The sequence below is a fragment of the Hymenobacter artigasi genome (assembly GCF_012275535.1).
Classification (GTDB): domain Bacteria; phylum Bacteroidota; class Bacteroidia; order Cytophagales; family Hymenobacteraceae; genus Hymenobacter; species Hymenobacter artigasi.
This window is the reverse complement of record NZ_JAAVTK010000023.1, coordinates 1-57,671: the sequence shown is the minus strand read 5'-3', so window position 1 is coordinate 57,671 and position 57,671 is coordinate 1. Positions and strand designations below refer to the sequence as shown.

General features: G+C 62.1%; 41 protein-coding genes, 1 other RNA gene and 1 pseudogene (1 of these 43 running past the window's edge). 19 read left to right on the top strand and 24 right to left on the bottom strand.

Annotated features, from left to right (window positions below; all coding sequences use genetic code 11):
* Positions 1-946, bottom strand: partial view of a sigma-54-dependent transcriptional regulator gene (locus tag HBN54_RS21850; RefSeq protein WP_168675366.1) — the 5' portion only. 218 nt of this gene lie to the left of the window's left edge; the window shows 946 of its 1,164 coding nt (coding positions 1-946); the start codon lies at positions 944-946; the stop codon falls past the left edge of the window.
* A 158-nt stretch (positions 947-1,104) separates the two neighbouring features.
* Here HBN54_RS21850 and HBN54_RS21845 point away from each other — a divergent pair, with 158 nt between their 5' ends.
* The gene (locus HBN54_RS21845) at positions 1,105-2,385 is read left to right on the top strand and encodes a PQQ-dependent sugar dehydrogenase (protein WP_168675365.1); all 1,281 of its coding nucleotides are present in this window, start codon (positions 1,105-1,107) and stop codon (positions 2,383-2,385) included.
* An 8-nt stretch (positions 2,386-2,393) separates the two neighbouring features.
* A complete protein-coding gene (locus HBN54_RS21840) occupies positions 2,394-2,843 on the top strand; it encodes a c-type cytochrome (RefSeq protein WP_168675364.1) in 450 nt (149 codons plus the stop codon).
* 168 nt (positions 2,844-3,011) lie between these two features.
* Here the strand turns inward: HBN54_RS21840 and rnpB are convergent.
* An RNA gene (gene rnpB, locus HBN54_RS21835) (RNase P RNA component class A) lies at positions 3,012-3,461 on the bottom strand.
* Positions 3,462-3,813: 352 nt separating this feature from the next.
* On the opposite strand from rnpB, the gene HBN54_RS21830 reads away from it, so the two are divergent.
* Positions 3,814-7,233 (top strand): SBBP repeat-containing protein, encoded by a 3,420-nt coding sequence (locus tag HBN54_RS21830; RefSeq protein WP_168675363.1) that lies wholly within the window; start codon positions 3,814-3,816, stop codon positions 7,231-7,233.
* 65 nt (positions 7,234-7,298) lie between these two features.
* Here HBN54_RS21830 and HBN54_RS24185 read toward each other — a convergent pair.
* The 7 genes and pseudogenes from HBN54_RS24185 to HBN54_RS21805 form a co-directional block, all read right to left on the bottom strand.
* A pseudogene (locus HBN54_RS24185) lies at positions 7,299-7,370 on the bottom strand (IS200/IS605 family transposase); the annotation flags it as partial.
* Between the two features lie 180 nt (positions 7,371-7,550).
* Complete coding sequence (locus tag HBN54_RS23285; RefSeq protein WP_210428146.1) at positions 7,551-7,814, bottom strand: hypothetical protein; 264 nt, start codon at positions 7,812-7,814, stop codon at positions 7,551-7,553.
* A 3-nt stretch (positions 7,815-7,817) separates the two neighbouring features.
* Positions 7,818-9,680, bottom strand: coding sequence for a M1 family metallopeptidase (locus HBN54_RS21825; protein WP_168675362.1), 1,863 nt, complete (start codon positions 9,678-9,680; stop codon positions 7,818-7,820).
* 288 nt (positions 9,681-9,968) lie between these two features.
* Positions 9,969-12,089, bottom strand: coding sequence for a tail fiber domain-containing protein (locus HBN54_RS23905; RefSeq protein ID WP_168675361.1), 2,121 nt, complete (start codon positions 12,087-12,089; stop codon positions 9,969-9,971).
* Between the two features lie 42 nt (positions 12,090-12,131).
* A complete protein-coding gene (locus HBN54_RS21815) occupies positions 12,132-13,640 on the bottom strand; it encodes a T9SS type A sorting domain-containing protein (protein WP_168675360.1) in 1,509 nt (502 codons plus the stop codon).
* A gap of 376 nt (positions 13,641-14,016) precedes the next feature.
* Entirely contained in the window at positions 14,017-15,237 is a 1,221-nt protein-coding gene (locus tag HBN54_RS21810; protein ID WP_168675359.1) for a Smr/MutS family protein, read from the bottom strand.
* A 321-nt stretch (positions 15,238-15,558) separates the two neighbouring features.
* Entirely contained in the window at positions 15,559-16,542 is a 984-nt protein-coding gene (locus tag HBN54_RS21805) for a DUF2279 domain-containing protein (protein ID WP_235955660.1), read from the bottom strand.
* A 211-nt stretch (positions 16,543-16,753) separates the two neighbouring features.
* On the opposite strand from HBN54_RS21805, the gene HBN54_RS21800 reads away from it, so the two are divergent.
* Positions 16,754-19,612: a DUF4961 domain-containing protein gene (locus tag HBN54_RS21800; protein ID WP_168675357.1), complete on the top strand. Its 2,859-nt coding sequence runs from the start codon at positions 16,754-16,756 to the stop codon at positions 19,610-19,612.
* Between the two features lie 27 nt (positions 19,613-19,639).
* On the opposite strand, the gene HBN54_RS21795 is transcribed toward HBN54_RS21800, so the two are convergent.
* The 5 genes from HBN54_RS21795 to HBN54_RS21775 all read right to left on the bottom strand — a co-directional run bounded on the left by HBN54_RS21795 (position 19,640) and on the right by HBN54_RS21775 (position 28,127).
* A protein-coding gene (locus HBN54_RS21795) for an IS3 family transposase (protein ID WP_235955659.1) occupies positions 19,640-20,952 on the bottom strand; the annotation gives its coding sequence in 2 pieces (ribosomal slippage) (positions 19,640-20,563 and positions 20,566-20,952; 1,311 coding nt in all).
* Positions 20,953-21,210: 258 nt separating this feature from the next.
* Positions 21,211-22,065: an N-acetylglucosamine kinase gene (locus HBN54_RS21790; protein ID WP_168675356.1), complete on the bottom strand. Its 855-nt coding sequence runs from the start codon at positions 22,063-22,065 to the stop codon at positions 21,211-21,213.
* A gap of 366 nt (positions 22,066-22,431) precedes the next feature.
* Entirely contained in the window at positions 22,432-23,259 is an 828-nt protein-coding gene (locus HBN54_RS21785; protein WP_168675355.1) for a SusE domain-containing protein, read from the bottom strand.
* Between the two features lie 170 nt (positions 23,260-23,429).
* The gene (locus tag HBN54_RS21780; RefSeq protein WP_168675354.1) at positions 23,430-25,085 is read right to left on the bottom strand and encodes a RagB/SusD family nutrient uptake outer membrane protein; all 1,656 of its coding nucleotides are present in this window, start codon (positions 25,083-25,085) and stop codon (positions 23,430-23,432) included.
* 12 nt (positions 25,086-25,097) lie between these two features.
* Positions 25,098-28,127 carry a SusC/RagA family TonB-linked outer membrane protein gene (locus tag HBN54_RS21775; RefSeq protein ID WP_168675353.1) on the bottom strand — a complete coding sequence of 1,010 codons (3,030 nt, stop codon included), beginning with the start codon at positions 28,125-28,127 and terminating at the stop codon, positions 25,098-25,100.
* A 645-nt stretch (positions 28,128-28,772) separates the two neighbouring features.
* On the opposite strand from HBN54_RS21775, the gene HBN54_RS21770 reads away from it, so the two are divergent.
* The 11 genes from HBN54_RS21770 to HBN54_RS21720 all read left to right on the top strand — a co-directional run bounded on the left by HBN54_RS21770 (position 28,773) and on the right by HBN54_RS21720 (position 40,195).
* Positions 28,773-29,462, top strand: coding sequence for a hypothetical protein (locus HBN54_RS21770; protein ID WP_168675352.1), 690 nt, complete (start codon positions 28,773-28,775; stop codon positions 29,460-29,462).
* Between the two features lie 3 nt (positions 29,463-29,465).
* Positions 29,466-30,689: an alpha/beta hydrolase-fold protein gene (locus HBN54_RS21765; protein ID WP_168675351.1), complete on the top strand. Its 1,224-nt coding sequence runs from the start codon at positions 29,466-29,468 to the stop codon at positions 30,687-30,689.
* A 350-nt stretch (positions 30,690-31,039) separates the two neighbouring features.
* A complete protein-coding gene (locus HBN54_RS21760; RefSeq protein WP_317170265.1) occupies positions 31,040-32,467 on the top strand; it encodes an anthranilate synthase component I family protein in 1,428 nt (475 codons plus the stop codon).
* Between the two features lie 135 nt (positions 32,468-32,602).
* Complete coding sequence (locus tag HBN54_RS21755; protein ID WP_168675350.1) at positions 32,603-33,172, top strand: anthranilate synthase component II; 570 nt, start codon at positions 32,603-32,605, stop codon at positions 33,170-33,172.
* Positions 33,173-33,288: 116 nt separating this feature from the next.
* Positions 33,289-34,284 carry an anthranilate phosphoribosyltransferase gene (gene trpD / locus HBN54_RS21750; protein WP_168675349.1) on the top strand — a complete coding sequence of 332 codons (996 nt, stop codon included), beginning with the start codon at positions 33,289-33,291 and terminating at the stop codon, positions 34,282-34,284.
* A 117-nt stretch (positions 34,285-34,401) separates the two neighbouring features.
* A complete protein-coding gene (gene trpC / locus HBN54_RS21745; protein ID WP_168675348.1) occupies positions 34,402-35,223 on the top strand; it encodes an indole-3-glycerol phosphate synthase TrpC in 822 nt (273 codons plus the stop codon).
* A 9-nt stretch (positions 35,224-35,232) separates the two neighbouring features.
* Positions 35,233-35,952, top strand: coding sequence for a phosphoribosylanthranilate isomerase (locus HBN54_RS21740; RefSeq protein WP_235955658.1), 720 nt, complete (start codon positions 35,233-35,235; stop codon positions 35,950-35,952).
* Positions 35,953-35,993: 41 nt separating this feature from the next.
* On the top strand, positions 35,994-37,196 hold the full coding sequence (trpB, locus tag HBN54_RS21735; protein ID WP_168675347.1) for a tryptophan synthase subunit beta: 1,203 nt from the start codon (positions 35,994-35,996) through the stop codon (positions 37,194-37,196).
* 103 nt (positions 37,197-37,299) lie between these two features.
* Entirely contained in the window at positions 37,300-38,079 is a 780-nt protein-coding gene (trpA, locus tag HBN54_RS21730) for a tryptophan synthase subunit alpha (protein WP_168675346.1), read from the top strand.
* 139 nt (positions 38,080-38,218) lie between these two features.
* Positions 38,219-39,223, top strand: coding sequence for a 3-deoxy-7-phosphoheptulonate synthase (gene aroF, locus HBN54_RS21725; protein WP_168675345.1), 1,005 nt, complete (start codon positions 38,219-38,221; stop codon positions 39,221-39,223).
* Between the two features lie 261 nt (positions 39,224-39,484).
* Positions 39,485-40,195, top strand: coding sequence for a phenylalanine-4-hydroxylase (locus HBN54_RS21720; protein ID WP_168675344.1), 711 nt, complete (start codon positions 39,485-39,487; stop codon positions 40,193-40,195).
* An 86-nt stretch (positions 40,196-40,281) separates the two neighbouring features.
* Here HBN54_RS21720 and HBN54_RS21715 read toward each other — a convergent pair whose 3' ends face one another.
* From HBN54_RS21715 to HBN54_RS21685, 7 genes are all read right to left on the bottom strand, one after another.
* A complete protein-coding gene (locus tag HBN54_RS21715; protein ID WP_168675343.1) occupies positions 40,282-40,752 on the bottom strand; it encodes an Mpo1 family 2-hydroxy fatty acid dioxygenase in 471 nt (156 codons plus the stop codon).
* 158 nt (positions 40,753-40,910) lie between these two features.
* Complete coding sequence (locus tag HBN54_RS21710) at positions 40,911-41,783, bottom strand: dienelactone hydrolase family protein (protein ID WP_168675342.1); 873 nt, start codon at positions 41,781-41,783, stop codon at positions 40,911-40,913.
* Between the two features lie 41 nt (positions 41,784-41,824).
* Positions 41,825-42,370 (bottom strand): hypothetical protein, encoded by a 546-nt coding sequence (locus HBN54_RS21705; protein WP_168675341.1) that lies wholly within the window; start codon positions 42,368-42,370, stop codon positions 41,825-41,827.
* Positions 42,371-42,441: 71 nt separating this feature from the next.
* Positions 42,442-43,746, bottom strand: coding sequence for an ABC1 kinase family protein (locus tag HBN54_RS21700; RefSeq protein ID WP_168675340.1), 1,305 nt, complete (start codon positions 43,744-43,746; stop codon positions 42,442-42,444).
* 90 nt (positions 43,747-43,836) lie between these two features.
* The gene (locus HBN54_RS21695) at positions 43,837-44,466 is read right to left on the bottom strand and encodes a TetR family transcriptional regulator C-terminal domain-containing protein (RefSeq protein ID WP_168675339.1); all 630 of its coding nucleotides are present in this window, start codon (positions 44,464-44,466) and stop codon (positions 43,837-43,839) included.
* A gap of 212 nt (positions 44,467-44,678) precedes the next feature.
* Entirely contained in the window at positions 44,679-46,004 is a 1,326-nt protein-coding gene (locus tag HBN54_RS21690; protein WP_168675338.1) for a cryptochrome/photolyase family protein, read from the bottom strand.
* 189 nt (positions 46,005-46,193) lie between these two features.
* On the bottom strand, positions 46,194-46,910 hold the full coding sequence (locus HBN54_RS21685) for an SDR family NAD(P)-dependent oxidoreductase (RefSeq protein ID WP_168675337.1): 717 nt from the start codon (positions 46,908-46,910) through the stop codon (positions 46,194-46,196).
* Between the two features lie 387 nt (positions 46,911-47,297).
* Here HBN54_RS21685 and HBN54_RS21680 point away from each other — a divergent pair, with 387 nt between their 5' ends.
* Both HBN54_RS21680 and HBN54_RS21675 read left to right on the top strand, forming a co-directional pair.
* Positions 47,298-50,738 carry a pyruvate carboxylase gene (locus HBN54_RS21680; RefSeq protein WP_168675336.1) on the top strand — a complete coding sequence of 1,147 codons (3,441 nt, stop codon included), beginning with the start codon at positions 47,298-47,300 and terminating at the stop codon, positions 50,736-50,738.
* A gap of 9 nt (positions 50,739-50,747) precedes the next feature.
* Positions 50,748-52,100 carry a M20/M25/M40 family metallo-hydrolase gene (locus HBN54_RS21675; protein ID WP_168675335.1) on the top strand — a complete coding sequence of 451 codons (1,353 nt, stop codon included), beginning with the start codon at positions 50,748-50,750 and terminating at the stop codon, positions 52,098-52,100.
* 3 nt (positions 52,101-52,103) lie between these two features.
* Here HBN54_RS21675 and HBN54_RS21670 read toward each other — a convergent pair whose 3' ends face one another.
* Entirely contained in the window at positions 52,104-52,559 is a 456-nt protein-coding gene (locus HBN54_RS21670; protein ID WP_168675334.1) for an META domain-containing protein, read from the bottom strand.
* Between the two features lie 96 nt (positions 52,560-52,655).
* Positions 52,656-53,477, bottom strand: coding sequence for a transporter (locus HBN54_RS21665; protein ID WP_168675333.1), 822 nt, complete (start codon positions 53,475-53,477; stop codon positions 52,656-52,658).
* A 140-nt stretch (positions 53,478-53,617) separates the two neighbouring features.
* On the opposite strand from HBN54_RS21665, the gene HBN54_RS21660 reads away from it, so the two are divergent.
* A complete protein-coding gene (locus HBN54_RS21660) occupies positions 53,618-54,541 on the top strand; it encodes an alpha/beta hydrolase (protein ID WP_168675332.1) in 924 nt (307 codons plus the stop codon).
* Positions 54,541-55,734, top strand: coding sequence for a hypothetical protein (locus tag HBN54_RS21655; protein WP_168675331.1), 1,194 nt, complete (start codon positions 54,541-54,543; stop codon positions 55,732-55,734). The genes HBN54_RS21660 and HBN54_RS21655 overlap by 1 nt, the downstream gene beginning before the upstream one ends.
* An 89-nt stretch (positions 55,735-55,823) precedes the next feature.
* Here HBN54_RS21655 and HBN54_RS21650 read toward each other — a convergent pair whose 3' ends face one another.
* Positions 55,824-57,146 (bottom strand): leucine-rich repeat-containing protein kinase family protein, encoded by a 1,323-nt coding sequence (locus HBN54_RS21650; RefSeq protein ID WP_168675330.1) that lies wholly within the window; start codon positions 57,144-57,146, stop codon positions 55,824-55,826.
* Positions 57,147-57,671: the final 525 nt, after the last annotated feature.

Below are 57,671 nucleotides of genomic sequence, written 5' to 3'. Positions count from 1 at the left end.
GGCGGTCATTCAGCGAAGGAACCTGGATGAGGATGACCGATAGGCGGTGGTAGAGGTCTTCGCGGAAGTTCTTGTCGGCGATTTCCTGCATCAGGTCTTTGTTGGTGGCGGCGAGGACGCGCACGTTCACCGAGATTTCCTTTTCGCCGCCCACGCGGGTGATTTTGCTTTCCTGCAAGGCCCGCAGCACCTTGGCCTGGGCCGAGAGGCTCATATCGCCGATTTCGTCGAGGAAGAGCGTGCCGCCGTCGGCCTGCTCAAACTTGCCGATGCGCTGCTTCACGGCCGAGGTGAAAGAGCCTTTTTCGTGGCCGAACAGCTCGCTTTCAATCAGCTCGGACGGGATAGCGGCGCAGTTTACTTCCACCATAGGGCCGCTGGCGCGGCTGCTGAGCTCGTGGAGCTGGCGGGCCACCATCTCCTTGCCCGCGCCGTTGGGGCCGGTGATGAGCACGCGGGCATCGGTGGGCGCTACTTTTTCGATGGCCTTGCGCACAGCCCCGAGGGCAGCCGAGGAGCCCACCATTTCCGAGCCTTTCGTGACGGAGAGCTTCTTTTTCAGCGTCTTGGTTTCGGTGACGAGCTTGGTGCGGTCGAGGGCGTTGCGGACCGTCACGAGGAGGCGGTTGAGGTCCGGGGGCTTGGAGAGGAAGTCGTAGGCCCCTTTTTTGGTGGCTTCCACGGCGGTTTCGATGTTGCCGTGGGCCGATACCATGATGAAGGCGGCATCGGTGCCCATGGCCTGGGCGCGGGTCAGGACTTCGAGGCCGTCCATTTTGGGCATGCGGATGTCGCAGAGCACCACGTCGTATTTTTGCTGGATGAGCAGGTCGAGGCCGGCGGGGCCGTCTTCGGCTTGGTCTACTTTATAGTTTTCGAATTCCAGAATCTCCTTCAGCGTGTTGCGGATGGCTTTTTCGTCGTCGATGATGAGGATGCGGGGCATGGGTTGTGAGGTAAGCTTTAGCTTGCCGACATAATGGCGGCACGGACAATAATACGGGAATTGGGACGGCAAGCTAAAGCTTACCTCACAAAAAACGCCCGGCGCGGTTATCTGCGTCAATTATCTTCGCCGTATAACGCGGCATCAACAAACAATCCATGAAAAACTCCATAACCCGCCCGCTGCTGCTCACGGCAGCCCTGGCCGGCAGCTTCAGCCTTTATTCCCTCACCAGCAAGCCCACCGTGGCCCCCGACGCTGACAACGCTGGCCTGAAGCTGCCCGCCGGCTTCGGCGCCCTGGTGGTGGCCGAAACCGGCGGCCGCGCCCGGCACCTTGCCGTGACGCCGGAGGGCAACATTTTTGTAAAACTGAACCGGCCCAAAGACGGCAAAGGCATCCTAGAGCTCAAGCCAACTGCTACCGGCAAAGCCACTGTTTCGAACGGCTTTGGCAGCTACGGCGGCACGGGCATTTATGCCAAGGGCGGCTATCTGTACGCGTCTTCGGATGAGGACGTGTACCGCTATAAGCTGGACGCGAAAGGGGAGGTGACCAACCCCACGCAGCCCGAAAAAATCGTGAGTGGCCTGCTGAACCGGGGCGAGCACGAAAGCAAGTCCATCGTGCTCGACAATGCCGGTAATATCTATGTGAACGTGGGCGCGTACTCGAATTCCTGCCAGGTGAAGGACCGGGAGAAAGGCTCGATGGGCCGGCCCGACTGCCCAATTCTGGATTCGGCGGGCGGCATCTGGCAGTTCCGGGCCGATAAAGCGGGGCAGACCTACGGCACCGGCACGCGCTATGCCACCGGCCTGCGCAATGTGGTGGGCCTCGACTGGAACGCGCAGAACAACCAGCTTTTCGTGATGCAGCACGGCCGCGACCAGCTCCACGACATCTTCCCGGCGATGTACGACACCAAGCAGTCGGCGGAGCAGCCCGCTGAGTGCCTCTACGAAATTACCAAAGGCGCGAATGCCGGCTGGCCTTTCCTGTACTACAACGGCCTGACCCACCAGAAAATCCTGGCCCCCGAATACGGCGGCGATGGCAAGAAGCTGGCCGACCCCAAGTACCTGGAGCCTGCCGCTGCCTACCCCGCCCACATGGCCCCCGACGGCCTGCTGTTCTACACCGGCACCATGTTTCCTGCCAAATACCGCAACGGCGCGTTCATCGCCTTCCACGGTTCCTGGAACCGGGCTCCCGAGCCTCAGAAGGGCTACTACGTGGTGTTTCAACCCTTTAAAAACGGCAAGCCGAGCGGCCAGTGGGAAGTGTTCGCCGACAACTTCGCCGGCTCGGATGCGAAGGCGGCCGCCGGCCGCGCCGACCACAAGCCCTGCGGCTTGGCCCAGGGCCCCGACGGCTCGCTCTACGTGAGCGATGACAAGGCCGGCACCATCTACCGCATCGTATACAACCAGAAATAAGCGTGTTCGTGAAGAAGCCTTTTGTGATACTGGCCCTGCTGGCCCTGACCAGCGCCCCGGCCTTCGCCCAGAAAAAACCAGCCGCCAAAGCCCCGGCCAAAAAAGCCGTGTCCGGCATTTCGGCCGCCACGCTGTTGCAGGGCAAGTCCATCTACACCCAATACTGCCTCACCTGTCACCAGGCCGACGGCCTCGGCGTGGATGGTATGAACCCGCCCCTGGCCAAAACCGACTACGTGCTGGGCGACAAAACCCGCCTGATAGGCGTGCTGGTCAACGGCCTGAAAGGGGTGGACATCAACGGCGAGGAATACCACGGCGTGATGCCTTCGCAGGCCTACCTCAATGACCAGCAAATGGCCGATGTGCTGACGTACGTGCGCAATTCGTTTGGCAATAAAGCCAGCGCCGTGACGGTGAGCGAGGTGAAGACCGTGCGGGCGACTGGGAAGAAGTAGCCGTGCCGGTCTGACCGCCCTAGGCGGTCTGACCGGTTGACGTGTGCCTATCTTGGTGCGCAACATCAATCGGTTATAGCAACGACAACCGGTCAGACCGCCTAGGGCGGTCGGACCGGTACGACATCAAAAAAGGCCACTCCCGCACGGGAGTGGCCTTTTTTGATGATTGGTGATGGGTCTGTAAGCCGGGTTTTGTCCGGGGCCGAAGCCCCTGCCTCACCATTTATCTAGGCCAGTCCTCGCGGAAAGGCTCCATCAACCTACCCGCTGGCGCCGGACGAGCCGCCCGGAGCCGATGCGGCCGAAGCCGCGCCGGCGTACCAGCTTATTTGGTCTTTCAACCCCTGAGGTTTACCCAGCCGGAACGGTCACCCGCCCGCTGGTGCGCTCTTACCGCACCTTTTCACCCTTACCAGTGGTAAATGGGTAAGTTGGTAAATGAGTAATTTACTCACTTGCTATTTTACTCACTTACCGCTGGCGGTACTTTTCTGTGGCACTCGCTGTCCTGGTTTGCGTTATGCGCGCCAGTCCTTCCCGTTAGGAAGCAAGGTGCTCTGTGTTGCCCGGACTTTCCTCGTCGCCCGAAAGCGCCGCGGTGAGGCGACCCATCACTGCGTGCAAAGGTACGCACGCCACCCGAATGAAAGGAGTAAGCGCCCGGAATGTTGCTTTCGGGTATTTTGGGGCTTGTTTCTGCCCGCAAGAAGCCCATTCAGACGGGTTTTGCAGGATGATAAAATTAAATAATTGCAATTATAAATTAAATATATACATTTACAATTATATTAGCGCGCTGGCTACGCTCATCAGCCCCTTCCATCCCACCGGGTACCCGTTCCCCCACCGTTCCCGGCAATAAAGTCGATTCCCATTCCCGGCGCGGCGGCCTGCTGTTCGTGCCACCCCTTCGGCCCCTCTCACGGGAGGAGAGAGGGCTGCTTGTGCCACTTATTATCCTTTTCGCATGGCTGATACTACTTACTCCCGCTTTTACGCCCGCACGGTTTGCACGCGTTTGCTGCTGTTGTGCGGCTGTTTGTTTCTCACCCTGGCGCTCCGGGCGCAGCAGCAGGCCACGGAAGAGTGGGCCGCGCGCTACGACGGCCAGGGCCGCGCGACGGCCGGCGCCCCCATACTGCCCGACCAGCTCATCTCGATAGCGGTGGACCATGTGGGCAACAGCTACGCCACCAGCACGGCCCGGGATAGTGGCGCGACGGCCTTGAAAATGGTGACGATAAAGTATTCGCCTACCGGCGAAAAGCTTTGGATGCGCACCAACGCCAATACCATTGCCCGGGCCATTGCGGTGGATAACGCCGGAGGGGTCTACGTCACCGGTGAAGCCGTAATCAATTCTGACTACCTGACCGTGCGCTACGACGCCGCCACGGGAACGCAAAGCTGGGCCCGCACCTTCAACGCCCCCTACGGCGACCCCGCCTTGGGCTCAGACCGCCCCATTGCCATCGCCGTAGATAATGCCGGCGGCGTTTACGTCACGGGTACCAGTGGCCGCTATCGCGTGAGGGTCTTCAGTACCGTGCGCTATGACGCGGCCACTGGGGTTCAAAGTTGGGCCAAAAATCTCGGTACTTTTTCCTCCGCCCAGGCCATTGCGGTAGACAACGCCGGCGGGGTCTACGTCACGGGTACCAGCCTCGACAATCCCACATTCCCCACCAAACAAACCTACGAAACGGTGCGCTACGACGCTGTCACGGGCGATTTAAGCTGGGTTAGTACCTACAACCCCATTGTCAGTACCAGTACTTACAATAACAGTTACGCCCGCGCCATTGCGGTGGACAACAACGGCGGCGTCTACGTCACGGGAACCAGCCATGGCGGCTATGCCACGGTGCGCTACGCCGCGGCCACCGGAGCCGAGAGCTGGGTGAGCACCTATGCGAGTAGTAGTGCCCAGGCCGTTGCGACGGACAACACCGGCGGCGTCTACGTGACGGGGACCCAAAACGGGGACTACTTGACCGTTCGCTACGCCGCAGCCACGGGGGCGCAAAGCTGGGCCAGCACCTACAACGGCCCGGCTAATGGCCCTGACGACGCCCGCGCCATTGCAGTGGATAACAGCGGCGGGGTGTATGTCATGGGCACCAGCCCCGGTGTTTCTGATAATGACTACGCCACGGTGCGCTACGCAGCGGCCACGGGCGCGCAAAGCTGGGCGAGCCGCAGCAGCGGCCCGGCCAGCGGCAGCGATGACCAGGCCCGCGCCTTGGCGGTAGACGCCGGAGGCGTCTACATCACCGGCAGCAGCCAGGCCCCTGGGGCTTCTCCAAGCCTTTACACGGTGAAAATTCAGGCTGCTACCGGCGCTGTTGGGTGGTCGGATGCGTATTCCGGGGCCGCCAGTCTGTCCGACCTGGCTACGTCGATAGCGGTAGATAACGCCGGAAACAGCTACGTGACCGGAACATCCAGTGGTAGTACAGTGGGCAGTAACAGACTGGTAACGATAAAGTATTCGCCCGCCGGCCAACAGCTCTGGTTGAGCGAGTACAGCGGAGGGCAAGCCAGTGCCATTGCGGTGGACAATGCCGGCGGCGTCTACGTGGCGGGGACTAAAAACGGGGACTACGTAACCATCCGCTACGCCGCAGCTACGGGCGCGCAGACCTGGGCCAGCACCTACAACGGCCCGGCCAACGGCTATGACATTGTTACCGCCCTCGCGGTGGACAATGCGGGCGTCTACGTTACGGGCGCTAGTGGCGGGGGCGCCAGTGGCGATGACTACGCCACGGTGCGCTACGCTTCGGCCACGGGCGCGCAGACCTGGGCCAGCACCTACAACGGTCCCGGCAACGGCCCCGACGCGCCTTATGGCATTGCCTTGGACGATGCCGGCGGGGTCTACGTCACGGGCGTCAGTAGCGGGGGCACCAGTGGCGATGACTACGCCACGGTGCGCTACGCGGCGGCCACCGGCGCGCAGAGTTGGGCCAGCCGCTACAACGGCCCCGGCAACGGCCCCGATGCAGCCTATGGCATCGCCGTGGACAACGCCAGCGGGGTATACGTCACGGGGCTGAGCAGCGGGGGCATCTCCTCCGGCGTTAATAATATGGACTATGCCACGGTGCGCTACGCCGCAGCCACGGGCCGGCAGAGCTGGGCCAGCCGCTACAACGGCCCCGATAACGTCTACGACGCAGCCTATGGCATCGCGGTAGACCACGCCGGCGGGGTGTACGTGACGGGTAAAACCGGCGTTAGCACGGGGGGGAGCAACTACGCGACCGTGCGCTATGCCGCCGCCACGGGAGCACAGCGCTGGGTTAGTATTTACAATGGCCCGGCCAACGGTTCCGACAACGCGCGCGCCATTGCCGTGGACGATGCCGGCGGGGTGTACGTGACCGGGACCAGCTTTGGCACCGGCAGCAGCTTTGCGGTGGGCAGCTATGCCACCGTGCGCTACCAGGCTACGGATGGCGCATTGGCCTGGACCAAGCTAAAAGCTGGCGCGACTAACCTGGCCATTGCCCTGGCCGTGGACAACAGCGGCAACGTGCTGGTAACCGGCCACAGCACGGGGCCCGTCACCGGTCAGGACTTCCTCACCGTGAAATACAGCCAGGCGCTGGACAATACTTATGCCGTTTACCGGGCCATCAACCTGAACGGCCCGGCCCTAACGCTCGATGGCCACGTCTGGGCTGGCAGTACGGCCCCAAACTATTCGACCAACGGGGCGAGCTTCCAGAACCAGAACGTGCCCCTGATTCCGGCCACCGATGCGGCCCGGGCGGGCATGATTCGTGCCTCGGTGTACGGCCCCAACCTGAAGCTGACGCTCTCGGCCGTGCCGGCCGGCACCTACCAGGCCTACCTCTACGTGTGGGAGGACAACAACGCGGAGGTGTATAGCCTGAGCCTGAACGGGCAGGTGGTGCGGGCCAACTACAACAGCGGCCCGGCCGGCACCTGGGCCAAGCTCGGGCCTTACCCAGTCACGCTCGCCGCGGCCGGCACCGTTCGGTTCAGCAGCACCGGCGGCTGGCCCAACTTCTCCGGCGTCGAGCTGTGGCAGCAAATCAGTGCTGCACCGGTCGCCCGACTGGCCACCGCCAGCCAGCCGCAAGCTAAAGCCGTGGGAGCATTCCGGGTGCAGGCTTACCCCAACCCTTCGGCCACTGGCCGGTTTACGCTGGTGCTGCCCGAGGGCGTACAAGGCCCGCTGGCGTACTCTCTGGTTTCGGCTCTGGGCCAGCAGGTGGGAGCTGGTCGGCTGCCCGGCGCCACTCTTGGCGCGGCGGTAGAGCTGGACCTTGCCCGGCAGATGGGGCGCAGCGGCATTTATTACTTACTGCTGCACGGCACGCTAGGCCAAGCTCGCCTGCGTCTGGTGCGCGAGTGAGACTGAAGACGCAAATTCCCTCGGAATTCAGTAGGAAAACGGGTATATTGGGGGAAGGCTACAGCGGGGATTAGTGAGCGGCGGCCCTGCACCGCAAACACAATCTGAAGGTGAATTTGCGTGTAAGTATTTGCCATGATGAGAAAGGCAATAGGTATTCAAAGCCCCAGCAGGGCGACATATCGGTAGTAAGATAGAATATGAAAACGGCAAAGCCCCGTAGGGGCGACATTCGTTGAATGAGTGTCGCCCCTACGGGACTTTAATTATAGGCATGGACGTGTTTCACTACCGATATGTCGCCCTGCTGGGGCTTTTTACAACGATTCATTAAATCCACAGGCTAGCCTTTGAAGCCCGTTTTTGTAGTCGTATTCGGCAAACCAATAATGGTAGTCGTCAATAAAACGAAATTCAACGTTATACAAAGGCAAATAGCTTGCGCAGAATTTTCGCTTCAAGAGCACGAATAATTCGCATTTAGGAGGCCAAGTAGAAACTTCTTGAATTTCATTGCCCACGGCCAATTCTGCTTGCAAAATATGTAAAAGAGCCGGAGCCAATCTCTCAACTGTTTCCATCAATTACTTCCCCTCCCACACGTTATCCTTCGGGTAGCTGTCCGGCACCAGGGTGCTGCCCAGCGTCACGCGCTTCAGGGGCTGCTTGGTGGGGACGGGGACGGTGACGGAATTGGCCCCCGATTCCCACACGCCGATGCTGCGGTGGATTTTCTGGGTGGTGTTGTCGGCGAAGGTGATGGTGAGGTCGACGGGGACGGGCTTGGTGCCTTTGGCTTGCACCTGCACGTCGTAGCCGGCGGTGCTTTTCGTGACGCGGGCAATGGCCAGGTCGGGGTAGCCATCGTCGAAGAACCAGCGCTGCCAGAACCAGTTGAGGTTGCGGCCCGCCCCGGCGTTCATGCTGTTGAAGAAGTCGTAGGGCATGGGGTGCTTGCCGTTCCAGTTCCGAATGTAGGTGTGCAGCGCTTTGGTGAACAGCTCATCGCCGAGCAAATCCTTCACGTAGAGGTAGCCCATGCCGGGCTTGGGGTAGGAATTCAGGAAGAAGGGCATGCCCGTTTGCTGGGTGCTGAGCGTGACGATGGGCAGGTCGTTTTCGGTGGCGGCCTGGGCGGCGTAGCGGGCCACGCCGTAGTCGTCGTCGAGCTTGGGGTCGATGATGCCCGAAATCAGCCACTCGCCGATGGTGGCCCAGCCCTCGTCCATCCAGCCGTACTTGGTTTCGTTGATGCCCATGTAGAATGGGAACATCGTGTGGAAGATTTCGTGGTCGGTGAGGGTGATGGCGTCCTCGCGGGTTTCGGTGGGGTTGTCGTTCACCATCATCGGGTACTCCATCTGGTCGAGGCCGTCGAACACGGTTTCGTGGGCGTAGGGGAAGGGCCACTTAGGGAAGGTGTAGCTCATGGCCTCCACCGTTTTACGGCTGAAGTTGATGACTTCCTTGTAGTCCTCGTGTTTGGGGTTGTACACGGCATCGACGCGGGTGCGGCGCTTGGTGGCGGGGTCCACCACCAGGCTGGTGCTCTGCCATGCGTAATGGTCGGCGGTGGCGAACACGAAATCGGTCACATTCTTCGCCTCGAAGCGCCAGGTATTCTGGTCGGTCTGGGCGGTGATATCGCGGCGCTTGGCATCGTCCTCGCTGATGATGCTCACCACGGCGTCCTGCTGCTCGGCATCGCGCAGGCGCTGGGCGTATTTGGGGGTCAGGACTTCGGCGGCGTTGGTGAGGTCGCCGGTGGCCCAAACCACGAAGTTCTTGGGAACGGTGATGGCGGCTTTGAAATTGGCGAAGTCGTTGTAAAACTCCTGGTCGCCGGTGTAGGGCACGCGGTTCCAGCCGTCGAGGTCGTCGTACACGGCGATGCGCGGGAAGAAGTAGGCCACGAAAGCGGCCCCCGGCTCAACTTCGCCGGTGCGCTGGTGCGAGCCCTTGTTGAGGGTGTAGGCATAGGTAGCGCGCACCGTGGCAATCTGGTGCGCCCTGAGGGCACGGCGCAGGGTTATGGGCAGGTTGGTGGCGTCGGGGGCCAGCTTGCTCACATCAAAGGTTTCGCCGTTGATGCTGAGGTTGAAGATTTTAACGCCGTCGCTCACATCCGCTGGGGCGATGGCGCGGCTGCGGGGCGCTCCCTTCTGGTAGAGGTTGGGGTAGAGCTTGAACCAGAGCTGCTTGAGCGAATCGGGGCTGTTGTTGACGTACTTGATATCTACCGTGCCGGACACGAGGCGGGTGTCGGGGTTGAAATTTACGGCCAGGTCGTAGTCGGCGGTATTCTGCCAGTAGTTGGGGCCGGGCAGGCCGGTTTCGGCGCGGGTGCCTTTGGTGTAGGGAGCTTGCAGGTTGCGCGGCAGGGGCAGCGGGCGCTGGGCCAGGGCCGGCAGGGCGAGGAACAGGAAAAGAATCGAAAGAATACGCATGCAGTAGGGTACGGGGCTTGCCCCCGTCCAGCCAGTGAACCAATAGGGATTGCAAAGCTAACGTGACCAGCGAACCAGCCTGTGCGGTAGCCATAAAAAATGCGGAAGCCCAAAGCACGAGCTCCCGAAGCTCAGGGCGCTGGGCGCGTGGTGGAAGTGGGGCCGGTGCCTGACGGTGGCCAGGCTGAATCTCATTGCACCCAAGGGCCGAACCGCCTGGCTGCCAGCTACAAAAAAGCCCCCGGCCAGGCGGCCGGAGGCTTCTTGCGTACCCAGGGTTGCGGGCCGTTACCTGTGCGCCTGCGCGCCGGCTGCCGGGGCAGCCTCGCCCAGCAGGCGGGCCATCTGGGCTTGCAGGGTAAGCAGGCTGGCGTGGTCGGCGTCGTTCCGGGTCCTGAGCGCCTCGTTCTGGGCCGCCAGCTCCTTAATGGCCTCGATGAGCACGGGCGTAAGCTGGGCGTAGTTCACTGATTTGAAGCCGTCGGCATCGGTGCTCACCAGCTCGGGGTAGATTTTCTCCACTTCCTGCGCAATGAGGCCAACTTGTGCGGTATTGGCTTTGCCGCCGTGCTGCACCCCCAGCGTGTTCCACTCGTAGCGCATGCCCTGCAAAGCCAGCACCGCGCTCAGGGCGCTGGTCAGGGGCCGGATGTTCTGCTTAAAACGGCGGTCGGAGCTGGTCGTGAAGCTGGTGGCCCGGGCATCGCCGGCCACGTCGAGCCGCACGCCGGGGGCCGTGGTGCCGATGCCCACGTTGCCGTTGGAAAGCCACGTCAGCGCCGAAGTGCGCGTGCCGCCCTGGTTAATACCCAGAATGCCCCCGCTGTAGCCATAAAGCACCGGCCCATCTATGTTAACGCTGCCCCAGAGCTTGCCTCCCCCATACCAGCCAAGGCCATGGTTGGCATCGCGGATTAACAGGTCGTAATTAGACTGCAGGCTGATGTTGCCGCCCTGCACATCGAGCCGCTGTGCTGGGGCACTGGTGCCGACGCCCACGTTGCCGGTGAAAGCGGCACCGCCTTCGTTCCAGAACTGGATGCGGCGATTGGTGCCCAGGGTGCCGGCCCCGACGATGTCGAGCGCACCGGCCGTGAAGGTCTGGTAGCCGATTTTGCCGGCATTAGCCTCCTTGCCACTCACCCCGGCCCCGAGCTCCAGCGTGTTAGTGCCGGTGATGCCCTGCGTCCCATTAACATGTAACTTGTAAGTAGGAGCGGTGGTGCCGATGCCCACGTTGCCGCCCACCGTACCGCTGCCAGTGATGCGGAAGCTGGCGGCCTGGTCGGCCGTATTCTGGCTCCTGATAACGTCCGTGATGTTGGTGCCGCTCAGGGCCGGGGCCGGCAGTGAGGGCGCAGTCGTGATGGTGAGCAGGCCGTTGCCGCGGGGGGCGGCCGTGTAGCTAACGCCGCTGCTGCCGCTGGCCACCACAAACGACGAGCCGCCGCCGCCGCCGGCCCCGCCGCCAGGGCCAGGGGCGGCGTTCGCGCCGCCGCCACCGCCGCCATAGTAGCCACCGCCGCCGCCGCCGGCCTGGCTGCCGCCGCCGCCGGTGTTGTTGCTGCCATTGTAGCCCGCGTAGCTGTTGAGGCCGCCGCCCATGCCAGGACCGGCCTGCGTAGCGCCGGTGCCCCCAACGGTATTGCTGCCACCGGTGGCTCCGGTGCCGCCGGGGCTGGGGGTGCCGCCCGCGCCGCCGCTCGTGCTGGAGCTCGTGCCGCCACCGCCACCACCACCGGCCACCAGCAGGGCGTTGCGGCTGGTGAGGTAGTCGCCGGTAATGCCTGCGCTGGTGGCGCGGCGCAGGTCGGTAGCGCCGCCGCCGGCCGGGCCAGCGCCAGCAAAGCCACCACCGTTATAGCCTGGCACGCCGGGATTACCACCCAAGCCGCCCGCGCCGCCCACTTCTACGGTCAGTACCTCGCCGGGCATCACGGCCAGCGTAGCCAGCACCCGGGCCCCGACGCCCGGTGTGCCGAGAAGGTTGCTGCCCGAGGCCCCGTCGGCCTGCACCTGAATGCTGGTGACGCCTGCCGGCACGGTATAGGTTTGCGTGCCCCCCGTGAAGCTGAACGTGGTGGTGGCCGCCGGTACCGTGGCCTGTCCCGCGCCGCTGCTCAGCACTTCGGTCCACTTGGTGCCGTCCCAGCTGTTCAGCGTTTTGGTGTTGGTGTTGTAAATAAGCAGGCCCGCCGCTGCTGCCGCCGGCCCGATGGCATCGCGCTGGGCCTGGCTCATGCGCGGCGGCAGCAGGCCCTTGGTGGTCGACGTCACGTCGAGCACCGCGGCCGCGTCGGGGGTCGCATTGTTGATGCCCACGCTTTGGGCCCGGGCCGCGAACTGGCCGCCGGCCAGCAGCGCCGCCAGCACCAATCCCCGGCGAAAGTGAGTAAAACGACTCTCCATAAGAAACGGAATCAGGAAAACAAAAAGATGAGTTAAGTCAGATTATTCCACCACGAAACGGGTGGCGAAGCTGGCCGAAGCCGCCGTGTAGCGCAGCAGGTAAGCGCCGGTAGCCAGCCCGGCCAGCGGCGCTTCGCCCTGGGCGCGGCCGTCTGTGGCGGCAGTGCGCACCACGCGGCCCAGCATATCCAGCACTTGCAGCGTGGCGGGCTCGGCCGGGCCGGTGTAGAGGTAGCTCATGGCTTGCCCGATGGCTACGCGGGTGGGGTATACCGCGAAGCCTACCGCCCGGGCCGTGAGGGCCACGGTGCGCACGGGCGAGAAAGCCACGGTGCCGCTCAAATCCGTCTGGCGCAGGCGGTAGTAGAGTAGGGTGGCCCCGGCCGGCAGCTGGCCATCCAGCAGGGCGTAGTCGTGGCGCCCGGTGCTGGTGCCGGCCCCGCCAACCGAGGCAATGGCGGCGAAGCTGCGCGCATCGAGGCTGCGCTCCACCGTGAAGCCGGCATTGTTGAGCTCCTGGGCCGTGGCCCAGCGCAGGCGCACGGCGGCGGGCCCCTCGGCCTGGGCCGTGAAGTCGAGCAGGGTGACGGGCAGCGGACTGGCCGCGTTGCTGACGGTGAAGCGGCTGAGCGCAGTGGCAGTGGCCGCCATGCTACGGGCGCTGGCGTTGGTGGGGCCGCCCAGCGGGGCCCAGGCCAGGCCGGCCGCTGGCTGCTGGTACACGCGGGCCTGGCTGAAATCGTTGATGCCGTTGTCGTTGTCGGGTAGCCAGCTCAGGGTGAGCTGCACGGGCTTGCCGGCGGCGGGCTGGGTGGCGGGCACCACGGTCCAGATGCGGTCGATGCCCTTGTAGGCGCTGTTGTTCAGGTTCTGGCCGAAGCTCACGTCGGCCGTGCTCAGGCCGGCGGTACGGGTAATGGCCACCGTGCCCAGGTTGTTGGTGGTGGGGTCGAGCACGGCACCGTGGCCGAAGTCGACGGCCATCCCGCTCACGGCATCGCGGGTGATTTCGAGCGCACCGAGCACATAGCGGCCGCTGGCCTCGCCGCTGAGCGTGGCCCCGTTGGGCAGGCGCAGGGTGCTGAGGGTGCCCCCGTTGCTGGTGTTCACCAGGCCGTTGGTCAGGCTGAGCAGGTTGCTCACGCTCAGGTCGCCAGCCAGGCGCAAGGTGTTGGCCCCGGCCGTGGGCTTATTGACGAGCACCCGGTAGAGGCTGGCCCCGCCGGGGGTGAGCAGCTGGTCGGCCGCGCCGGAGAAGGCGACCGCGCTGGTGCCGGGGGCGAGCGTGCCCGAATTCGTAACGTGGCTCTTCACCTCCAGCGTGCCGGTGCCCAGGTCGAGCGTGCCGACGTTGCTCAGGGGGCCGTCCACGCGCAGGGTGCCGGCGTTGTCGAGGGTGCTGCCGGCTTGGTTGGCGAGGCCGCCCGTGCCAACGTAAAGCACCGCGCCCGCCTGCACGGTAATTGCGGCCCCAGCATTAGTCAGGTCCTGGGCCAGCAGCGGCTGGCCCAGCAGCAATCCCAAACCGGCAAGTTGGAAGAAATATTTCATGCGCAGTCTAGTTGCAAAATAACCAGAATGTATTTCTGGTAAGCTGCAAAATTAAACACATAGTGTTTGTCTGCAATCTGAAAAGATATAAATACTTATGAGACGGATTTTCAAGAGTTAAAATACTGATTTTCAGTTTTTAATTATTGGTAAATAAATAATCCGACAATTGAAGGGCCTTCATCACTGCGGTGATGAAGGCCCTTCAATTGTCGGATTATTCGAATTTAATGGCTTTTCTGGTTAATGCCGTATTTGCATTAAACGTAGTTGGTTCAAAAGCCAGGCACTGGCTGCCGAATAGTTAGCTGCTGGTTCTGAAGCAACTACCCTATGCGGCAGGCCCAGGCGTGGTGCGCGAACGAGCAGCCCCCGGCTACTTCAGCCGCACCAGCGTGGCGCCGAAGCCGAACTTCTCCTTGCGGGCATCCTCGAAGAACTTGATGTCCTTGTTCCGGCTCAGCTGGCGGTGGATTTCCTTGCGCAGCACCCCATTGCCCATGCCGTGAATAAACACGATTTCGTGCATGTTGGTGGCCAGGGCGCGGCTCAGCGCGTCCTCAAACGCATCGAGCTGCAGGCGCAGAATGGCGGTATTGCTCAGCTCCTCGGTGTTGTCGGGGCGCAGGGCTTCGAGGTGCAGGTCGAGCTCGTGGGGCGGGGCCACAATAGGGCCGGCCGGCTTGGCTGGCGCGGCGGCGGCTACCACGGCGGCCGGCTTGGCCGGTGCGTCGCCGCTGAGCTGGGCTTTGAGGGCGGCAATATCCACGCCGGCGGGCTTGGCCGGGGCGGTGGGAGCCGGGGCAGGAGCTTCTTCGGCCAGCACTTCGGGGGCGATGGCGGCGGCCGCTTTCTCGTCCAGCTGGAAGAGGTAGGCATCCTTGCCAATCACCGGCGCGGGCTTTTGGCTGCCGTAGAACGTGCTGGCCTTGAAGGCCTGCCGCTTGGTGAGCAGCTCATACGCCGCGTCGCCGTTCAGGCGGGTAGGCAGCAGCTGGAATACCACGGCGGGCCAGGCCTCAAAGTCCTTCATGTGCAGGAAGGAGAGGGGCTTGGTGCTGGTTTTGGGGCCGAGCTTGTCGGCGGCCAGGGCGCGGTAGGGGCGGGCAGCAGTTTCCTCGCCGTAGGTGAAGAGCACATCGGCCTCGGTGTTGTTGATGAGCGTGACGCCCAGCAGCTCCGGCGACTGGTGCACCAGGGCCAGGAACAGGCCTTTGGCCGCCGCCGGCTGCTTGGCCCCGGCGGCTGGCCCGCTCATTTTGGCCACGCCTTTGCCGCTCGAAGCCACGGCAGCCAGGGCCTCCTGCAACGAAGGCTGCACCGGCTTGGGCGCAGCCGGCGTAGACGACGGCCGCTTGCTGTTGTCCTTCTTGCTGGCGTTGGCATTTTTGCCAGGCGTCTGGCCGGGGCCGTAGTCCACGGCGGCGCGGTCGAAGTTTTTGCCTTCTTCCTGGGCCACTACCACCACTTCGCGCCGCAGCACGGGAATGGTAAAATCATTGTCGATGGCTACTTCCACCAGCTCACTGTCGAGCAGGCGGGTAACAATTCCTTCTTCGGTGCCGGTAAGCAGGCGCACTCTATCTCCAACATTCATAAATCACTGATTTTTCGGATTTAAACGGATTTCACGGATTTTGTGGACGATTATTGGTCCGCCGGAAGTAGTCCGTTTCTCTTCATTTTGACCTGCCCGCATGGGCTGGGTCTACAAAAGTACGTTTTTGGCGTGCCGACAGATGCCTTAACGCTATTTAAACCCCACACCCAGCCCACAACTCAGGCGAAGCGCCAGTTCAAGCGTCAGTTCAAGCGTCGGTCAAAACGCTAATCAAAGCGCCTATCGAGTCGTTAGCCATCAACAACATAATCGACTACAAAATCCGTGAAATCCGCTAAAATCCGAAAAATCAGTGATTTAGAGGTAGAGGCCGTGAAAGCCAAAACCATTGCGCCCGTTGTACTCCAGCGCCGGGGCTGGCAGGTGGAAAATGCTGAGGGTGTAGAATATCTTTTTCAGCAGGGGGCTGCGGGTGGGAATGCGGCGCAAATCCACGTCGAGCGAAAGGTAAAACTGGCGGTAGGGGCGCAGGCCTTTTTCGGCGTTGGTGCCGTCGTCGTTGTACACCATGTCCTGGCCGCCGTAGCCCACGGCGGGTTGCAGCCAGCGGGGCCAGCGGTTGCCGGGCTTCAGAAACGCGCCTACGTCGGTGCAGAGCCAGTAGGTCTGGCCGTTGTAGTCCTTCAGCCAGCGCTCGGGCACGTTGCTGCCCAGCACGTTGGGGCGCATGGCGGCATAGCTGGTGAGGTGAAACGACCATTTGGGCATTATGCGGACATCGTGCCAGGCCAGCTGCTGGGCCAGCAAAGCTGAGGAGCCCAGGAAATTTGCCGCCAAATCGGTGGCCGACGCGCCGTAAGCCGGGTCGAAGCCGTCGAGGATTTCAATCGGGCTCTGTACCACGAAGCCCACGAATGAGCCGTACCAGATGGCCTTTTTCTCGCTCAGGCCGGCCCAGCGCAGCATATCCACCGCGCCCCGGCTTTCCTGAAACGCGCCCCAGAAATGCCCGCACTTGTCGAGCTGCTGCCACTCGGGCAGGTCGTTGAACCAGTGCAGCGGCACCCGCTCGCCGGTGTACCAGGCCGTGGCGAGGCCGGTATAAATGACGCCGTAACTCAGCGCCGTGCCGCCCACCAGTAGGCGCAAGCGGCGCTTGCGCTGCGCCACCGAATCGACCGGAAAATCACTGCGCGAAGAAGTGCGGGCCACGGGAACCGGCGGGCTCCCTGCACTGTCGGTACGGAGCGGAGCCTGCCCGCGCCCGGCCAGTGGCAACGCCAGCGCGCCGCCCAGCACAAGGCCGGCCAGCCGCCCGCGCCCGAGCAAATCTAAAATCAACGAAATAAGCGCCATGCAGGCTATAAATAGTGCCTAAAGGTACGCCCCATAAAGCCGGCTGCTGGCTCCAATAGCGTATCTTGCGACTTGGTTTGTCAACAAAAACAATTAATTACAGGCTTGGCAAACGTTTTCGCAAGCTTCCATTTCAGCTACCTAAATAATTTTTAATCAACCACTTCCTTCTCATTTCGCATCCTAAAAATTCCCAATGCAAAAACTTCGACACCTCACAGCCCTGCTGTTGACCCTGCTGGCCTGGACCGCCCAGGCGCAGGTAACTACCTCGCCGGTTTTCTTCACCGATACCACGCCCGTAACCATCACCTACGATGCCAGCCAGGGCAACGGCGCGCTGGCCAATTTCACCGGCAACGTCTACATCTGGACCGGCACCGTGACCAACCTGAGCTCCAGCAACACCAACTGGCGCAACGTGCACAGCCCCAGCTTCGGCGTGGCAGACCCCTCCGCGCTGATGACCCGCAGCGCCAGCAACCCCAACATCTACACCATCACCTTCACGCCGCGCACGTTCTACCCCATTCCGGCGGCCGAGACGCTGGTGCGCCTGGGCATGATTTTCAAGAATGCCGACGGCTCCACGGTGGGCCGGACTGCGAGCGGCGGCGACATTTTTGTGGATGCGTCCTCGGCCGCGCTCTCGGCCCGCATCACCAGCCCTACGCCCAACGCCAGCGGCAACCCGCTGTTTGTGAACCTGGGCGCGCAAATCAGCGTGACGGGCATGGCCTCGGCCACCGCCAATCTGGCTTTTAGCCTCAACGGCACGCAGGTGACCCAGCAGGCCAGCGCCACCACCCTCACCACCACCGTAACGGCCGCCAGCGGCCGCAACGTGGTGCGCTTCACGGCAACCTCGGGTGCTTCTACGGCCGTCGATTCGCTGATTTTCGTGGTGCGCCCCACCGTTACCGTTGCCGCGCTGCCCGCCGGGGCCAAGGACGGCATCACCTACCTGAACGGCGGCACGTCGGTCATCCTCAACCTCACGGCTCCCAACAAGCAGTTTGCCTACGTCCTCGGCGAGTTCAACAACTGGCAGACCACCAACGCCAGCTACATGAACAAGACGCCCGACGGCAACCGCTGGTGGGTGCAAATCAACGGCCTCACCGCCGGCCGCGAATACGCCTACCAGTACCTCGTGGATGGCACCCTGCGTGTGGCCGACCCCTACTGCGAGAAAATCCTGGACCCGAACGACGACCAGTACATCCCGGCCGTAACCTACCCCAACCTGAAGGCCTACCCCACGGGCCGCACCACGGGCATCGTGTCGGTGCTGCAAACCAACCAGACGCCCTACGTGTGGACGGCTCCCAACTTCCAGCGCCCCGCCCGCACCAACCTCGTAGTGTATGAGCTGCTGATGCGCGACTTCATCGCCCGCCACGATTACCAGACCCTGCGCGACACCCTGAACTACCTCTCGCGCCTCGGCGTGAACGCCATCGAGCTGATGCCCATCAACGAGTTCGATGGCAACGACAACTGGGGCTACAGCCCCGATTTCTTCTTCGCGCCCGATAAATACTACGGCACCAAGCAGGCTTTCAAGCAGTTCATCGACGAGTGCCACCGCCGTGGCATCGCCGTAATTCTGGACATGGTGCTCAACCACTCTACCGGCCAGAGCCCGATGGTGCAGCTTTACGGCAGCACGGCCGGCCCCTCGTCCGATAACCCCTGGTTCAACGTGACGGCGCCGCACCCTTACAGTGTGTATAATGACTTCAACCACGAAAGCGCTTTCACCAAGTACTTCTCGAAGCAGGTAATGTCGTTCTGGCTCCAGGAGTATCACATTGACGGTTACCGGTTTGACCTAGCCGGCGGCTTTACCCAGCAGCAGAGCACGGACAATACCTACGGCAACTACGACCAGAGCCGCATCAACATCTGGCTGGACTACTACCAGCACATGATTGGGGTCGATGCCAACCTGTACCCGATTCTGGAGCACTTCCCCGAAAACCGCGAGGCCAAGGCCCTGGCCGATGCCGGCTTCATGATATGGGGCAACGCTGTGAACAACTACAACGAAGCCACCATGGGCTACCTGCCCGGCTCCAATTTCAGCTACGGCTACTACGGCAGCACCGCGCAGGGCGGCCGCGGCTGGAACAGCCCCAATCTGGTGACCTACATGGAAAGCCACGACGAGGAGCGCCTGATGTACAAGAACCTGACCTTCGGCAATTCGGCCGGCACCTACAGCACCCGCGACCTCAACACCGCCCTGGCGCGCATTGAGTTGGCCTCGGCCTTCTTCTTCACCGTGCCCGGCCCCAAAATGGTGTGGCAGTTTGGCGAGCTGGGCTACGATAAGTCCATCTTCCAGTGCTCGGATGGTACCGTGCCCACGCCTTACCCCAACGACCGGTGCAAGCTGAGCGCCAAGCAGCCCGTGTGGGCCTACTACCAGGATGCCAACCGCCGCCAGCTCTACGACGTGCAGCGCGCCCTGATTGCCCTCAAAAAGCAGGAGCCCGCCTTCGCCAACCCCACCAGCTACACGCAGCAGCTGGCCGGCGCCGCCAAGTCCATCCACGTCAGCAACGCCACCCAGAACATCACCGTCATCGGCAACTTCGACGTGACCAGCACCACCATCGACCCCGCCTTCCAGCGCACCGGCAAGTGGTACAACTACCTCTCCGGCGACAGCATCACCGTAACCAACGCCAATGCGCTCATCACGCTGGCACCCGGTGCCTACGCCGTTTACACCACGCGCCGCCTCAAAAAGGCTGTTCTGCTGAGCACCAAAGCCAGCCGCACCGATGCCCTGCGCCTCGTGGCCGTGCCCAACCCCAGCAGCAGCACCGCCAGCCTGCAGTATGAGCTGGCCACGCCGGCCGCCGTTACCGTCACGGTGCACAACGTGCTCGGCGCTACCGTACGCACCATCAGCAGCCGCGCTACGCAGGCTGCCGGCGCGCACGAGCTCAGCCTGCCCGTGCAGGACCTGGCCAATGGCATTTATGTGGTGCGCCTCAGCACCGGCCAGCTTATGCAAACTACCCGCATTGTAGTGCAGCACTAACGCTGCCCGCATCAGTGTCTCGTCCGGCTATGTGTTGACAGCAATAAGGCAAGGGCCCCGCTCGGATTTTCCGGCGGGGCTTTTTCCTTGCAGATGGACTTGATTAGGGGTTAAATAGTGCAGGGCCAGGTGGGGGCGTTCCTCGTTGTAGAGGTGTACGGCCTGCTCGACGAGCAAACGGGCCTGGGCCAGGTCATCGGGTAGTACGAACAGGAATTCGTCCTTGAGGATGCCGTTGACCCGTTCGGCCAGCGCGTTCTGGTAGCAGTCGTAGCCGTCGGTCATCGAGCAGCGCAGCCTGGCCTTGCGCAGGGCTGCCTGGTAGGCATCGGAGGCGTACTGGCTGCCCCGGTCGGAGTGGTGAATGGTGCCGCGGGCGGCCCGACCGGCCCCGCGCACGGCCCGGTCCAGGGCGGCCAGGCAGCCGGCCGTGTGCAGGCTGGCATGGACGTGGTGGCCGACGATGCGCCGGGAAAAGGCATCGGTGACCAGGCTCAGGTAGACCGTGCCCTGCCGGGTGGGCAGGTAGGTGATATCGCTGACCCACAGCTGGTTCGGAGCGGTCGGTTTGGGCGTGTCCTTGACCAGGTTGGGGTGGCAGTGGAAGCGGTGATGGGAGTCGGTGGTCTTGGTGTAGCTGCGTTTAGGCGCAATCAACAGCCCTTTCCGGCGCAGGAGCGTGAACAAGGCATCGCGCCCGCAGGCCACGCCCTGCACGCGCAGCAGCGGCGCGATTTTGTGGACCAGCTTGCGCGTGCCCAGCCGGGGCAGTTTCCGGCGCACGACGCGCACCTGTTCGAGGACGGCCTCGGCGCGTTCGCCTTGCCGGGCCTGGCGCTGGCGGCGCTGGTAGACGCCCTGGCGGCTCACGCCGTAGAGGCGGCAGCTGCGGTCGACACCTAGGGCTTTGGTGTTCGCCAGCCGGGAAACGGCCGGCGAAAAGACTTTTTTGGCAGGGCGATGCCGTGGTCCTCCTCCACCACTTGCAACATCGTGCGCAATAACAAATTCAGGTCCGTACTGTCTTTTAACTGCTTCTCATACTGCTTTTTCTGCGCGCGCAAAGCGGTTTCCAACTGCTTGACGCGCTGTTCCGGGGTCTGCTCCACGGCCGGGGCGGTGCCGGGGGAAGTGGGCCCGGCGGCCTGGGAAGTTACGAAATGAGGAGCATAGCGGCGGCACCAGGTCAGGACCGTGCTGCGGCCCTGGATGCCGTAGCGCCGCTGGGCTTGTTTGTAGCTCAGCTCCCCGCGGCCGACTTCGCCGACCACGGCCAACTTAAAAGGCAAACTGTAGTCGCGCTGACTACGCCGCTCGCGCGGCTCAGAGGGGTTTTTCATGACAACTTTTGGAAAAGTGTCAACACATAGCCGGACGAGACACAGTATGCAAAAAAGGCCGCTTCCATTCGGAAGCGGCCTTTTTTTGTGCGGAAACGGTTCGGTTCTGAAAGCGCCTGGCATCCTGAGCGTGGCGTTTGTCATCCTGAGCCTGCGAAGGACCTTATCACGCAAAAACAGTTAGCAGTAATGCTAATCGGCGCAAGCGTGACAAGGTCCTTCGCAGGCTCAGGATGACAAACGTTTTACCCAAGGCCTTTAGCGCACCGGCATTTCGTCGTGGTACGCCACCAAATCGTCGATAGGGGAGCGGATAATCTTGCCCACCTCCATGTCGTGGGTTTTGGCCACCTGCGTCAGCACATCGCGGAAATTGTAGCCCACCGAGCCCACGCAGTTGAAGGTGTATTCTTGGAAGCGCGGGTAGTGCAGCACCAGGTTCTGGAAGAAGGTTTCGAAGCCTTCGAGCACGATTTCGCGGCAGTAGCTCACGTTGTTGTGGTCGTAGGCAAACTTGGCGAAGTTGGCCAGGTAGCGGTTGGGCAAGGGTTGGTTGTATAGGCGGTCCAGAATGTCGTTGCGCGAGCCCAGGGAGTACGTTTCCTTGAAAATTTCCTGCAGGCCGTCGGGCAGCAGGCCGCGCAGGTAGTCGCGCAGCAGCCGCTTGCCGAAGTACGAGCCCGAGCCCTCATCGCCCAGGAAGTAGCCCAGCGAATCCACGTTGTACGTGATTTTCTCGCCATCGTAGAGGCATGAATTGGTGCCCGTGCCTAGAATGGCCGCGAAGCCGGGCTTGTGGCCCAGCAGGGCGCGGGCGGCCGCCAGCAGGTCTTCCGTTACGTGGGCCTTGGCCTTGGGAAACACCTGGCGTAGGGCCGCCGCTATCACCTCCGCCTTCTGTGCCGACGACACGCCCGCGCCGTAGAAATGCACGTCGGTCACCTCCTCGCGGGGCAGCGTGCTGGGCAGGTGCTGGTTGAGCGAGGCCACAATAGCCGCCGTGTCCATGAAATCAGGGTTGTAGCCCTCCGTGTTAAAGTACACGCGGTTGTGCGCGTCGTCGAGCTGGCACCAGCTGCATTTCGTTGAGCCGCCGTCGGCAATAAGTATCATAAGACAGGGAATAAAGAGGAGGGCAACGAAAGTAATAACCACGGTTGGAAAGTGATAGGTGATGGAAGCTAAACAAACGATTGCAGCAGGTATTTAGATAAAAAAAGCTCAAACCGGGCCCGAAGAGGATAAAATCGCCTTAGCCATAGCTTTACCGTGTGGCTTTAGCAGCTCGCGCTGGATTGATGGATTGCAAGGACGAATGCCCATTCATTAGCCCTTGCGCGGCAGCCAATTTAGTGCGGAAGCCGCAACTGCAAGGGCAGAAATACAACAACTCAATCCCGCCGGTAGCAAATAAAAAAGCCGCTGATTTCTCAGCGGCTTTTTTGTGACTTGCGAAGCGGATACCGCTTCGGTTACTACTTAGGGCGTAACGGTAAGCATACCGCCGGTAACAGCGGTTCCGCTGCCATCCACGGCCAGCTTTACCGTGTAGGTGCCTGCCGTCGTGATGTTGATATCGGCACCACCGGGCGTCAGGGGCACGCCATTGGCTAAGCCAGCGGACGGGCCGCCCAGGTTAACAGCCCAGGCTTTGTTCTGGCGAAACTTCATCGGACCGACGTTGAGCGCCGTACGAATGGTGTACGCTTTCAGGGCACAGTTCCACTTCATGGTCAAGCCATCTTCGGTAGCGGGAGTGCCACTGGGCCAGCCAGCGCCGGCCGGGCCTACCAAGGCCCAAGTGTCGGTGTTGGGGGGCAGGCAAGCGGGGTAGGCTGTAACCGTGAAGGCAACGGGAGCAGAAACGAAGGTGTGATTGTCATCGCCAATCACAGCCGCCACCCGCATGAAAGCCTGTACGGGGCTTCCGGTAGTGATGCCAATCGCATTCAGCGCCTTGTTCAAATCCTCTACCGTAATCGTCTTGGTGGTGCTGGTGCCCGCATCGATAATATTCGGACCCAGGTAGCCAAAGCCGTCGGCCTTTTTAGCTACCTGCAACTGGTAGGAAACGGCCGGCGCTTTGGTCGCCTCCGTACCGCTCAGTGAAAACTGAACGGGGTTCCAGGTGTAGGTAACGGCGGTTTGCGGGTCGTTTATCTGCGCCAGCACCACCGAGTTGGCTGAGCCGGTGAGCGTGAGGGCCGCAGAGGGCTGCACGGTCGCCTTGTCCTCATCCTTTTTGCACGAAGCCAGCGCCGTCAGGGCAAACGCTACGGCTAAGGCTTGGGTAAGCAAATTTTTCATGGAAAATGTTAGACTGAAAAGTGACAGAGGATGTATCCTCTCAATAATTCAACTGGTATAAAGGTTGGCACCAGCCACCCGGTATACGGGCAGATTACCGCCCTTTCTCCGGAATAGCCAGCACAGAGCCAACGCGGTGTCGGGATACGAAGCACCGCGTTGGACTGCGCTTAGTAACCGGTATTTTGCTTCAGGTTGGGGTTGGCCGTGAGGTCGGACAACGGAATCGGAAACAGCTTGTACTTGTTGTCGACGGTGCGGCCGGCGGCCACTCCGCCCTTCCAGGGCCACAGGTAGGTGCTCTCGGTGAACTGGCCGAAGCGGATGAGGTCGGAGCGGCGCAGGCCTTCCCAATGCAGCTCACGAGCACGCTCGTCGAGGATGAATTGCGACGTCATCTGCGCATCCGAGACATCGGCGCGGGCACTGGCCGAGCTGATGTCGAAGCCGAAAGCGCGGCGGCGAATCTGGTTCACGTAGGTGAGGGCCGTGGCACGGTCGGCCGCGCCACGGGTAGCAGCTTCGGCGTAAATGAGCATCATGTCCGACACGCGCAGCATGGGGAAGTCAACACCCGAGAAGTTGAGCGTGCCACCCACGCCCACGCCAGCCGACGTTACGTTGCGGTACTTGGTCACGCCCAGGCCCTGCGTAAACTGGCTCAGGTCGTTAATCTCTTTGGTTTGGCCAGCCTGCCAGAAACGGCCCCGACGGTCAACCGTGGTGTCGCCACCCTGCAGGAAAAACTTGTTGAACAGGGCGCTGGTGGTGCGCAGGCCGCCCCAACCGGTGCTTTCGCCTACGTAGGCCTGCCAGTTGGCGCTGGAGCCGCTGGTCGAGCCGTTCACCAGGAAGGTGGTGCCGCCGTAGGTCTGCGTCCGGGTCACATCAAACAGCACCGGCCAGATGAGCTCGCTCGAAGCGGCGTTGGTGTTGTTGTCGGCCAGGAAGTTCAGGCCGTAGGCCGACGAGGCAGCCGTGCCGGCCGTGCCGTTGGTCAGGGTGTATTTCCTGGCGTCGATTACTTCCTTGGCCAGCTTGGCGGCCTCGGCATACTTGGGCGTGCCATTGTAAACCTCGGCGTTGAGATACAGACGGGCCAGCATGCCTTTGGCGGCATTGCGGTCTACGCGGCCATACTCCGAGCGGTACTCGGGCAGGGCCGTGGTGAGGGCTAGCAGCTCGCTCTCCACGTAGCTGTAGAGCTGCTGGCGCGTGTTGTACACGGGGATAGCGGCACCTACCAGGTCGGTTTCGGTCACGAAGGGGCCACCGCCAAACAGGTCCACCACGTGCATGTACGACACGGCACGCAGAAAGCGGGCTTCGGCGCGGAACGACTTGCCCTGGTCCACATCGGCACCAGTCAGGCGGCTGCTGAGCTTGTCATCCGTCGATTCGCGGATGAACTCGTTGCATATACCAATTTCGTAATAAGCCCGGTTGTAGATGCCGCCAATCAGGGGATTGTTGGCATCCCAGTTCATTTTGTGCCAGTCCTGAATACCCGGGTCGGGCCAGGCTACCACGGCTTCGTCGGTGGTCAGCTCCTGCGCGCTCCACAGCTGGCGCAGGTAGTCACCCGTGCCGCCGTCGATGGCGGTCAGGTCGCTGGCCCCGTTGGCCCCGTTAATGCTGGTGAGGGCAAAGCCGCCGTAAAGCTTGCCCAGCACCTTCTTATAGCCGGCCAGGTCCACGTACACCTTGTCGGGCGTGAGCTCATACTTCGGCGTCTGGTCGAGGTCTTTGGTGCATGAGGTACTCAAGCCGGTCAGGGCCGTGCCCATGCTGAGGGTGATTAACCCCCGAAATAAAACGTTCTTCATGAGTGGTGGGAATTAAAAGCCGAGAGCCAGGCCGAGCGTGTAAGTACGGGCAGTAGGATAGAAGTTTCTATCGATGCCGTTGGAAATTTCGGGGTCAACACCGGTGTACTTGGTGATGAGGAAAGCATTCTGTACGTTGCCGGTGATGCGCAGGCTGGAAGCGCCGAGCACCTTGCCTACATTGTAGCCCAGCGAAATGTTCTGGCACCGCAGGAAAGAGGCGTTCTCGATGTAGTAATCCGAGAAAACCTGCTGGCTGCCGAAGCCCGTGTTGCGCACGTCGGGGTTGATGTTGCTCAGGTAGTTGAACGACGACTTGGCGTTGGAGTAGTTAGCCAGCGTGGCAGCGTTGCCATTGTATACGTAGTTGCCCAGGTTGCTGCGCAGCGTGAAGGCTAGCACCAGCTTTTTGTAGGTTACGTTCGAGCTGAAGCCCAGCGTGACGAGCGGCGCGGGCTGCTTGTAATAGTAGTAATCGTCGATGGTGCTGCCGTTGCCATTGCGGTCCACGTACACGCCCTGCACCGGACGGCCATCGGGGCCGTACACTTGCTGGTACACGTAGAAAGCATTGCTTGGCTGACCCACTGCGTTGATTTGACCGGTGAAACCAGTACCCCCACCAATATCACCGGTTTTGTAGCCGGCGAACCCGGGCAGCTGACGGCCCAGGTCGGTGATTTTGTTAACATTGTAAGCACCGTTCAGGTTCACATCCCAGTTCAGGTCCTGCGTGCGCAGTACGCCGTAGTTCAGGCCCAGCTCGATGCCGCGGTTGCGCAGCGAGCCAATGTTGGCGTCGAGACGGTCGGTGAGGTTCGAGCCGGCGGGTAGGTTCACGGTCGCCAGCAGGTCAGTGGCCGTCCGCTGGTACACGTCGATGGTCGCGGTGAGGCGGTTGTCGAGGAAGCCCAGGTCCAGGCCGGCGTTGTAGGTGTTGGTGGTTTCCCAGGTCAGAACGCTGTTGTAGCCTTGCGGGCCAGCAATAAAGCCAGTAGCGCCATTGCCGAACAGGTACTGCGAGCCCGAAGAGCCCAGCACGTAGCGCGGCTGCGTGTCGTAGTAGCGGGGGTTGTCCGAGTTGCCCAGGTCCTGCTGGCCCGTGCGGCCGTAGCCGGCACGCAGCTTCAGCTCCGAGAACGTGTTGTTGTCCTTCAGGAAATCTTCGTTCTTAATGCGCCAGGCCAGGCCCAGGGCCGGAAACCAGCCGCTACGGTAGCCATCGCGGAAGCGCGACGTGTTGTCGTTCCGCAAAGTAGCAGTCAGCAGATACTTGTCTTTTACGTTGGCCGTAGCCCGGCCGAAGTACGAGAGCATCACCAGCTTACCGTAGTAGTTGGGGTTGGTCAGCGCCTCGTCGGGGTTGACGAGGGTGTTGCGGTCCGAGCGGTAAGTCAGGAAGTTTGGGCCCTGGAACGTGAAATCCTGGTAGGCATAGCCCGCCTGCACGTCGAACTTGGTGCCACCCACCTGCTTGGCGTAGGCCAGGTAGGCTTCCAGCAGGCGCATGTCCTTGTCTTTAGCATACTGCTTATAAGAGCCGTTGAGGCCGGGCACCGCCGATTTGGTGTTGTAGTTGCCGAAGTCGGTCGGGGCAATGTCTTTGTAGCCCGTGCTACGCGACACGTCCAGGCCCAGGTTCAGGTTGGCGCGCAGGCCTTCGATGCCGTGCACTTTGTAGTCCAGCTGCACGTTGCCAATCAGGCGCTTCACCTTGCTGATGTCGCGGGTGTTGTTGAGCGAGGCTACCGGGTTGCCGGGAGCGTTGCCCAATGGCCCGCCGGTGCCGGCGTTCAGGTACTGGAAGTAACCACCGTAGCGCGAAAAGCGCGACTCGCCCGACGTTACCGGCTGGGTAGGGTCGTAGAGCGCGGCTCCGGCCACCGTGCCGTAGTCGGCAAAGCGGTTATCCACCACGCTGCCTTTGGCGTTGATGTCGATGCGCAGGTGGTCGTTGAGCAGGGTCGGGCTCAGGCTCACCGAGCCGGAGTTACGCTGCAGCTTGTTGGTGATGACGATACCTTCCTGGTTCAGGTTGCCGTACGACACCCGGAAGGGCACTTTGGCCACGCTGCCAATCAGGCTCACCGTATTGTCGAAAGTGGTACCGTTGCGGAAAATCTCGTTCTGCCAGTTGGTGCTGGCCGTGCCCAAGAAACCAATCTGCGAAGGCGAGCCATTGGCCCGAACCAAATCACTGAATTCGCCGGCACTCAGCGTCTTGTACTGGCGGGCTACCGTGGAGATGCCCGTCTGCGAGTTCAGCTCCACGCGCAGCTTTTCGCCTTGCAGGCCCTTCTTGGTGGTGATGAGAATTACGCCGCCCGAGGCACGGTTACCGTAGATGGCGGTGGCCGAAGCATCTTTCAGAATGGTGAAAGTGGCAATGTCGCTGGGGTTAATCAGCGAGAGCGGGTTGGAAGCGCCGTCGATGCCGTTTTTATCCACCGGCACACCGTCGATTACGTACAGCGGGTCGCTGTTGGCGTTGAGCGAGGAGTTGCCGCGAATGCGGATGGTGGAGGCTGCGCCTGGGGCACCGCCCGCCGAGGTGATGCTCACACCGGCCACTTTGCCCTGGATGAGCTGCTCGGGGCTGGTTACCTGGCCCTGCACAAACTGCTTGGCATCAACCGTGGCCACAGCCCCGGTTACGTCCTGGCGGCGCTGGGTGCCGTAGCCTACTACCACGGCCTCGGCCAGCTGGGTCGTATTCTCGCTCAGGCCGGCCGATACTTCGGCGTTTTGGCCGGCTACTACCGTCACGGGACGGCGAACGGGGTTGTAGCCCACAAACGAAATCACGACTGTGTGTGGTCCGGCGGGCACGCTCTGGATGCTGAAGGTGCCGTCTACGTTCGAAGAGCTGCCCAGCGAAGTGCCCTCGATGAGGACCGTAGCGCCGGGAATGCCTTCGTTTTTGCTATCGGTGACCCGGCCGCTGACCGAACCGGTCGACTGAGCAAATGCAGTCGAGGGGAGGAAGCCAAATCCTGCTAATAATAGCAGAAACAGGAGCTTCGCTAAATAAGGTTGTCTCATGGGAAACTTCTTAAATGTGTTGGTGGTGGGAAATTTTTAAAAGATTGGGGCTGCAAGTTACCAAAAACTTGCGTTACAGAAGGTTTAAAGGCATTTTTTGAAAAATTCCAGCGCTTCCGAAAACCGAAAAAACGTTTGCTCAAATTCGGGGATTTTTTGCCGATATTTAAGTAGGAAGTAGTTTAAAAATCATATTAATTTTATGAGCTATGCACTGTTTAGCAATCCTTTAACTAGCGTGGTGGCATGCCTCTCAACCGGGTGCGCAATGCAAACGATTCGGATATGGTGCGCATAACGCGTTGGAATGAGGCTTTTTTTAAGATTTTTCAGCAAAAAATAAGTTTAAAAGGGCCGTATTTTTTGGGTGTGTGTCTACTCATCGGGGGTGTGTAGCTACTCATTAGGTGCGTTTTTGGGGTGCCGGGTGCTTTCCTTTGTCCTGGGCTGTCGCGGGCGAAAAACCAGCGGCTGGGCAAGTGCCCGAAGGCTCGCCGCACGGTTGGCAATCCCGGATTAACCACCTTTGCCCTTACCATATTTCCGTATGGCCCGGCTGATAATGGTACTGTTGTTCGTTAATTGGCGCAGTAATTGCCTTGCCGGGCCATATTCTCCTAGCTAATTTTGGCTTTTCCTTAGAAAATGAAAAAGCACCTACCATTACTCGCGTTGTTGCTGGCCGGTACCGTAACCGGCGCTATGGCCCAGTCCCGGCCTGGCTCGCGCAAGCCGGCCCCCAAGCCCGCGCCCGGTGCCCGTGGAGTGGTGAAGCCGCCACCGGTGTACACGCCCATTACCACCCAGCGTGCCAGCGATACCGACGACGCGCCGACGCCCATGGTAGTGAGCAAGCTGAAGCTCAAGAAGCCGGTGCTGGTGTATTACGAAGAGCCGGCCCCCGGCAAATCGGTGCAGCAGCTTATCCTGTCCGAGGAAAACCTGGGCCTGCTCAAAACGCTGGACTTGGAGCACCTTATGGCTCGCCGCGAAATATTTGTGGATGGCCTGGGCAACCTGACCCTGCCGGGGAGCGATGTGGCCAAATTCCGGCTGCTGGGCACCAGCGCCGTGGCCGAAACCACGCGCCGCCCCGCCGGCGATGGCCGCAGCTTCTTCTCCCGCCTGAAAGTGCCGTCGCCGGGCGTGTTGTACGTCGTGCGCGAATCGGCCGAAGAATACCGGCATTTCGTGAAAGGCCCGCAGAAGAAGGGCGCGCTGCTCGACTTCCAGGCCAACGGCCTGCCGGGCGTCGATTCGGTGCGGGCCGTGTACACGTTGCGCAAAACGGATTCGTCTGAACGCGGCGCCGGCAGCGGCGAAACCATCCGATAGCTGATGAGCCAACGATTGCTGCTGAAACGCACGGCGCTGCTGGCCAGTGTTCTGGCTTTGGCGTGGGGAGCTGCCAGCGCCCAGGTTATCCTGAAAATAACCCAGGTGCCAGCTACCACGCCGGCCCGGGATTCCCTCTTCGTGGCGGGCTCCTTCAATAGCTGGAACCCCCGCAGCCCCCGCTATGCCCTGCAGAGGCAGGCCGACGGCACCTACCAAATCAGCCTGCCGCCCAGCCTGGGCAGCATCGAGTACAAGTTTACCCGTGGCAGCTGGCCAACGGTGGAAGTAGACGGCAAGAACCAGCAGATTGCCAACCGCAAAGCCGACCTGACCACTGCCCGCGAAATCGCCAGCCAGGTGCTGGCCTGGGACGACCAGGGCGGCGCGGCGGCCGCGCCCAAAAAGCACACCGCCACGCCGCAGGTGCGCCTGCTGTCCGCCTCGTTTGCCATGCCGCAGCTGGGCCGGCAGCGGCGCGTCTGGCTGTACCTGCCCGCCGACTATGCGGCCAACCCCGCCCGGCGCTACCCCGTGCTCTACCTGCACGATGGCCAGAACGTGTTCGACGACGCCACGAGCTTCGGCGGCGAGTGGGGCGTTGATGAAACCCTCGATAAGCTGCGCCAAACCGGCCAGGATGCTACCGGCGGCATCGTAGTGGCCGTGGACAACGGCGACCAGTTCCGGTCCGACGAGTACATTCCGTGGCCCAGCGCCGCGCTCAAAGACCAGCCCCACGCGGGCGGTCAGGGCGGGGCCTACGTCGATTTTCTGGCCCTCACCCTCAAGCCCTATATCGACGCACACTACCGCACCCGGCCCGAGGCGGCGCACACGGGCATCGCCGGCTCCAGCCTGGGCGGCCTGATTTCGGTATATGCCGCGCTGAAATACCCGAAGGTTTTTGGCGAGGTTGGGGCGTTCTCGCCCGCCTTCTGGGTGTGCAACGACTCGCTGCGGGCCTATGCCAAAACCCACCCGGCGGCCCGTACGGCGCGTTTTTATTTTGTGTGCGGTCCCAAAGAATCGGAAACCATGCTGCCCCTCATGGCCCAGTGGCGCGATGAGCTGCGGGCTGAGGGCGTGCCGGCGGCCAACCTGGCGTTTTCGGCCCCGGCCGATGGCCAGCACCGCGAATGGTTCTGGCGGCGGGAGTTTCCGGCCGCTTACCGGTTTCTATTTGGTTCGGCGGTGAAAACCAGGGACTCTGTGCCGCATAAATAGTCATATGGGGGAACCCATGATGGTTGGGGTGGTTGTGAAATTGGTGGCGTTTGCAACCACTAGTTGACAGGCTCGTATAGTTTTTTGTCTGCGGTTGCCGGAATTTTAAAAATGCAGCCTTATCTTTGCGTCGCGTTTCAGAAAAGCGCTTGCTCAACATGAACTCACATCGTACTTCCCAGGCTTGGTGGTGGCAGCTCCGAAACATCGGACCGGCCTGCCTGTGCGCCTAGTGAAGTCATCCTGATTTTGCTATTAGTCACAAAAAGCCCGGCCCACAGCCGGGCTTTTTTCGTTTCTATTTCTCTCCGAGGCAACCCATCCGCCTCATTTGCTCCCTTTTCAACCCCGTGCCTTACCAACTCATCACCCGTTCCCGCCGCCTGCTCGCCGATACCGTGACGCCCGTGGGCCTGTTTTTGCGGCTGCGCGACCAGTATGCCAACTGCCTGCTGCTGGAGAGCGCCGACTACCACGGCCAGCAAAACGCCTTCAGTTACCTGGTGTGCGAGCCGCTGGCTACGTTTGAGCTGCGGCGCGGCGGGGTGCTGCGCCAGCTGCTGCCCGGCGCGCCCGAAACCACCGAAACCCTGGCTCACCCGCGCGAGGCGCTGGGCCGGCTGCGTGACTTTGCCGCCGCCGGCACGCCCGACGCGGCGTCGGCCAAGCTGCCCTTCATCAGCACCGGCCTGTTTGGCTACATGGGCTACGAGGCCGTGCAGAGCTTTGAGGACGTGCAGCTGGACCCGGCGAAAGTGCCGGCCGGCGATATTCCGCTCATTCGCTACGGCGTGTACCGCTACGTTATTGCCTTCAACCACTTTCGGCAGGAGCTGCATTTGTTTGAGCACAGTGTAGCCGGCGAAGCCCCGGCAGCGAATGACGGCCTCGACCGCCTCGAAAACCTGGTGCGCCACCCGAGCGTGCCCGCGTTCGATTTTGCCACGGTAGGCGAGGAGCAGACCAACCAGACCGATGCCGAATTCCTGGCCCGCCTCACGCAGGGCCAGGCGCACTGCCTGCGCGGCGACGTGTTCCAGATTGTGCTGTCGCGCCGCTTTCAGCAAGGCTTTTCGGGCGATGAGTTTAACGTGTACCGGGCGCTGCGGTCCATCAACCCGTCGCCTTACCTGTTTTATTTCGATTACGGCGACTACAAAATCTTCGGCTCCTCGCCCGAGGCCCAGGTGCTGGTGCAGGGCCGCGAGGCTACGCTGTTCCCCATCGCGGGCACCTACCGTCGCACCGGCGACGATGCTGCCGATGCTGCCGCCGCCCAGCGCCTGGCCGCCGACCCCAAGGAAAACGCTGAGCACGTCATGCTCGTCGACCTGGCCCGCAACGACCTCGCCCGCCACGGCACTAAAGTAGAGGTGCGCACGCTGCGCGAAATCCAGTTCTACTCGCACGTCATCCACCTCGTGAGCAAAGTCACCGCCGAGCTGGCCGAAAATACCGACACCCTGCAAGTGGTAGCCGATACCTTCCCGGCCGGTACGCTTTCCGGCGCCCCCAAATTCCGGGCTATTCAGCTGATTGACGGCCTGGAGCCGACCGCGCGCGGCTACTACGGCGGCTGCCTGGGCTTCCTGGGCTTCGATGGCAGCTTCAACCACGCCATCATGATTCGCTCGTTTCTGAGTACCGGCAATCAGCTTTATTTCCAGGCCGGCGCGGGTGTGGTGGCGGCATCGAAAGTGCAGTCGGAGCTGGAGGAGGTGCACCACAAGCTGGGTGCGCTGCGGGCCGCCCTGAAAGCGGCAGCGGAGGTGCGATGAGTAGAGTAATTGCCTGAACGTCATGCCGAGCGCAGCCGAGGCATCTCGCGTGCAGCAGTAATCCAATCGGCGCAACGATGCGAGCGAGATACCTCGGCTACGCTCGGTATGACGTTCTTCCCCAAGTTCAAAATCATGAAAATCCTCGTTCTCGATAACTACGACTCCTTCACCTACAACCTGGTGCACCTGCTGCGCGAGCTCGGCCACGGCCCCAACCTGACCGTGACGCGCAACGACCAGCTCACCCTCGAAGCCGTAGATGCTTACGATGCCATTCTGCTGTCGCCCGGCCCCGGCATTCCGTTGGAGGCGGGCTTGATGCCGGCCATTATTCAGAGATATGCGCCCACCAAGCGCATTCTGGGCGTGTGCCTGGGCCACCAGGGCCTGTGCGAAAGCTTTGGCGCGGAGCTTTACAACATCCCCGCCGTGCTGCACGGCGTAGCCAACGAAGCCGAAGTGACGGTGCCCGACGAGCGTCTGTTTGCCGGCCTGCCGGCACGGTTTCAGGTGGGGCGCTACCATTCGTGGGCGGTGCGGCCCGAGTCGATGCCCGCCACGCTGGAAGTAACGGCCCGCGATGCCAACGGCGAGGTGCTGGCCTTCCGCCACCGTGCGTACGATGTGCGCGGGGTGCAGTTCCATCCCGAAAGCATCCTCACCGAGCACGGCGCGCAAATGCTGGAAAACTGGCTCCGTTAGAACGTCATGCTGAGCGCAGCCGAAGCATCTCGCGTGCCACAGTAAATAAACCGTCGAACGATGCGAGCGAGATGCTTCGGCTACGCTCAGCATGACGTTCTGAAAAGAAAAACCCTTTGAAACAGATTCTCACCAAGCTTTTCGACCACCAGCCCCTGACGCATGCCGAGGCCCACGCCGCCATGCGCCAGCTGGGCGAGGGCGGGGCCAACCCGGCCGAAACGGCGGCTTTCCTGGCCGTGTACCGCATGCGACCCATCACGGTGGCCGAGCTGGCCGGCTTCCGCCAGGCCTTGCTCGACCTCAGCCGCGACCCCGAGCTGGGTACGCACGAGTTGGTGGATATTGTGGGCACGGGCGGCGATGGTAAGAACACGCTCAACATCTCCACGCTGGCCTGCTTCATTGTGGCCGGGGCAGGCACGCTGGTAGCCAAGCACGGCAACTTCGGCGTGTCGTCGGTGTCGGGCGCTTCGAATGTGCTGGCGCATTTTGGCTACAATTTCGAGGCCAGCTCCGACCAGCTGCGGCGGCAGCTCGACCGCGCAGGCATCTGCTTTCTGCATGCGCCGGCTTTCCATCCGGCCATGCGGCACGCGGGGCCCATCCGGCGTGAGCTGGGGCTGCGCACCTTCTTCAACATCCTCGGCCCGCTGGTGAACCCGGCCCGGCCGGCGGCCCAGCTGCTGGGTGTGTTCAGCTTGGAGCTGCAGCGCCTCTACCACTACCTGATGCAGCCCACCGGCGCGCGCTACGCCGTGGTGCACGCCCTCGATGGCTACGACGAGCTGGCCCTCACCGGCCTGGCCAAAGTGGTTTCGTCGTTTGAAGGCGAGCGCCTCTTTACCGCCGACACGATCGGTCTGCCTGCCTGCACCGCCGACGACCTGGCCGGCGGCAGTACCGTCGCGGCTTCGGCCGAGCTGTTCAAGCACGTCCTCGATGGCCACGGCACCCCTGCCCAGCGCAACGTGACCACCGCCAACGCCGCCCTGGCGCTGCAATGCGCCCGCCCCGGCCTGGTCTGGGAGGATGCCCTGGCCCTCAGCCGCGAGTCGCTGGACTCGGGCGCGGCGAGAAAAGCATTTGAAACCATGCTCTCTGTTAATTAAGAATTAATAATTAACAATGAAGAAGAAACTCTCATTAATGCTTCATTCCTCCACTCTTGCGTTACCAATTCTTAATTCTTAATTCTTAATTCTTAATTCTTAATTAAGCGAAGCGTTATGTCCACCATCCTCGATACCATCGTCGCCCACAAGCGCAAAGAAGTAGCCAGCCGTCGCGAGCTGGTACCCGTGAAGCTGCTCGAAACCAGCCTGTATTTCAAGTCGCAGCCGCTGTCGCTGCGCAAGTACCTGCTGCGTGAAGGCGGCAGCGGCCTCATTGCCGAGTTCAAGCGCAAGTCGCCCTCCAAGGGCTGGATAAACCAGTATGCGCCGGTGGAGCGCACCACGCTGGGCTACATGCAGGCCGGCGCGGCAGCGCTGTCCATCCTCACCGATACCGAATTTTTCGGGGGGAAAAGTGAGGATTTGACCACGGCGCGCCGCTTCAATTTCTGCCCCATTCTGCGCAAGGATTTTGTGGTGGATGAGTACCAGATTCTCGAAGCCAAAAGCATGGGCGCCGATGCCGTGCTGCTGATTGCGGCCGTGCTCACGCCCCAGGAAATCGACACGCTGGGCCGCCTGGCCCGCTCGCTGGGCCTCGAAGTGCTGCTCGAAGTGCACGATGGTGAGGAGCTGGCCCGCTCAATCAATGCCGAAGCCGTAGACCTGATTGGCGTGAACAACCGCAACCTGCACGACTTCAGCCTGAGCCTCGATACGTCGATGACCTTGGCCGAAGCCATTCCGAATGAGTTTGTGAAGGTGTCGGAGAGCGGTATTTCGACTGCTTCGGCCATCGGCCAGCTGCGCGAGGTGGGCTACCGGGGTTTCCTGTTGGGCGAGGCGTTCATGCGCCACGCCCGGCCCGAGCGGGCCTGCGCCGCGCTGGTGCAGGAAATTGCCGCGCTGTCGAAAGTCGAATCGGTTGTTGCCTAGTTGCAGGATATGAAAACGCCCCGCCCCAACCTGCCTGCGCTGGCCCTGGCCGCCGGTGTTCCCGGTGCCACGGCCCCCGAGCCAGCGGCTGCCGTTCCGGCGCGGCTGCTGGTGAAGGTATGTGGCATGCGCGACGCAGCCGCGCTGGCTGCAATCGCCGCGTTGGGGCCGGATTTTTTGGGGTTCATCTTCGCGCCGAAATCGCCCCGCTTCGTGGGCGACGTGCTGGCCCCCGAGCTGGTACGGGCCCTGCCGCCCACCATTTGGAAAGTAGGGGTGTTTGTGAATGAAACCACTGAAAACATCCTCGCTATGGCGCACCGCTTTGGCCTTGCCGCCGTGCAGCTGCACGGGAAAGAAACGCCCGCCCAGTGTGAGGAGCTAAACGAGGCTGGCCTGCTGGTTATGAAGGCGTTTTCGGTGGGGGAGGCGGTCGATTTTAATGCGCTGCTGCCCTACGTACCGTATTGCGACTTCTTTCTTTTTGATACAAAAGGGGCTGCGCCCGGCGGTAACGGGGCCATTTTCGACTGGAGTTTGTTATCAGCCTACAACCTGCCCGTGCCCTATTTTCTGGCCGGCGGGCTGGGCCTGGAACACGCCGCTGAGTTGGCGGCGCTGCACCTGCCCGGCCTGGCTGGAGTGGACTTAAACAGTAGCTTCGAAACCGCGCCCGGCGTGAAAGATGCCGGCAGGCTAGGAGAGATGTTAAAGGCGCTGAAGAAATAAGAGAACGTCATGCTGAGTTACCCAATAATGACCAAAACGATATGACACCCACAATCTCCTATCAAAAGCCCACGGCCCGCGGCTACTACGGCCAGTTCGGCGGCGCATTCGTGCCCGAAATGCTTTATCCCAACGTGGAGGAGCTGCGCACGCAATACCTGGAAATCATGGCCGAGCCGGATTTTCAAATCGAGATGCAGGCGTTGCTGCGTGACTACGTGGGCCGGCCCACGCCGTTGTTTGAGGCCAAGCGCCTGTCGGCCAAGTACAACACGCGCATTTTCCTGAAGCGCGAGGACCTTTGCCACACCGGCGCCCACAAAATCAACAACACGGTGGGGCAGATTCTGCTGGCCAAGCGGCTGGGCAAAACGCGCATCATCGCCGAAACCGGGGCCGGGCAGCACGGCGTGGCCACCGCCACCGTGTGCGCCCTGATGGGCCTGCCCTGCGTGGTGTACATGGGCGCGGTCGACATCGAGCGCCAGGCACCTAACGTAGCCCGCATGCGCCTGCTCGGGGCCGAGGTGCGCCGCGCCGAAAGTGGCAGCCAGACCCTGAAAGACGCCACCAACGAGGCCATCCGCGACTGGATTGCCAACCCGGTTGATACGCACTACATCATCGGCTCGGTGGTGGGCCCGCACCCGTACCCCGATTTGGTGGCCCGCCTGCAGGCCGTCATCAGCGAAGAGATGCGCAAGCAGCTACTGGAAAAAACCGGCTCCGAGCTGCCCGATTTCGTGGTGGCCTGCGTGGGCGGCGGCTCCAACGCGGCCGGCGCGTTCTACCACTTCCTGGATGAGCCCTCGGTGCGCCTGATTGCGGTGGAAGCGGCCGGACATGGCATCAATTCCGGCCACTCGGCGGCCACGTCGGTGCTGGGCACGCCGGGCATCATCCACGGCAGCCGTACGCTGCTGATGCAGGACGAGCACGGCCAGATTACCGAGCCTTATTCGCTGAGCGCGGGCCTCGACTACCCCGGCATCGGCCCCCTGCACGCTTATCTGGGTGAAGTAGGCCGGTCCGAGTTCATTGCCATTACCGACGACGACGCCTTGGCGGCCGTGAGCGAATGCAGCCGCCTCGAAGGCATCATTCCGGCCCTGGAAACGGCCCATGCGCTGGCCGCCCTTGGCCAGCTGGGCGCGGGCCCGGACGATATAGTGGTGGTGAACCTGTCGGGTCGCGGCGATAAGGACCTGGATACCTACCTCAAAAACATGGATAAGCTCATCTAATATTTCTCGCTGAGGTCCGCAGAGGGTGATGCAGAGGTTCGCTGAGGACGACCACTGCGAACCTCTGCGTCACCCTCTGCGGACCTCCGCGAGAAACCAACTCATGAACCGAATAGCCAACGCCTTCGCGAGCAAAACCAACCTGCTCAATACTTATTTCACGGCCGGCTACCCCAGCCTGCACGACACCATTCCGCTGGCCAAAGCCCTGGTGGAGGCCGGGGCCGATATCCTCGAAATCGGGATGCCGTTTTCTGACCCGCTGGCTGATGGCCCGGTCATTCAGGGCAGCAGCTCGGTGGCGCTGGCCAATGGCATGAGCATCCCCGTGCTGTTCGAACAGCTGCAGGGCCTGCGCGCCGCCGTGCCCGAAACGCCGGTGTTCCTCATGGGCTACCTCAACCCGGTGATGCAGTTTGGGGTGGAAGAGTTCTGCCGCCAGGCGGCCGCCGTGGGCGTCGATGGCGTCATTCTGCCCGACCTGCCGCTTGCCGAGTACGAAGAGTTCTACCTGGAAACCTTCAAAAAGCATGGCCTGAAAGCCGTGTTCCTCATCACGCCGCAAACCTCAGCGGACCGAATTCGCCACCTCGACAGTCTTTCCGACGCCTTCCTGTACCTCGTGTCGGGCCCCGGCACCACCGGCGGCACCACCCAGCCCGATGCCGTGACCCAGGCCCAGTATTTTGAGCGCATTGCCGCGCTGAAGCTGCGCAACCCCCGCCTCATCGGTTTCGGCATTGCCGATAAAGCCGGTTTCGACGCCGCGTGCCAGCACGCCGAGGGGGCCATCATCGGCTCGGCTCTCATCCGCGCGCTGGAGGATGTGGACGATGCGCCGGCCGCCGCCGGGCGCTTTGTGCGGGGCATCAAGCAGGCGTAACCTCACCCCCCGGCCCCCTCTCCTTTAGGAGAGGGGGAGCCAGACGATTTCACTTAACGAGATTTATAATGACCGCGCCACCGTGGCTCCCCCTCTCCCAAAGGAGAGGGGGCCGGGGGGTGAGGTGACCCCCAAAACGATGATAATCCAACTCGAAAAAAATGCCTCGGTAGCCACCATTACCGAGCACCTGAAGCAGCAGGGCTACAAAGCCACCGAAGTAACTACCCAGCACGCCCATTACCTGGTGGCGATTGGGAAAAAGGAGTTCGACATTCGCACCATCGGCCAGCTGCCGGGCGTGCGCGACGTGCACCGCGTGAGCGACGACTACAAGCTCGTGAGCCGCAAATGGCGCGTGAAGCCCACCGTGCTCGACCTCGGCGACGGCGTGAGCATCGGTGGCAGCTCGCTGGCCATTTGTGCCGGCCCGTGCAGCATCGAGAGCGAGGCCCAGATGGAAAAGGTGATGGACCACCTCGTGGCCAACGGCGTGCGCCTGATGCGCGGTGGCGTATTCAAGCCCCGTTCGTCGCCCTATGCCTTTCGCGGTTTGGGCCTCGAAGGCCTGCGCGATTTCCACCGCATGGCCCGGGCGCGCGGCCTCAAAATTGTGACCGAGGTGATGCAGGTGTCGCAGGTGGAGGAGATGCACGATTTCGTGGACGTGTTCCAGGTGGGTGCCCGCAACACCCAGAACTTCAACCTGCTCGATGCCCTGGGCGGCGTGGATAAGCCCGTGCTGCTGAAGCGCGGCATTTCGGGTTCGATTGAGGAATTGCTGTCCTCGGCTGAATATGTGTTTTCGGGTGGCAACGAGAAGCTGATTCTCTGTGAGCGCGGCATCCGCACGTTCGAAACGGCCAGCCGCAATACGCTGGATTTGAACGCTGTACCTATTCTCAAAGCCAAAAGCCACCTGCCCGTAATTGTGGACCCCTCACACGGCATCGGCATTCGCGAGTACGTGCCCACGATGGCGCTGGCCGGCGTAATGGCCGGGGCCGACGGCATCGTGTACGAAACCCACGAAACGCCCGAAACCGCCGCTTCGGATGGCGCGCAGACGCTGGATTTCGACGAGTCGGCCCGGCTGATTCGCAACCTGCGGCGCGTGTACCAGCTGCGGCAGGAGTTGGAGTAAAGAAAAATTAATGTAAGCAAATGCTTGCATTTCCAAAATCGGTTCTTAAATTCGTCTTACTCATGCGCCACCAATTCGTCAATTGCATTAACACCCTAATGACTGCCCCCAAACAGGGCGGGTACGGGCTGCGATTGGCGCTAACGGAAGACGAGGCATGAAACCCGAACTTCTCTAGAAACCTTCAAAAGCCCGAATCCGCCAGGATATCGGGCTTTTTTTTCGCCCTGTTTTAACCACACTTTCCCCAATCGTTACGCCATGTTTACCACGCCCAACTCCGTCAGCCAGGACCAACTCATTTGGAAAATGCTGTTCGACCGCCAGACCGCGCTGCTGCACCGGCGGGCGGCCCCGGCCTTCAGCCAGGGCCTGGCCCGGTTGGGCTTGCGGCGCGAGGCCATCCCCGACATCCGGGAGCTGAGCGCCGTGGTGGAGGCCGAAACCGGCTGGCAGCTGGCCCCGGTGGGCCGGCCGTTCGAGCCGGCCGCATTTTTCGCCCTCCTGGCCGAGCGGAAGTTCCCGATTGTGACGCGCATCCGGTCCATGCAGGCGTTCGATTTTAGTCCCGAGCCCGACTTGTTCCACGACCTTTTCGGGCATGTGCCCATGCTGCTCGATGAGGGCCTGGCCAACTTCCTGCACGAGCTGGGGCAGGCCTACGTAGCCCAGCCCGCCGGCTCGCCGGCCCGCGAGCAGCTCTGGGCGCTCTACTTCTTCACGGCCGAGTTTGGCATGGTGCAGCACGAGAGCAAGCCGTGCCTCTACGGGGCGGGCCTGCTGTCGTCGGCCGGCGAAATCCACCACTGCGTGAACGAGTTCACCCCGCGCCCGGCCTTCGACCTGGCCACCGTATTGGGCACACCCGTTACCGGCGCGCGCTACCAGAACCAGTATTTCATGCTGCCCGCCTGGGAGCAGCTGACCGAGTGCGTGGAGGAGTTGGCGGGGATGCTGGCTGTCGTGCGGTAGTGGTAGCTGGATTTTCCAAAACGTCATGCTTCGCTGCGCTCTGCATGACGTTTATTCTCTGCTCGTTACCAGCCTAATCCGAAGCGTTAATACCCCCAGCCCAGCCGCCGGTACACGAAATGCAGCAGCCACAGCGGCCCGATGAGCAGAAACTGCAGGTCCTTGAGGAAGCTGGGTTTCTTGCCCTCCACTTTGTGACCCCAGAACTGCCCCACCCAGGCCAGCGCAAAAATAATGAGGCAAATGCCCCACAGCGGTAGCACCGCCGCACCTGCCACTACCCGCAGGGCCAGCGCCATGGCCACCCACACCAGCACCATGCCCAAGGCCAGCCGCCCACTCAGCCGCACGTAGTAGAGCAGGGCCAGCGCCATTACCAGCGTGCCCCAGTTCAGCCACGGGCTGATGCGCTGCACGAAACCGGGCACGGGAATGGACCACAGCAATCCAATCAGCGAGAACATAATCAGCGGCACGCACACCCAGTGCACCAGCTTGTTGGTGGGGTTTTGGTGGCTTTCGCCGTATTCGGACAGTAGGGCGGTGAGCGGGGCCATGTGGTGGAAGTAGCGCGAGCTTTTAGCCCGCGAATGAGAAGGGTGCCGGCGCGGACAAAACAGTCCGCGCTACAGGCTGGCGTTCAAGCTCACCAAAGTAGCAAAAAAAACGCCTCCCGAGCGGGGAGGCGTTTTCGTTTGATGCGGATAACTGCTGCTTAAGCTTTCAGCTTGAAGCGGCCGCGCAGGTAATTCAGCGCCTGGCCGTGGGCTTTGGCGGCGTATTCCTTGTTGAATTTGGGGTTGGACGGGTTGGCGAAGGCGTGGTCGGCATCGTAGCTTTCGATGGTGACGCTTTTGCCGGCGGCCACCATGTCTTTCTTGAACTGGCCCACCACCTCGGGGTTAATCCACTTATCCTGGCTGGCGAAAATGCCCAGCACGTCGGTATTCAGGGTTTTGAGCTTGGCCACGTCCTTTTCGGGCATGCCGTAGTACATCACGCAGCCCACCGTCTGCTTGCCGCCGAGCAGGGCTTCCTGCAGGCTCCAGCCGCCGCCGAAGCACCAGCCGATGCTGGCCAGCTGGGCCTTGGGGCCAGCGTACATTTCCACCCCTTTGAGGATGGCCGTGGCGCGGTCGGTTTTCACCTCGCCCATGTATTTGCCGGCTTCTTCGGGCGTGGTGGCAATCTTGCCATCGTAGAGGTCGACGGCGATGACGTTGACGCCGGGCATTTCGGCGGCGAAAGTGGCGGCTTCCTTCTTGATGTAATCGTTCAGGCCCCACCACTCGTGGATTACGAACAGGTACTTGTTGGAGGGCTTGGCACTCTTGATTTCGAAACCCTTGCCGGTGCTGCCGTCGGGGGTTTTGAATTCAATCATTTTGCCTTCGCCTTTGAATTCGTAGGGTAGGGGCGCGTCGTGGCCGCCCGAAAAATCCTTATCGGCGGCGAGTTTGGCGAAAGCCTCGGTGGCCGACGCCGAGAGGTTGCCGGCTGGCCGGGCGCAGCAGCTGGCCATCTGTTGGGCCGAAGCCGAGAACGAGAGGCTGAACAGCGCCGCACCGAGGGTAAGAAACTTTTTCATTAGTTGGGGAGGAAAAATAGATTGAATTCATGTACCAACAGTTAATTGGCAAAATGTTCCCGCACCAGGCGACGAAGTTCCGGCAATTCCCGGCTGGCCCGGCTGTGCAGGGCCGCTGAACGGCTGGTAGTGAGGACGTTTTCGGTTGCGGAAATTACTTCGGCTGCCAGCTCCGGATAGGGCGCTGCCAGCCGCGCCACGGCGGTGAGGGCATATGCGCGAATGGCAACGGGCTCGCTGGGCGCATGCAGCAGCGCCAGGCAGGTATCGAAGGCCAGGCTCTGCCACTCCTCGGGCACGGGTACAAATTGCAGCACCCGCGCTACCGCCCGCCGCACGGCCGGATGCTGCCCGGGCGCGGGCTGGGCGGCGGCCAGCAGGCCCGGCAGGTGCGGCACCAGCCACTTGGGCCGGCGCTGGCCCACCCAGCCCAGCACATCAGCAGCCAACTGGCGCTCGCGCTCCGCGCCGTACCAAAACAGTTGGAGCAGCTCGGCCAGGGCCGTGGGGTGGGCGCAGGCGTAGTCGGCCAGCCGCTGCGTCTGGCGGGCCGAGTGTTCCCGCAGTAGCTCTTGGCGGAGGTTCATGGCCGAAATGTAGCACATGCTTCAGCCTATGCCTGCCGGGAGGAGCAGCCGGGCACAAGCTGAAGCATGTGCTACATGATACCGGTTTGAATCGAAGCTCCCAGCTCCGTGAGCAGCGCAAATAGCCCCACGTAAGTCCGGTTCAGGTAAATGAAGTGCTCGGAGCCGCGCGGCTCGCGCTGCTTGCGCAGCTCGGGGTCGGCCATCAGGTCGTCGCCGAGGGCGTAGAGGGCGGCCATGTAGGCGGGGTCGCCAAAATCGAAAGTGGCCTGACGGAAGGGGCGGCCCACCAGCTCCAGCGACACGCGCATGGTGCGCATATACAGCGCCCGCATGGCCGGGGCATCGGTGGCGCGAAGCACGCCGCCCTGGGTAAGCAGGGCAGCGAGGCGGTTTTCGTCGGTAAAGGTTTCGGGGGCCAGCAGGTCTTTGAACAGCTGGTACACGTCCATCGGCACGTCTTTCACGCAGCCGAAATCGAGCACGCCGAGGGTACCGCCGTGGTCGGCCCGCATCAGGAAATTGCCGGGGTGCGGGTCGGCGTGCAGCTGGTGCAGCTCGTTGAACTGAAACTGGTAGAAATCCCACAGCGCCTGGCCGATTTGGTTGCGGATTTCCTGCGATGGGTTGGTAGCCAGAAACTCTTTCAGGTGCTGGCCGGGCAGCCAGTCCATGGTCAGAATGCGGGCCGTGGAGAACTCCGGATAGTAGGTCGCGAATTCCAGGTTGTGTAATTCCTGGCATTTGGCGGCGATTTCCTGGCCGCGCCGCAGCTCCAGCTTGTAGTCGGTTTCTTCGAGGAGGCGGGTTTCTACTTCCTCCAGGTAAGGGCGCACCTGGGCTTCGTTGAGGCCCATCACGCGCAGGGCAATGGGCTTCACCAGCCGGATATCCGACTTGATGCTGTCGGCCACGCCGGGGTATTGCACCTTCACGGCCAGCTCCTTCCCATCCTTGCGGGCAAAATGTACCTGCCCGATGCTGGCCGCCTGCCGGGCCTCGGGTTCAAACTCATCAAAAAGCTGGTAAGGCGACTTCCCAAAAGCATCGCGGAAAGCCTTGGTCACCAGCGGGCCGGAAAGGGGCGGGGTCGAGTACTGGGCTTTGGCAAACTGGTCGGCGTAGGCCGTGGGCAGCATGTTTTTCTCCATGGCCAGCATCTGGGCCACTTTCAGCACGGAGCCTTTCATCTCGCTTAGCGTACCGTAGAGCTCGGCGGCGTTGGCGGCGTGCAGGCTTTCGGTGGTCGACTCTGCGCCAACGGCTTTTTTGGCGTAGTGCTTAATGTAGTTGGTGCCCACGTTGAAGCCGGTTTTGGCAAAGCGGGCGGCGCGGGCCACTTTGGTGGTCGGCAGGGAGGTTTGAGGTTCGTCCATCTGTGAGGTAAGCTTTAGCTTGCCGTGATGTATAGTGTAATGAGATACAAATGATTACAGCCGACGGCAAGCTAAAGCTTACCTCACAACCTACCGCCGAACCAAAAACCGCACGAAATCCACGGCCGAGTCCAGAGTGTTGCGGCCCACCAAATCGAAGCTCAGGGTCACGGCTTTTTCCACGGCGGCGTCGGTGCGCTCGAAGTTTACGGTATCGTCCTTGGCAAAAAAGCCGAGTACGAACAGCACCTGCTGCCAGAAGAAGCGGGGGTAGCCCTCCTGCACCAGCGGGCGGTTGGCAATTTCGCCCGTTACGCGGCCGTCGCGCAGCAAGTCGCTCACAAACACCTCGAAATCCTGCCGGAAATCGTCGAGCACGCGGGGCGACAGCGCCGGAATGCGGTGCAGCGAGCGGCGCAGGCTCATCAGGGCATAAGAGCGGTTGCCTTTGAGGATTTCGAGCAGCGTGTAGTAGAACGCCAGCAGTTTTTCGCGGCTGCCGTAGCCCTCCCACACGGGCTCGGAGGCGGCGGTTTCGCGCGCCTGCCGGCCAAAATCAGCCCATATCTCGCGGTCAATGGACTCGAAATTGGGGTAGTGCTGGTAGAATTCGGCTTCGGCCATGCCCAGCTGCTGGGTGAGCTTGAACACCGATTGCGGCGGGTGGCCTTCGTTGCGTACGAAGTCGAGATAGGCTTGTTTGATGCGGTCCTTTTCCATGTAGGTACAACCGGCTGGAGGGGCGGTAGGTTCTTCGTTTATTGGGTAGTCGCCCTCCGCGTCAACCTCACCCCCTGACCCCCTCTCCCGTGGAGAGGGGGCACCGGTCATGCCCCCGATTAACTCAGGTGTAGAATCGTCCACCCCGAACCGGTGTCCCCTCTCCACGGGAGAGGGGGTCAGGGGGTGAGGTGAACGCGGAGGGCGATGCCCTACGAAGCTGCAATGCGCGCCGCCCGAATGGCTTCTACGGCCCGTTCGCGCCCAAATTTGTGCTCCACAATCGGGGCCGGGTATTTTGAGGTACCCACTTCCGGCACCCAGCGCTTCACGTACTTCATCTCGGGGTCTACTTTTTCGAGCTGGCTCTCGGGGCTGTACACCCGGAACCAGGGGGCCGAGATGGCACCGGTGCCCGCCATCCACTGCCAGTTGCCCACGTTGTTGGCCATGTCGTAGTCGAGGAGCTTATCGGCGAAATACCGTTCGCCCCAACGCCAGTCGATGAACAGGTGCTTGGTGAGGAAGCCGGCCACGGTCATGCGCACGCGGTTGGGCATATAGCCGGTTTCGTTGAGCTCGCGCATGCCGGCATCCACCAGCGGGTAGCCGGTGCGGCCCTCGCACCAGGCCCGAAACTCGTCCTCGTTGTTGCGGTAGTCGATGTGCCGCATCTTGGGGTCGTAGCTCTCGGTGGCCGTGTTGGGGAAATGCCAGAGCAGCATCATGAAAAAATCCCGCCAGATGATTTCGGCCAGCATCTTTTGGTTCAGGGCTTTGGCCTGGCGCAGCACCTCGCGCACGCTGAGGGTGCCAAAGCGCAGGTTCAGCGACTCGCGGGTGGTGCCGTGCTCGTCGGCGGGCGTGTTGCGCGTCTGGTGGTAGTGGCGCACAATGCTTTCGGCCGGCAGCTTCACCGGCGGGAAATATTGCTCCTTGCGCTCAAAACCCATGCTTTGCAGCGTGGGCCGCTCACTGGCTTTGGCCGCAGAAATGTGGTGCAGGTTTTCCCGCTTGAAATCGCCTTTCGAGCCGTAGGGCAGCAGCAGCTCATCCGTCAGCTTCGCGGTGTAGGCCTTCAGGTAAGCACCGAAAACCTTGGGCACCGTGCCCGATTTGGTCATAATCTCCTCTTTGGCGAAAATGACCTGGTCCTTATACAGATGAAAGTCGGCCCCGTGCTTTTGCAGAAGCTCACCCACGGCGTTATCGCGCTGCGTGGCGTAGGGCTCGTAGTCCTCGTTGGTATGCACGGCCGCCACGTCGAAGTCCTTGACTAGTTGCTCCAGCACCGCCAGCGGCGTACCGTAGCGGGCCAGAAAAGTGCCGCCCGCCGCTTCAGTTTCCTTGGCCAGCTTCTCTACTTCATCAAAAATGAAGGTGAGCCGGGCATCAGCTTTTTCCGGCAGATGGTCGAGAATGTCCTTGTCGTAGATGAATAGCGGCAGTACCGGCAGGCCACTGGCCAGCGCGGCCGCCAGCCCGGCATTGTCGTGAATGCGCAGGTCGCGCCGGTGCCAGAAGATGCAGATTTTCATAGTAGATGATTTGCGTATCGCCCTCCGCGTCAACCTCACCCCCTGACCCCCTCTCCAAAAAAGAGGGGGAACCGGCTCGTGAGGACGACTCGTCTACCGAACCCGATTGGAGCAAGTCCGGTGCCCCCTCTTTTTTGGAGAGGGGGTCAGGGGGTGAGGTTGACGCGGGGGGCAGCGTCCAGAAAAAACTTACTTCAATTTCCCCATCCCGCCGTCCACGGCCATCACCTGGCCGGTCACAAACGAGCTGTGGTCCGACAGCAGGAACGAAGCCGTGTAGGCCAAATCCTCGGGCTGGCCGATGCGCTGCAAGGGGTGGCGTTTGCCGCCGGCCTCCACCTTTTCGGGCGAGTTGAGCAGGGCGGCGGCCAGGGGCGTGTTGGTGAGGGAGGGGGCGATGCAGTTCACGCGCACGCCGGTGGCGGCGTACTCGGCGGCCAGGGCGCGGGTGAGGCCTTCCACGGCTGCCTTGGCGGTGGCAATGCTGGCGTGGAAGCTCATGCCCGTATCGGCTGCCACGGTGCTGAACAACACGATGGAGGCCGTGCCTTCGGCCTTCTTCAGACGCTTGATGGTGGCCTGGATGACGCGCACGGCACCCAACACGTTCAGGTCGAAATCGGCGGCGAAATCGGCCACGGGAATCCGCTCGAAGGGCCGCAGCTTGATGCTGCCGGGGCAGTACACCACGCCGTGCAGCACGTCGGGCAGGGCGTCAAAGGTGTTGTCCACGGCCTGGGTGGCATCGTAGTCGAAATGGGTGGTTTGCAGGGCTTCCAGTTCGGGCGACTGGTGGCGCGAGGCGGTGAACAGGTTGGCTCCCAGGCCGTGCAGCAACGTGGCGGTGGCCAAGCCAATGCCGGAGGAGGCCCCGATGATGAGAATGTTTTTGTCGGAAAACTGCATGGTCCGCGAGATAGTAAATGAGTGCTGCCATAACGCTGTTTTGGCCTAGTTGTTTGCTCGGGGCGGTGTCAAGGGCTGCATTTCGAGTAGTTTTGCGGGCGTGAGCAGGCCCCCACGTACTCTGCATTTAAGCCCGGGGCGCGGGTGATTTCTGTGGATTGATACGTTTCGGTCGATTCGCAAGATTGCCCGGCCCCTTCATCACCGCCCATTATCCGGGATGCCAACGCGGGTATGACTTCGTAATTAATCAGGTAATAAATTGGTAACATACCAGCTTCTCGACTGGTCTGGTGGCAATTGCAGCAGGTGCAAACGATTGTTTAGAAGAATACACAGCCTTTGGCGTAGTTTCGCCGTATCCGCGCCAAACGGATTCCTGCTTCTATGAACATAACTAAACTTCTGGTCGCCAACCGCGGCGAAATTGCGATTCGCGTGATGCGCGCCTCCAACGAGCTCAATATCCCCACGGTGGCCGTGTACACCTACGAGGACCGGTACTCGCAGCACCGCTACAAAGCCGACGAAGCCTACCAGATTGGCCGCGACGATGAGCCCCTGAAGCCCTACCTCGACATCGAGGGCATCATCCGCGTGGCCAAAGAGAACGGGGCCAATGCCATCCACCCCGGCTACGGCTTTCTCTCCGAAAACGCCACCCTTTCGCGCCGCTGCGCCGAAGAAGGCATCGTTTTCATCGGCCCCCGGCCAGAGGTGATGGAAGCCCTTGGCGACAAAGTGCGCGCCAAGGCCGTGGCCCAGCAATGCCAGGTGCCCCAGATTGAAAGCAGCGAGGCCGATTTGGTCGACTTCGAAACGGCCCAGGCCGAGGCCCACCGCATCGGCTACCCCGTGATGCTGAAGGCGGCCAGCGGCGGCGGCGGGCGCGGCATGCGCATCATCCGCGACGATGAGCAGATGGAAAAGGGCTTTTTTGAGGCCCGCAACGAGGCGCTAAATGCCTTCGGCGACGACACGGTGTTCCTCGAAAAATTCGTGGAGCGCCCCAAGCACATCGAGATTCAGCTCGTGGGCGACCACCACGGCAACCTGGTGCACCTCTACGAGCGCGACTGCTCGGTGCAGCGCCGCTTCCAGAAAGTGGTGGAGGTAGCGCCCGCCATGGACCTGCCCGACCACCAGCGCCACCTCTTGTATGAGTACGCGCTGCGCATCGGCCGGGCCGTGGGCTATGACAACGTGGGCACCGTGGAATTCCTGGTGAACCCCGAGCACGACCGTATCTACTTCATCGAGGTGAATCCCCGCATTCAGGTGGAACACACGGTGACCGAGATGATTACGGGCGTGGATTTGATTAAAACCCAGATTTATATCGCTGCCAACTACAACCTGGCCGACCCCGAAATCGGCCTCGGGCCCGATGTGGTGCCGCTGCGCACGGGCTTCGCGGTGCAGTGCCGCGTGACCACCGAAAACCCGGCCAACGACTTCAAGCCCGACTACGGCACCATCGTGGCCTACCGCTCGGCGGGCGGCTTCGGCATCCGGCTCGACGAGGGCTCGGTGTACCAGGGTGCGGTGGTTTCGCCGTTTTTCGACTCGATGCTGGTCAAAATCTCGGCCCACGCCCCCACGCTGCACAGCGCGGCCCAGAAAATGCTGCGCGCCCTCGATGAGTTCCGGATTCGCGGCGTGAAAACCAACATTCCGTTCCTGAAGAATATCGTTGGCAACGAGGAGTTTCAGCAGGGCCACGCCACAGTCGACTTCATCAAGGACCACCCTGAACTGTTCGATTTCGAGAAGCGCCAGGACCGGGCCACGCGCCTGCTCGGCTTCATCGGCGACACGGTGGTGAACGGCAACCCCGACGTGCGCGACCTGCTCAACCCGCGCGCCAACCCGCGCCAGCCGCGCATTCCCGCCTTCGAGTACACCGCGCCCGTCCCCGGCACCAAGCAGAAGCTCGACGAGCTGGGCCCCGAGAAATTCTCGGAATGGCTGCGCAACGAGCCCCTCATTCACTACACCGACACCACCCTGCGCGATGCCCACCAAAGCCTGCTGGCCACCCGCATGCGCACCTGGGACATGCTGAAAGTGGCCCGCGCCTACGCCCAGCAGCATCCCCAGACCTTCTCGCTCGAAGTCTGGGGCGGGGCCACCTTCGACGTGGCCCTGCGCTTCCTGCACGAAGACCCCTGGGAGCGCCTCGCCAAGCTGCGCGAAGCCATCCCGAACATCCTCCTGCAAATGCTCATTCGCGGGGCCAACGGCGTGGGCTACAAGGCCTACCCGGACAACCTGACGGAGCGGTTCGTGATGCAGGCCGCCGAAACCGGCGTCGATGTATTTCGCATTTTCGACTCGCTGAACTGGATGAAGGGTCTGGAGGCCTGCATCGGCTTCGTGCGCAACAAAACCGACCGGCTGGCCGAGGCCAGCATCTGCTACACCGGGGACATCATGGACCCCAACCGCACCAAATACACTCTCGACTACTACCTCAAGCTGGCCAAGCAGCTCGAAGATGCCGGGGCGCACATCCTCTGCATCAAGGATATGGCCGGCCTGCTGAAACCCTACGCCGCCACCGAGCTTATCGCCGGCCTGCGCGACACCGTGAAGCTGCCCATCCACCTGCACACCCACGATACCTCGTCGCTGCAGTCTGCCACCTACCTGCAAGCCGTGGAGGCCGGCGTCAACGTCATCGACGTGGCGATGGGCTCGCTCTCGGGCCTTACCTCGCAGCCCAACTTCAACTCGGTGGTCGAAATGCTGCGCCACACGCCGCGCCACCGCGAGTTCAACCAGCATTCGCTCAACGAGTTCAGTAACTACTGGGAGGCGGTGCGCGAGATGTACTATCCGTTTGAGTCGGGCCTGAAAGCCGGTACTTCGGAGGTTTTTCAGCACGAGATTCCGGGTGGGCAGTATTCCAACCTGCGCCCGCAGGCGGCTTCGCTGGGCCTGCTCAATAAGTTTGAGGAAGTGAAGCAGCGCTTCGCCGATGTAAACCAGATGTTCGGCGACATCGTGAAGGTGACGCCCAGTAGCAAAGTCGTGGGCGACATGGCCCTGTTTATGGTTTCCAACAGCCTCACGCCGCAGGATGTGATGGAAAAAGGCGAAACCCTGAACTTCCCGGAGTCGGTGCGCGAGCTGTTTCGCGGCGACATCGGCCAGCCCGAGGGCGGCTGGCCCGCCGAGCTGCAAAAGCTCATTCTCAAGAACGAAACGCCCTTCACCGACCGGCCCAACGAGCACCTGGCCCCGATTGACTTCGATAAGGAATGGACGGCGTTTCAGGAGAAATTCCCCGGCGGCAAGTTCACCGATATGCTGTCGTCGCTGCTCTATCCCAAGGTGTTTGAGGACTACTGGGCCTTCCGCCAAAAGTATGGCAACGTGAGTAAGGTGCCAACATCGGCCTTCTTCTACGGCCTGAAATCGGGCGAAGAAACCATCATCGAAATTGCCCGGGGCAAGTCGGTTATCGTGCGTCTGGAGTCGGTGGGCGACATTAACGAGGAAGGCGAGCGCACCATCTTCTTCACCCTCAACGGCCAGACCCGCAACCTGCAGGTGCGCGACCAGTCGGTGGAAGTCACCAAAATCAGCAATGCCAAAGCCGACAAGGCCAACCCGCACCAGCTGGGGGCCCCGTTGCAGGGTATGCTGAGCAAAGTGCTGGTGAAACCCGGCCAGGCCGTGCCCAAAAACACCCCGCTCTTCGTCATCGAAGCCATGAAAATGGAAACCACCATCACTGCCCCGCAGGACCTCACCGTGGCCGATGTGGTGCTGGCCGAAGGTGCCCGCGTATCGGCCGATGACCTGGTCCTGACTCTGAACTAGCCTTTTGCCTTGAAAAACCTGCTCCTTGCCGGCTGTTTGCTGGCGGCGCTGCCCGTGGCCGCGCAATCCAAATTTAAAGTCAAAGTAAAGCCTGGTCGGGCGGCCGAAACCGAAGTTTCGGCCGCCACGGTAAGCCGCGTCATGCGTACGCTCGCATCGGACGATATGCAGGGGCGCGGCACCGGCCAGCCCGGCGGCCTGCGGGCGGCGCAGTTCCTGGCCGGCGAGTTTGCGCGCATTGGCTTGCAGCCGCTGCCGGGCCTCAGCGGCTTCGAGCAAACGTTTAAGGTGTATCAGACCAGGCCCGGCGTAGCCACGGCCGTGCTCAATGGGAAAGCCTTGCTGCCGACGCAGGTAGCGGTTATCTCTGGCGCGCCGGCCCTGAGCTGGACGAGTGATGATGCTACGCCCGTTGCAGTCGTAACAATCGGGCCGGACCAGACGGAGCGGGGCAGGCTGCTCGCGCTTCGGCGGCCTACTGCCAACACGCTTGTTTTTGTTGATACCGCCCACACCAAGCTATTCGGCCAAATTGCCCAATACGCGGCGCGCCCCAAAATAAGCCCGGAGCAGGCGGGGCCCTATTCTACCGTGTACGTGCTGGGAGCCAGGCCTTCAACCCTCACTTACCGCATCAGCGCCAGCACTGTCGGGCAGCCCATTGAGCTTCGCAACGTGGTGGGCGTGCTGCCCGGCCGCGACCCGCAGCGCAGCAAAGAGAACGTGGTTTTCTCGGGCCACTACGACCATCTGGGCATCGTGAAGCCCTCGGCCGAAGGCGACTCCATCGCCAACGGGGCCGACGACGATGCCAGCGGCACCACCGCCGTAGTGGCGCTGGCCGAGTATTTCAAGAAGAAAAATGATAATGCCCGCCCGCTCATCTTCGTGGCTTTCGCGGCCGAGGAAGTGGGCGGCTTCGGCTCGCAGTACTTCTCGAAGCAGCTCGACCCGCAGCAGGTGACGGCCATGTTCAACATTGAGATGATTGGCAAGGAAGCTAAATTCGGCCCCAACACCGCCTTCATCACCGGCTACGACCGTTCCGATTTCGGCCCGCTGCTGCAAGCCAACCTCACCGGCAGCAAGTTCCGCTTCGAGCCCGACCCGTACCCCGAGCAAAACCTGTTTTACCGCTCCGACAACGCCACCCTGGCCCGCCTGGGCGTGCCCGCCCACAGCATCAGCACCGACCAGATTCCGACCGACAAGCTCTACCATTCCGTCGACGACGAAGTAGAGAGCCTGAATTTGCAGAACATGACGGCCGTCATTCAGGCCATTGCGCAAAGCGCCACCGGCCTCGCCTCGGGCCAGCAAACGCCCACCCGTATCGCGCCCGAAGGCACCAGCGGCAAGTAGCGGCTACCGCAGGTATACGGCCTCCAGCCGGGCCACGGCTGCCCCGGTGGCATCCAGCACCCGCAGCGTATCGCCGCTGATGCGGTAGGTATTGCTCTGGCCCAGGGCGCGGGTAAAAGCATTTTCCGTTTCAAGGGCCGGGCAGGCCATCCGCGTGCTCATGAGTGGGCTGAATTTCAGCTCACTGGGATTTTCGCTGAAAAAACTCCCCCGAAAGCGGTTACAGCTGCCATTGCCCTCGGCCGTGCCGTCGGCGCGGAGCGTCAGGTAAGGCTCCCTGGTATCGGCCGGCACGGTGATGGGCTGGCCGGCCAGCTGGCGCAGCACCCAGCGCGTTTCGCGCAATGGCGCGTCGGGCGCGGTGCGGGCGAGTGGGGGAGGGGTAGCGGCTGTTTCCGCAGCGGGGCGGGTTTGGCAACCGGCGGCCAGCAGGGCCAGGAACAGGAAGGGAAAGCGCATAGCAAATTCAATGAAAGGCCTGATTTTACGCAAAAAGCCTGCGTTACTACGCAGGCCTTTTGCTGAACGTTATTTTCGTAGCGCTTGCCGCCGGTGCTATTTGCCCACTTTAAACGTGAGTCCGGCCCCAATAGTGGACGTGCCGGCCGCCAATCCGCTCACCGCCTGCCCGGCCGTGATATCGAGGCGCATGGCCGGAATGGGGCGGAAATACACCCCCGCCGTGGTGCCGGTAGTCAGCGACTGGCGGCCATATCCGTAGGCTTCCACAAAAAAACCGGCTTTCTCACTCAGCGGGCCATTGAAGGCCAGCGTGCCCAGAAACTGGCCTTTTTCAATGTCCCTGGTAGTGAGGCCGCGCTGGCTGAAGCCGAAGTTGGCTTCGAGGCCGAACCGCTCGCCCAACTGCTCGCTCACCAGCAGACGGCCGCCGGGGCCCCAGGTGGTGCCGCGCAGGCCCGCGCTGCCCGTGCCCGGCACCGCCGACTCTACCAGAATGGCTACCTGCGTGCGGGTGTCGTAGTTGGGCGAGAGCATGAACTTGGCCCCCACCACCACCGGAGCCCAGCCGCTGGAATCGACGCGGCCGGCCTCGGCCACCCGCGCCGGGCCGTTGTGGAAGTAGGGCTGGCTCACGCGCAGCTCCATGCTGTTGAAAAAGCCGATGCGCAGGGTGGCGGCGCTCAGGCTCTGGGCCAGGCCCACGCCGCCAAACTGGCGCTGGAAACCCGTTTCGACCTGAAAGCGGCCGGGGCGAAGAACCTGGGCGGTGACAGTTTGGCCGGGACGGTCGGCGCGGATATTACGCACGAACGGGGCATCCACATTGGGGTTGTTTTCGTCCGGCGTGTTCTGGGCCAGGGTGAGGCCGGGGCTGCCCAGCAGGGCAGCGGCGGCCAGCAGAGTGGTCTTGCGCATGGCCATAAAGACCCCCGGGACTACGGAATAATTCAAATTGGGTTGCGCTTACATAAATTTCGTCCGATAGTACCACGGGCTTCTTTAATAATGCCACCATATGGCTGCATGACGTACTTTTGCGTACAATACTTCAACGTATGAAAATAACCGCTACTATTGCCTTTGTGGGTCTGCTGCTGGCCGCCGGGCCTTTGTTTGCGCAGCAGACTTTCCCGATTTACACGGGCACCGTGCCCGATTCGCAGCCCAGTGCGGTGCAGGAAACCAGCATTACGCTGGCCAACGGCGGCGTGCGAATCTCCAACGTGGTGCAGCCCAGCCTCACGGCTTTTCTGCCGGCGGCGGGCACGGCCAACGGCACCGCGGTTATCATTTGCCCTGGCGGCGGCTATGCCCGGCTATCCATCGACAGCGAGGGCTACGATGTAGCCAAACGGCTGAATGAGTTCGGCGTGACGGCCTTCGTGCTGAAATACCGCCTGCCCAATGAGGAGAGCCAGCCCGATAAATCCATCGCGCCGCTGCTCGATGCCCAGCAGGCCCTGCGCCTCGTGCGCCAGCAAGCCGCCAAATACAGCATCAACCCCGAGCGCATCGGCCTGATGGGCTTTTCGGCGGGCGGCCACCTGGCGGCGTGGGCAGGCACCCAGTTTGCCAAGCCGGTGGGCGATAATGTGGAGCCGGTATCGGTGCGGCCCGCTTTCCTGGTGCTTATGTACCCGGTTATCAGTTTCAGCGATACGCTCCGGCACCCCGGCTCACGCGATAACCTGCTGGGTAAAACCCCTTCGACCGAGCAAATCCGGCAGTATTCCAACGAGCTGCACGTATCGGCCCAGACGCCACCCACTTTTCTGGTGCATGCCGAGGACGATAAAACGGTGCCCGTCAACAACAGCATCGTATTCTACCAAGCATGCCTGCGCCACGGCGTGCCGGCCGAAATGCACCTCTACCCCAAGGGTGGCCACGGCTTCGGCCTCAACAATAAAACCACCAAAGACCTCTGGACCGACCGCCTGCGCAACTGGCTAGACGCCAACGGCTGGCTCACAAAATAATGCGCAATCTAGTTGCCGTCGGGCTGCTGGCCTTGCTGGCGGGCTGCGAGCAGAAGCTTCATTCTACCAGGTCGGATGCGCGGGCGATGCCCAGCGTGGCGGTAGTGCCTGCGCCCCTGCCAGCGCTGCCGCCCGCCGCCCCGCCGCCCAGTGCCCGGCCCAAGCCGCCGCCCGAAATTCCCGGCTGGGCACCGCCCGTGTCGGCCGATACGCTGGTGCTGCTCAACGGCCAGCCCTACCACCTGCTGCTGGCCGCCGAAACCGATTCCACCCACCGCCTCACGGCTACTTATGAGGAAACGCCTGGCCACTTCCGGCGCGTGCGCGGCTTCGAGGGCTACTACACCGTGACGCTGCGCGAGAAGAACGGCCGCCAGGTTTTTAGCCGCAAGCTGCGCAAAGCCGCTTTTTCCAAAAAGGCCGGGGCCGATATCGTGACCGAGAGCGAAGCCTACCTGCCGCAGTTCCTGGGCTATAGCCGGGCATTGGGCGCGCTGATTTTCACCCTCGATTTTATGGTGCCCGACAGCGATGTGGGCGGCCAGGTAGTACTGCTGCTCGACCTGGCCGGCAACGTGCTGCGCCTGAGCGAAGGCCGGGGCCCCGGCGGCGGCCCCGAGTGCGAGCCCACGCTCTCGCCCAGCGGCTCGGCCCTGCTCACGGCCTCCGAGATTATACGGCCCGGCCGCCCGGCCATGCGCTTCGAGCGGCCCGATGCCGAACTGGTGGGCGCCTCGTTCCTCAGCGACAGCACCGTGCTGGTGGTGTACGCGCCCGGCAAGTCGCACCCCATCCGCTTTGCCGATGGCATGGAAGGCTACGGCCGCACGCCCACCGTGCAGCAGCTGCGCGCGCCCAATGCCTTCGTGCGCAACATCCGCACCGGGCGCGTGCTGCGGCGCTTCCACTACCACGGCTTCTACGAGGAAATGGGCTATACCATCCCGGGCTTCCTGTTGCGGGCCACCACTACGCACTACCTGCTCGACGACAAGCGCGGCCTCTACCTGCTGCCGCTGGGCGGCACGGGCGTGCCCGTCGAGATGCGCTTCGCCACCATGCCGCGCTTCACCCCGCCCAAGCGCCTGGCCGAAGTGCGCGTTGAAATAAACAGCGCCGAAACCACCTTCGCGTTCTACGTGGACACCAGCAGCGTGCAGCCGCGCATCCGCTACCAGCGCCTGGCGGAGTAGCCGGTCACATCGTAGCGCGACCTTTGCAGTTCGCGTCCCGGAACGACAATCGTTGCATCGGCGCGGGGGCGCGAACTACAAAGCTCGCGCTACAAGCCTGCCAGCACCTTTTCTATCTCCGCAAACAACGGCCGGCCCGCCACTTGCAAACCCACGCAGCGCCGCTGCAGGTCCCAGAGCGTTGCGACTGCTGTCGGTGCTTTGTCGGCTTCAGCACAATGCGTCAATAACTCTTCCAGCAGGCAGCCGAAGGCCCGCACTTCCAGCCGCTGCAAGGCCTGGGCAGTAGCTCCATCCTCGGAATTGAAAAAGCTGGCCGCGCCGAAATCGCCCAGCAGGGCATTGCCTTCGGCGGTATTCAGAATATTATGGGCGTATAAATCGCCGTGCATAATGCCCTGCGCGTGCAGATGCCCGGCGGCGGCGGCAATGCCCTGCGCGATGTTGAGGGCCGTTTCGAGGCTGAACGCGGTGCTTGGCTTGTACACGTCGCGGGTGCAGGTGGCCAGGCTGGGCGGCCCGGCCAGGTTGCCAAACGCATTGTCAATCAGCTCCAGTACCAAGCCCTCGGTGCCGGCGGGGTGGCCACTCACTTTGCCTTCCACCGCAATCAGGTTGGGATGGGCCCCGGCGCTGATGCAGGCCAGCATTTCGCAGTGCGGCAGGCCGTCGCTTGTTACCGCTCCTTTGAATAATTTAACGGCTACTTCCGTGGCCTCCACGTTGGGGTGCTGCCACAAGGCGCGGTAAATGACGCCGGAAGCGCCTTCGCCCAGCTTTTCTTCCACCGTGAGGGCATCCCAGGCAATGGAACCGATGTGCTGTTGCGCTTCCACGCGGGCCTCGGCCGGGGCGCTGAAGGGGTTGCCCGCGTAGGCTAGCCACGCCAGGCGCGGCAGGGCCAGCAGCCACGCCGGCAGCTCTTGCAGCTCATTGGCCGCAATGCGCAGCAGCTCCAGATTGGTGCACCGGGCCAGGGCTTTGGGCAGTGCGGTGAGGCGGTTTCCCGCCAGCATCAGCTTTTGCAGGTGCTGGCAATTGCCAATTTCGGCGGGCAATTCTTCCAGCTGATTATCAGTAAGGATGAGCCAGCGCAGGGCCGGCGTGAGGGCCGCCGCCGGCAGCGTGCGTATCCGGTTGGCCTTGAAGCCCACCATGCTCAGCTGCGGGCACTGGCCCAGCACGGCGGGCACTTCGGTAAACTGGTTATCGGAGCAAAACAGCACCTGCAATTTGTGCAGTCGCCCGAGGTCGTCGGGCAGCGCCGAAAGGGCGTTGCCGGTAAGGTTGAGGACTTCGAGCGTATCGGCCAGGGCGAAGATTTCGCGGGGAAATTCGGTGAGGCCTTCGGCGAGGTCGAGGCGGGTAGCGCCGTGGAGCTGGCCGGCGCGCAGTTGGGCAAGGGTGTGCATGGATGCAAAGGTCGGCCGGTTTGCTCGTCATCAGTGCATCGCGTTTTCGGAGTTGTACTCCGAAAGCGGGCCTGTCGGGGGCTTGCAGCTCCCTCCGCTGCGAAGGCTGCCTTGGCCTCTATTGGGGGCTGCAAGCCCCCAGCAGTGCGGCTTCCGGAGTACAACTCCGAAAGAGCAGTGCCACCCGCTGGCGCGCGTCTGCGACGCGCTGCCGCCTGGCTGCGAGCCTCTGGCTCGGGGTCAACACGGAACCGGGCTGCGGATTCAGCCGGTATGCGAAGCCCGAGCCAGAGGCTCGAACCCAGTGGGCAGCGCGTCGCAGACGCGCGCCAGCAGGGGTATAAATCCGAAAGAGCAGCGGGGAGCATCGGGCAAGCTGCCTATTTTTGAGCACAAGCATATAAATACGCTGACTTCCTCATCAGACTATTAGACTTGTTGCAGCGGCATCAGGACAGGATATTTACGCATGAAAATCTCCATTCAGGATTTAAAAACGCCCCGGCAATGGCGGTCGGCCCTGGG

Excerpts from the sequence above, each read along its gene's own strand:
- HBN54_RS21845 (WP_168675365.1), top strand. The coding sequence starts at position 1,105 with ATGAAAAACTCCATAACCCGCCCGCTGCTGCTCACGGCAGCCCTGGCC.
- HBN54_RS21830 (WP_168675363.1), top strand. The coding sequence starts at position 3,814 with ATGGCTGATACTACTTACTCCCGCTTTTACGCCCGCACGGTTTGCACG.
- HBN54_RS23285 (WP_210428146.1), bottom strand. The coding sequence starts at position 7,814 with ATGGAAACAGTTGAGAGATTGGCTCCGGCTCTTTTACATATTTTGCAA.
- HBN54_RS21825 (WP_168675362.1), bottom strand. The coding sequence starts at position 9,680 with ATGCGTATTCTTTCGATTCTTTTCCTGTTCCTCGCCCTGCCGGCCCTG.
- HBN54_RS23905 (WP_168675361.1), bottom strand. The coding sequence starts at position 12,089 with ATGGAGAGTCGTTTTACTCACTTTCGCCGGGGATTGGTGCTGGCGGCG.
- HBN54_RS21815 (WP_168675360.1), bottom strand. The coding sequence starts at position 13,640 with ATGAAATATTTCTTCCAACTTGCCGGTTTGGGATTGCTGCTGGGCCAG.
- HBN54_RS21810 (WP_168675359.1), bottom strand. The coding sequence starts at position 15,237 with ATGAATGTTGGAGATAGAGTGCGCCTGCTTACCGGCACCGAAGAAGGA.
- HBN54_RS21800 (WP_168675357.1), top strand. The coding sequence starts at position 16,754 with ATGCAAAAACTTCGACACCTCACAGCCCTGCTGTTGACCCTGCTGGCC.
- HBN54_RS21790 (WP_168675356.1), bottom strand. The coding sequence starts at position 22,065 with ATGATACTTATTGCCGACGGCGGCTCAACGAAATGCAGCTGGTGCCAG.
- HBN54_RS21785 (WP_168675355.1), bottom strand. The coding sequence starts at position 23,259 with ATGAAAAATTTGCTTACCCAAGCCTTAGCCGTAGCGTTTGCCCTGACG.
- HBN54_RS21780 (WP_168675354.1), bottom strand. The coding sequence starts at position 25,085 with ATGAAGAACGTTTTATTTCGGGGGTTAATCACCCTCAGCATGGGCACG.
- HBN54_RS21775 (WP_168675353.1), bottom strand. The coding sequence starts at position 28,127 with ATGAGACAACCTTATTTAGCGAAGCTCCTGTTTCTGCTATTATTAGCA.
- HBN54_RS21770 (WP_168675352.1), top strand. The coding sequence starts at position 28,773 with ATGAAAAAGCACCTACCATTACTCGCGTTGTTGCTGGCCGGTACCGTA.
- HBN54_RS21765 (WP_168675351.1), top strand. The coding sequence starts at position 29,466 with ATGAGCCAACGATTGCTGCTGAAACGCACGGCGCTGCTGGCCAGTGTT.
- HBN54_RS21755 (WP_168675350.1), top strand. The coding sequence starts at position 32,603 with ATGAAAATCCTCGTTCTCGATAACTACGACTCCTTCACCTACAACCTG.
- trpC (WP_168675348.1), top strand. The coding sequence starts at position 34,402 with ATGTCCACCATCCTCGATACCATCGTCGCCCACAAGCGCAAAGAAGTA.
- HBN54_RS21740 (WP_235955658.1), top strand. The coding sequence starts at position 35,233 with ATGAAAACGCCCCGCCCCAACCTGCCTGCGCTGGCCCTGGCCGCCGGT.
- trpB (WP_168675347.1), top strand. The coding sequence starts at position 35,994 with ATGACACCCACAATCTCCTATCAAAAGCCCACGGCCCGCGGCTACTAC.
- trpA (WP_168675346.1), top strand. The coding sequence starts at position 37,300 with ATGAACCGAATAGCCAACGCCTTCGCGAGCAAAACCAACCTGCTCAAT.
- aroF (WP_168675345.1), top strand. The coding sequence starts at position 38,219 with ATGATAATCCAACTCGAAAAAAATGCCTCGGTAGCCACCATTACCGAG.
- HBN54_RS21720 (WP_168675344.1), top strand. The coding sequence starts at position 39,485 with ATGTTTACCACGCCCAACTCCGTCAGCCAGGACCAACTCATTTGGAAA.
- HBN54_RS21715 (WP_168675343.1), bottom strand. The coding sequence starts at position 40,752 with ATGGCCCCGCTCACCGCCCTACTGTCCGAATACGGCGAAAGCCACCAA.
- HBN54_RS21710 (WP_168675342.1), bottom strand. The coding sequence starts at position 41,783 with ATGAAAAAGTTTCTTACCCTCGGTGCGGCGCTGTTCAGCCTCTCGTTC.
- HBN54_RS21705 (WP_168675341.1), bottom strand. The coding sequence starts at position 42,370 with ATGAACCTCCGCCAAGAGCTACTGCGGGAACACTCGGCCCGCCAGACG.
- HBN54_RS21700 (WP_168675340.1), bottom strand. The coding sequence starts at position 43,746 with ATGGACGAACCTCAAACCTCCCTGCCGACCACCAAAGTGGCCCGCGCC.
- HBN54_RS21695 (WP_168675339.1), bottom strand. The coding sequence starts at position 44,466 with ATGGAAAAGGACCGCATCAAACAAGCCTATCTCGACTTCGTACGCAAC.
- HBN54_RS21690 (WP_168675338.1), bottom strand. The coding sequence starts at position 46,004 with ATGAAAATCTGCATCTTCTGGCACCGGCGCGACCTGCGCATTCACGAC.
- HBN54_RS21685 (WP_168675337.1), bottom strand. The coding sequence starts at position 46,910 with ATGCAGTTTTCCGACAAAAACATTCTCATCATCGGGGCCTCCTCCGGC.
- HBN54_RS21680 (WP_168675336.1), top strand. The coding sequence starts at position 47,298 with ATGAACATAACTAAACTTCTGGTCGCCAACCGCGGCGAAATTGCGATT.
- HBN54_RS21670 (WP_168675334.1), bottom strand. The coding sequence starts at position 52,559 with ATGCGCTTTCCCTTCCTGTTCCTGGCCCTGCTGGCCGCCGGTTGCCAA.
- HBN54_RS21665 (WP_168675333.1), bottom strand. The coding sequence starts at position 53,477 with ATGCGCAAGACCACTCTGCTGGCCGCCGCTGCCCTGCTGGGCAGCCCC.
- HBN54_RS21660 (WP_168675332.1), top strand. The coding sequence starts at position 53,618 with ATGAAAATAACCGCTACTATTGCCTTTGTGGGTCTGCTGCTGGCCGCC.
- HBN54_RS21655 (WP_168675331.1), top strand. The coding sequence starts at position 54,541 with ATGCGCAATCTAGTTGCCGTCGGGCTGCTGGCCTTGCTGGCGGGCTGC.
- HBN54_RS21650 (WP_168675330.1), bottom strand. The coding sequence starts at position 57,146 with ATGCACACCCTTGCCCAACTGCGCGCCGGCCAGCTCCACGGCGCTACC.